Here is a 57,671-nt window from a genome sequence, read left to right as displayed (position 1 = left end):
CCCAGCTTTGCCGCGCGCACCACGTTCTGCGGTTTGGCCATCACGGCAAGCGCCCGGCGCAAAGCTTCGCGCCGGTCGGCAACGTGTTCGAGGCGGAAGATCAACAGCGCCTTGATCCGCCCGCCGAAGCCCATCTGTTGCAGCATGTCTGCGGGCAGCGCCTCTGCCATTGCGCGGTCGGTTTCGGCGATCCACGCGGCGATCATGTCCATCGCCCCGCCGGGATAGGCCAGCCGCGCGACATCGGGATCGATGCCTTCCAGCTCTGCCGCAGCGGCAACCGCCTTCTCGCTCCACCCGTCGAAAATCGCGGCATCCGCAACGGCAGGGGCCAGCGCCTGAGCCAGTTCCTCCAGCGTCAGGTCGGCAAGATCGGGCGAAGCGTTGGCAGGTGCGGGCATAATATGATCAGCGGATCGCGGGACCGTAGGTTCCCGCGTCCTTCTCCGTATCCGACGACTGGATCAGCGCCAGGACCGGGCTGGTGCGCCCGTCCAGCTCTGCATATTCACGCGCGGTGCGGCCCGAATTGTCGGTCTTGTCGGGGTTGGCACCGTGTTCCAGCAGGACCTTCGCCATCTCGCCATCGCGGATATGCGTTGCCAGCATCAGGGCGGTTTCGCCGGTGGAATTCGTCTCATCGACATCGGCCCCGGCCTCTGCCAGCGCCTCGATCGCTTCGATAAAGCGAAGCGATGCGGCGAGTTCGAGCGGGGTCACGCCCTTATTGTCGCGGATATTGGGATTGGCGCCCTTTTGCAGCAGGAACTTCACCCAGACGAGATCGCGGCGTTCGACCACGATGTGCAGCGCCGATTCCCCGGTGGAGATATTGCGCGTGTTGATGATCGTCGATCCGGGTTCGGACAGGGCCTTGGTAACCTCGTCCCCCTCGCGCTTTTTCACGGCTTCAAGAAACTTGTACCCGTCGGAAAACTGCGCCGCCGCCGGTACCGAAGTGGCAAGGCCCGCCGCCGCTGCAAAAAGAACCGCGGCCCGCAAACCGCCGCGAAACGTGAAACCCGTGTTCATAAGACCCATCTTGCCCGTCGCTCGTCCGCCCGTCGCTCGTCCGATCGCGAATGCGCGACCGATCATGAAAATTGCGATGTCCTTCCCCTTGCGTCCAGCCTCTTAGCAGGACATGAACCGCCCCGCCATGCCCCAAGAAACAAACCGCTTCATGCGTCTTTTCGCCCTTTTGCTTACCCCCCTGCTGCTGGCCGCCTGCGACGCGCCGAAGCAGGCCGATGCCAGCGCCGAACCGCCGCTGGCCGGGGCGCTGATCGGCGGCGATTTCGCGCTGACCGGCGAAGACGGCAAGACCGTCGAATGGAAAGAATTCGCCGGACAGTGGCGGATCGTCTACTTCGGCTACACCTTCTGCCCCGATGTCTGCCCGGTCGACGCCGTCGCCATCGGACAAGGCCTGCGCCAGTTCGAGAAAGACAGTCCCGAGCAGGGCAAGAACGTCACCCCGATCTTCATCACCGTCGATCCCGAACGCGACACACCCGAAGTGCTGGCCGAGTTCACCGATTCCTTCCACCCGCGCATGATCGGGCTGACCGGTAGCGTCGATGATATTGCCGCCACGGCCAAGAAGTTCGTCGTCTGGTTCGAAAAGGGCGAGCCGACCGAAAACGGCGGCTATCTCGTCAACCATACCAACCAGACCGTGCTGTTCGATCCGCAAGGCAATCCGGTCGCCCTTCTGCCCACTGACAAGGGTGGCAAGGCGGTGGCGCAAGACCTGGCGAAATGGGTGAAATAACGCCCCCCTTCCGGGCCACTCCTTTTTGGGAACGCCCGCTCGACACGCTGAACGATGCCGAGTGGGAGGCGCTGTGCGACGGGTGCGGGCAGTGTTGCCTGCACAAGCTGGAAGATGCCGATACCGGCGCGATCTACGAAACCAACGTCGCCTGCACGCTGCTGGATTGCGAGACGGCGCGGTGTACCGACTACCCGAACCGCAAGGCGAAAGTGCCCGATTGCCTGCAACTGACGCGGGAAACGGCAGGGACACTGGCATGGTTGCCCCAGACTTGCGCCTATCGGCTGCGCGCGGCGGGCGAACCGCTGCCCTCATGGCATTATCTGATCAGCGGTGACCGGAATGCGGTGATCGATGCGGGCATATCGGTGGCGGGGCGCGTCATATCCGAGGACGAGGCTGGCCCGATCGAAGAGCACGTCATGATCGAGGGATTTCAGCTTGTCCCGGCTCCCGAAGAGGAAGACGAATGACCAGCCGGGCGCGGCGCGGGCTGGAAAGCTTCCTGAAGCGCAAGGCGGCGCCGCCGACTGAGTGGCGTGGCACGCTGGCGATGCCGGACGGAACCGCCCTGCCGCTAATCGTCCGCCGCCATCCAACCGCGCGTCGCCTGACCTTGCGGCTTAGCGCCGATGGCAACGAAGCGCGTGTCTCGATCCCGCGATGGGCCCCGTTTTCGGAAGGCGCGGACTTTGCCCGGTCGCGCAGCGAATGGCTGGCCAGCCGCCGCTCCGCCGTACCCAAGGCGCAGGACATCGTCCCCGGCAGCACCGTACCCTATCGCGGGCGCACCTTGCGCATCGTCTGGGAAAGCCGCCTGCCCCGCACCCCGGCGCTGGTCGGGGATGATCTGCGTATCGGCGGCCCACAGGATGCCGTGGCCCGCCGCATCGCTCGCTGGCTGGAAGGCGAATTGCTGGCCTTCGCCGCCGCCGACCTGTCCGAATTCTGCGCCCGCGCCGACCGGCCCGTGCCCGAGATAAAGTCCAGCCGCGCCCGCCGCCGGTGGGGCAGTTGTTCAAACGGGGGGACGGTGCGGATCAACTGGCGGCTGATCATGGCGCCCGACCATGTCCGCCGCTCCGTCGTGGCGCACGAAGTCGCGCACCTTGTCCATTTCGATCACTCGCCGCGATTTTATGCCTTGCTGGCCCGCATCGCCGATCCCGACCTCGCTGCGGCAGAGCGATGGCTGAAGCGCCACGGGCCCACGCTATACGCCCAATTCGACTAAACGCGTTCGGCTGAGCGACAGGCACATCTGGCTAAAGCCGGGGCGAATCCCTATGAAAGCCGCAACGATGCAATCCCGATCCGCCTTCTCGCGCTTTTTCTCGCTATTCAACGTCTTTGCCGCCGCGCGCGATTTCTATAGCGTGTGGCGGGAGGAAAACCCGCATCGGCTACGCATCATGGCGGTATCCGCGGCGCTCACTTGTTCCATCTTCATCCTGATGTGGGGACAGGAAGAGGTTGGTCCGCCGCCGCGCCCGCAGATAGACTGGATCACCACGTTCGAACCGGGCCGGACCGATGAAGAGATCATGGCATCGAACATCGCCAACCAGGAAAAGCAGGACGCGTTAAGGGCTGAACGCGCCGAGCGTGAGGCGAAGGTTCGCGAAGTCTACGAAGCGATCGGGCGTGCATCGGGCATGGACGTAGAGGCCGCGAAGGCCGAGGGCGAAGCGGAACGCGCCGCACAGGCCGCAGCCGAAGAGGCAGCGCGTCAACGTGCGCTGGAAGAGATCGAGGCCGGGAACAGCGTTGCAAGGCAATCTGACCGATAGCGACCGCCGCTGGCTGAACGCCGCCGCCCTCCTTGCAGAGCGGGGCAGGCCGCTGTCTCGCCCCAATCCCGCCGTTGGCTGCGTATTGGTCAAAGACGGACGCGTCGTCGGGCGCGGCTGGACCCAGCCGGGCGGGCGGCCCCATGCAGAGGCGATGGCACTGGCAGCGGCGGGTGCGGCTGCGCGCGGTGCGTCGGCCTATGTAACGCTGGAACCCTGCGCGCATCAAAGCGAGCGCGGGCCGTGTTGTGCGAGACTACTGCGAGAGGCTGGCGTGGCGCGCGTGGTGGTCGGTTGCGGCGATCCGGATCCGCGCACGGCTGGCGATGGCGTCGCGATGCTGCGCGAAGCCGGGATCGCGGTGGTGGAGGCAGAGTGCGCGGCATCGCGCGCTTCGCTGGCCGGATACCTTATGCGTGCCGAATCGGGTCGGCCGTTCGTGACGCTGAAACTGGCGCTGTCCATCGACGGCTGCATTGCCACGGCCAGCGGAGAGAGCCAGTGGATCACCGGAGCCGAGGCGCGTGCGCATACCCACCTCGAACGCGCGCGACATGATGCGATCCTTGTCGGGGGTGGAACCTTGCGCACCGACCGGCCCCGCCTCGACGTGCGCTTGCCCGGATTAGGTACGCGCAGCCCGGAGCGCTGGGTGCTCAGCCGCAGTCCTGCGCCCGATGGCTGGCACAGACTGTCCGACCCCGCCGATCTGTCGCCGCTTGCCTCGGCGCAATACCTCTTTGTCGAGGGCGGCGCGCAGACCGCAGCGGCGTTCCTTGCCGCCGATCATGTCGACCGGCTGCTGGTCTATTGCGCGCCTATCGTCATCGGGGGCGGCAGGCCGGGGATTGCCGACATAGGGCTGGGTGCGCTGGCCGGGGCGCATGGTCGCTGGAAATTTGCCGACCGTCGCATGCTGGGTGCCGATACGCTGGAAGTCTACGCGCGGACCCGATAGAGGGCGAAGCATGTTCACCGGAATCGTAACCGCCATCGGCACCGTCACCTCTGTCAGCCGTACCGGCGACACCCGCCTTGTCATCGCCTGCCCGTTCGATCCGGCCAGGATCGCCATCGGCGCATCGATCGCCTGTTCGGGCGTCTGCCTGACGGTGGTGGAACGCGGCGGATCGGCGGGCGACGCGTGGTTCGCGGTCGACGTCAGCGACGAAACGATCAGCAAGACCGCCCCGCTGCAATGGCAGGATGGCGCGCGCCTGAATCTCGAACCTGCGCTGAAACTGGGCGACGAACTGGGCGGGCATATCGTTACCGGCCATGTCGATGCCGTGGGACGGGTGGCGATGAGGGAAGAACGCGGGGGCTCGATGCATCTTGAGATCGACGCGCCCAATGCCATCGCACCCTATATCGCGGGCAAGGGATCGATCACGGTCGAAGGCGTATCGCTGACGGTGAACGCGGTAGAGGATTTGCCCGACGGATCGGCGCGCTTCTCGCTTAACATCATTCCGCATACCGCCGAAGTGACGACCTTGGGCGCGCTGAAGGAAGGCGACGGCGTTAATCTAGAGATAGACGTCCTCGCCCGCTACCTGAAGCGGATGCAGGACGTTCGCGCCTTTTAGGCGGGCCGGCTCAGCGCATATTGGATCAGACGGACACGGCCGGTCGGCGTGTCGTGCTCTTCCACCAGACCGGTCGGTTGCGCACCCATTCCCGCCATCGCGGCACGGGAACGATGGTTTTGCTCACCAACCGTAAAGACGACTTTCGCGACGTGCACGAAGGCATGGTCCAGCATCATCCGCTTCATCTCGCGGTTCACGCCGGTGCGCCAATGTTCGCGGGCCAAGAAAGTCCAGCCGATCTCTACCGAACCACCATCGGCAGGGTCATAATTCTGGAGCCGCGACGATCCGATCAGCGTGCCGTCGCGCGTATCTTCCACCGCCAGCGCCCCGCCCTTGGCCAGCGCATCGTCGAAAAATTCGGCGAAGACATCCGGCTTCCACCGGTCATGCGCCGGGTGCTGTTCCCAAATCAGCGGGTCGGACGCGACCGCGAACAATGCGTCGCGATCCGCCTCGACCAAAGGGCGCAGACGGACCAGCGAGCCCGTCAATGTGGGCTGCCGGTCCATCGCTCGATCAGGCGCTGACTGCCGCTACCGCGTCGATGAACTTGTCGATATTGCCCATCGTCAGGCCAGCCACGTTGATGCGGCCCGAACCCGCCATATAGATCGCATGATCGTTGCGGAGCGCCAGGATTTGCTCCGACGAAAGCGGCAGCATCGCAAACAGCCCGTTCTGCGTCCCATAGGGCACCATGTCCACGCCGCCCGCCGTGCCGGCCGCGGCCAGCTTGTCGCGAACCTGACGCATGCGGGTGCGCATCTGGTCCAGCTCGTCCAGCCACTGCGCGGTCAGCGCTTCGTCCTCTAGGATGAGGCGAACCGCCGCTGCGCCGTGATCGGGCGGCATCGACCAGTTGGCGCGGGCCAGTGCCGCACCGTTCGACATGATAGCAGGCAGCTGGTCCTTGTCCGCCATGACGTAGACCGCGCCGACACGGTCGCGATAGAGGCCGAAGTTCTTGTCGCACGAATAGGCCAGCAGCGCCTCTGGAACCGTGGCCATCACCTTGCGCACGCCATAGGCGTCGGCTTCCATCCCGTCGCCCAGGCCCTGATAGGCAAGGTCGAGAATCGGCAGCAGGCCCTTGTCGGCGAGCAGCGCGGCAATCGCGTCCCAGTCGTCGTTCGAATAATCGATGCCGGTCGGGTTGTGGCAGCAACCGTGCAGCAGGATCGCATCGGTCGCGCCCGCATCGGCGATCGCGGCCTTTACCGCATTCATGTCCACCGCGCCGTCCTTGGCGTGGTTGAACGTTACGACTTCAAGGTCGAGGTCCTTCAGGATTTGCGCGTGGTTAGGCCAGCTGGGCGTGCCCATGATGACGCGGGTAATGCCCGCCTTCTTCGCTAGGCCGACGGCAAGCCGCACGGCCCCGGTGCCGCCCGGGGTCTGCATACCGTCGATCCGGTCGATCGCGGCAAAGCCGGTGCCGAAGATGTGCGGCTTCAGCGCCTCGACAAAACCCATGTCGCCTTCGGGGCCGAGGTAGGCCTTCGAATCCTGCGTTTCGTACAGCTTCTTTTCCGCACCCTTGATCGCGCCGAAGACCGGGGTCTCGCCCTGTCCGGTGCGGTAGACGCCGACGCCAAGGTCGATCTTGTCCGCGCGTTCGTCCGCGGCGTAGAGCTTGATCAGCGCAAGAAGCGCATCGGCGGGCTGGGCGGGAAGATCGGCAAGCATGGCAGCGTCCTGAATTGGGATAGACCGGTCGCGGGAGTCACAACCGGCGGCTCCATGCCGACTGGCGCGCGCCGGGGCAAGCCCTTCGCGCGAATCGATCAGGTTTGCGGGAAAGGTGTTGCGATCAGAACGGCAGCCAGCGCTGCTTTTTGGAAAACTTCATGTAGCCCGCGTTGACGCCCAGCCGCAGACCCGCACCGACGCGCACCGGGATCAGCACGACATCGCCCTTGCGCATATAGCTGACGTTGAACCCGCCGACGAGATAGGCCTGGCCTTCGCCCGAAGGGAAGCGTTCGAACAGTTCCTCGCTGTCCCACAGGTTGTAGACCAGCACGAAAGTCGACCCGGCATTCGCGCCTGCGTCGAACCCGATTGAGGGGCCGGTCCAGTACACGGGCTGCTCGCCCTCTACCTTGTGGTGCATCGTGCCAGAGCCATAGCGCACGCCGATGGCGAAGGCGCCGCCCGCCTCGCGCCCGACGATATAGGCGTTGGGCTGACCCTGCTTTTTCAAAATGTCCTGAATGACGTCGGCCAGCCCTTCGGCACCCTTGCCGAACACGCCCTCTGCCGCGCCGATCAGGTCGTCTTCCTGATAGGTTTCGTGGCTGTTCGCCGTCTGCACGGTCGTGCCTTGCTCAACCGGCTGGGCCGGGGCGGGCGTGTTTGGTGCGGGGGCCATCGGCTCCATGTAGGGATCGGCCGGATCGACGGGATAGGTGGGCTCTGCCGGGGCGGGGTACTGGGCATAGGGATCACCCGACACCGGCGGCAGTTGTCCGTCATTGCCGGTCTGCGATTGGGCCAGATCGCCGTCGATGGCGCTGTCGGGATCAATGGTCTGCATCTGCGCGTGGGCCGGTGTCGACGCCAGCATCGATGCGGCTGCCAAAGCAAAAGCCGTGCCGACCTTGCGGCCCAATGTGCGTCCAAGGATGCTCTGGATGATCATGCTAAGTTCCCGTCGATCTCGTATGCGCCCCGCCGGTCCGGCACGTGTGGCGGCCTTCGCCCATACGCGTGCTTACCCCATCCGGCGATGGTGTGACCCCACTGTGGCCGCAGCGGCAATGAATGGGCGGTGAATCGAATCGATTCCGCGACGAATCGAGTCCGCCAAGCGCCGCGAAGAGTGCCGATTTCCGGCCCGATGCGCTTTTCGTTTCTCGGCCCTTGATGGCCCCCGATACCGCCGCTATAGCGCCCTCCTTCCGGAGACGTGGGTGAGTGGCTGAAACCAGCTCCCTGCTAAGGAGCCATACCTCTATCGGGGTATCGAGGGTTCGAATCCCTCCGTCTCCGCCACCTCGCGATCCGAGGATATCCCATAAAGCGCTAATTTCCTTGCTTTTCCGCCATTCTGCGGCCATTATTGTTCTCTATTTGTTTCCGATCTTCCGCCTGCATCCACCCCGATCCGGGGGCACATATGGGGGCAGCGGAACGCGACTTTGGGGGCACAGATGCTGACCGACATGGCCGTAAGGCAGGCAATGCCCAGGCAGAAGGACTACAAGCTCGCCGATTCCGAAGGGCTGTACCTGTTCGTCTCGAAAGCAGGTTTGCGTAGCTGGCGGCTCAAATATCGCTTTGCCGGCAAGGAACGAAGGCTGGTCCTGGGCCGCTATCCCGATATGGGCCTGAAGGAAGCGCGGGACCGCAAGGCCGATGCCCGACGGCTCCTGTCGGATGGCCGCGATCCGGGGATCGAGGCGGCCAAGGCAAAGGTTGAACGCGCGGTCGCAGCAGTCAATACCTTCGAAGCACTGGCACGGGGCTGGTACGATCTGCAAAAGGACCGCTGGACGCCAGTCCATGCCCGCGATGTGATCACGAGCCTGGAGAAGGAAGTCTTCCCGTGGGTCGGGATGCTGCCGATTGCCGAGATAGATGAACCCATGGTGCTGTCCGTGCTCCGCAAGATCGAGAAGCGCGGCGCGATCGAGACGGCGCACCGGGTCCGCCAGCGCATGTCGGCGGTGTTTGTCCATGCCATTGCCGAAGGGGCAGGCTCGCGCGATCCGGCGGCAATCGTGACCAAGGCGCTGAAGCCCGTGCCGCGCGCGAAGAAGCGGCCCGCCTTCCTCTCGCTCGACGCGTTGCAGGACATGGTGCGCAAGACCGAAGCCGATCCGGCATCGCCGCTGACCAAGCTCGCCTCACGGTTCCTGGCCCTGACCGCACAGCGCCCCGGCATGATCCGCGCGCTCCCATGGGACGAGATCGAGGGCGTGGACTGGCAAAGCAATGAGCCGTGCCCCGATGCGCTGTGGCGGGTACCGGCCTATCGCATGAAGCTCGACAAGGAGCTGAAGTCCGATGACGGATTCGAACACCTGGTGCCGCTGTCGCCGCAGGCGGTCGATGTCCTGCGCGCGGGATGGGTGCTGACCGGGCGCGGGCCGCTGATCTTTCCATCGAACCGCAATGCCCACCGGCCCATGAGCGAGAACACGCTTTCATACTTCTACAACCGTTGCGGCTATCAGGGGCGGCATGTCCCGCATGGATGGCGGGCTTCGTTCTCGACGATCATGAACGAATGGGCCGAACGCAACGGTTCGCCGGGCGACCGGCATGTGATCGACCTGATCCTTGCCCATGTTCCCGAAGGCGTGTCGGGATCGGAAGGGGCCTACAATCGCGCCGCCTACATGGAACGTCGGCGCGAGTTGCTCGATGTCTGGGGCGCGACGCTGCTCGACGCTTTCCCCGCGCCGCACAAGATGCTGGGCTGGCCAAGCCGCTAATCAAATGCCGATCTCGAACGGTTTGACCCGTTCGCGCTGCAATTCGAGTTCGGGCGCCCTGGGTTCCTTCTCGCCCACGGTTTCCAGCGCGGAAGTCTTTTCCCCCGATTGCAGTTCCAGCTTCCGCTGGGCCTGGTCGGCCTTATCGACATAGACGGTAAGATCGTCGCGCACGCGGGTAACCGAGACGAGGAAGTTCTGCCGGGTCAGCAGTTTCGTGTCGCGCGCTTCCATGACGACGATCGCCTTGTCGGTGGTCATGCCCTGGGCCATGTGCGCGTTGTAGGCGTAAGCCAGATCGATCCGGGAAAGCATCGGATCGGTTTTTGCCAGGGTCATCTTCATGCCGGTCGAGGTTTCGATATTGACATGGGACTTGCCGATCGCCGTGACCGTGGCGCGATCGGCATTGAGCAGTCCGCGCTGATGGTCGTTCGTCGTCCAGCGGATGCGATCGCCCGCATGGATGGTCCGCTCCCGCTGTTCGTGAAGCGCGATGCGATTGTCCTGTCCGGGCCGGATACGGTCGGGATCGAAGCGATGCGGCTTGCCATGGGCATCGACCAGTTCCACGCGGCCATTTTCATTTACGCCGGTGACCGCGTAAAGTCCTGCGACAAGTCGCTGTGCCTTGACGGCTTTGGCCAGCTCGACAATCCGGCACGGTTTGTAGTGGTGCGCGTAGCGCAGTTCCTCATTGGTGAGGTTGACCCGGTCCAGCGCCCGAACGGCCAGCTTGTCACCACTGAGCACGCCCAAGTCACGAAGTCCCGCCTGCACGGTCAGGTTGACCGCATCGCGCAACCGCCGGCCTGATGCAAAGATCATGGTCCGTTCACGCTCGTCCCTCGGCAGATCGAGCCATTGCCGCGCGGCCTGTTCGACCACGCCGCCAGTTGCTTCGACCACCTTGCCAGCGAGCAGGATCATGGCCTTGTTGACGTCGCCTGCCTGCGCGGCTTTCGCGACCTCGCGGATCGTATCGTCGCGGGCACGAACATTCTGGTCCATCTGCGCGGTCGCGATCCCTCCGTCCTGTGCGAGGGCAAAGGGTTTGCCGGCATTGACCGCGCCAAGCTGCTTCGCATCGCCGATCAGCACGAGACGCGCGACCTGCAGCCGGTTGGCGATCTCGACCAGTTGCAGCTGATCGGCATTGGCCAGCATCGAGGCTTCGTCGACCACGAGCACACTGCCTGCCATCTCTGCCCTGGCAGTTCTATCAACATCCCGGCGATAGGCCTTGAGGAACCGCGCCACGGTCATCGAGGCGATACCGGTATCGCGCTCAAGCTGACGCACCAGGGTGTTCTGCACGGCCAGCCCCATGACCTTGCGCCCCTGTGTTTCGAACAGACGCGCGGCGGGTGCGAGCAGGCTCGACTTGCCCGCTCCGGCAATTCCTTGGATGGCAACGATGCGGTCGGAGGAGGCAAACATCATTCGTCCAGCCGCTTCCTGTCCGGGATTGAGTGCAAAGCCGTTCGTTTCTTGCGCAAAGTGCTGGAGACTTTCCCCGGCGAGATCGGACGACAGGATCGGCACGACTGTCCCGCGCCCCTTGTCGATTTCCTCCAGCATGCGCCGCTCGGTCGCCAGCCCCTGCGTGGTCGTGACCAGTCCGACACGCTCCTCAGCCCCCCGTTGCAGGTTGCCATTGCGCAATTGACGATCGATCGCCTTCTCGACCTCGTCGATGGTCGTCGGCAGGCCGAAGTCGAGCGCTGCCTTCGCAATATCGGTCACGGCAAAGCCTGCCTCGCGTTGTTCGAGGTGACGGATGGCTGATGCCACCGCATGGGCAGCGGCAATGTCGCCTGGTGTCTGATTGGGGAACCGCTGCGGCAGATAGGGATCGCTGGATGGCAGACCCACGGCACTCGCAAAGCGATCGGCAATATCCCGCGCCTTGCTGGCAATCGTGCTCCACACTTCGCCCATGCGCCGGGTCATGCCGGGTTCGGATTGGAACCTTTGATCCGCTTCGGCGCGAATGGCGTTCAGATCGAGCCCGATCTCGGTTGCGGTCTCCTTCCATCCTGCATAGAGCGCGCGGCGATCCTCGACAGGCGCCTTGTTCTCGCGGGTCATCAGCGTGGCAGCCTGTAGAGCTTGCGGAGAACGCGATGCCATCTCGCTGATCTTGGCCAGAATCTGCTGGCGGCGGGTGCTGAATGCCATCACCATGTTGCGCGCGATACCGGCTGCTTCGAAGTTGCCGTGTTTCGAACGGTCGCCGATCCTGTAGCCCATCGCTTCGACGCTGCGCCGGAAGTGCGCCATCGTTATCGAGTTCAATAGCGTGTTGAAGGTCCAGAGCTTGTCATTGCGCAGCGCGCGCCATTCGCCACCCGGCAACTGCGTCATGTTGGCGATAACGGCATGGAAGTGGCTTTGCGGTTCCTGAGCTCGGCTCGTATCGTGCTCGAATAGGCCGACAACAAGGTTGCCGGTCGGCACCAGTTTCTGGCCTTTCCCGTCATCGACACGGGCCTGCGCCGCGTTCCTCTCTGCCCAGCCAAGCGTTGCCTTTACCGCCTCGCCATAGGCCTCGATTATCCGCCGGTCCCCGCCCACCAGCGCGATCAGCGACCAGCTCTTGGGCATCGAGAATGTGAGGTCGATCCCGGCACGGTGAATGCCTTCGCGACCCACGCGCGAACCGTCGGGCAGTTCGCCGCGCAGCACGGCTTCGAACTGCTTTGCATCGATCCTGCCAGTCAGGCCCAATGCCTCGGCGCCCTTGCCGAACCATTCACCCTGGCCCTGTTCGCGGGTGTAATAGTTGTCGGCAGCGAAGTACGATGCCGCGCCTCCTGCCGAACGAACCGATGCAACCGAGAGCAATTATTTGTCCTCACGCTTTGACTTGCGGCGGGCCTGACCGGGAACGAACCGGGGTTCCTCGGAGGTCACCGGCGGCGGCAAGGCGGGTGGCAGTTCAGAGGCCGGATCGGGTGGGCGCGTCGGCACTTGTTCGACACGCTGCACAGTGCGCGTTTGTATCGGATCGATCGCATCGCTCGAAGCCTTGGGCCGTCTCCCGTCAGGTTCGGCGAAGGGCAAGGAAAGCTGCTCGCCACGCACCGCCTTGGACTTGGGCCGCCGCCGTGGTTTGGTCGGTACCGGGGGCTCAACCGGTACGTCTTCCGGCAGCGCATTCCGCTCACGCAATCTTGCCCATTGCAACCTGAACCGGGCCAGTGCTTCTTCCAGAACGGGCAACGAATGCCAGAGCGCTGGCGGTGCGAACAGCAGACCTGCCGCGATCCATGTACCGCGCACGATCCGGTCCAGCATATGGGCCCACGCCGCCATGAAAGGATTAGTGGTTGCGACCACGTCCTGCTGCACGACGAAGCTTTCGCCACCACCAGAGAAGTACCATTGCGCGTCCCCGCTCGCGCCCAGAAACAGGAACAAATTCGCCTTGGCATGGGCCAGGCCGAAGGTGTTGGTGGTGACGCTGGAATGGACCTCCAGCTGGTACCGGATCGACAGGTAAAGGACTGCAAAAACGATAGCGACGGCCAGCTTCGGACCGACCCAGCGGGTGAGGTAGAACGGCTCGTCAAAGGTGGAGCGCGCGTCATCCCACATCGCCGCGGTCCTCGCCGGAAAGGTCGCTGCGCCAGGCTGTGATTACCTGCGCATAGAGTTTGGGATCATGGCGTTCGAGCAGCGCGCCCACCGCCCTTGCCGTGAACATGACATTGCGCTCCAGATCGCCCGGACCGAGCAGCGCAGCGGCGTCGAGTTCGTCGATGACAAGTTTGCGCAGCAGGCCCGTCACCGTCATGTGGCGGCTTGTTGCAAGAGCACAGAACTGGTCGAAGATATCCTGCGTTACATAGCAGGCAAGGTGATGGCGTCGCGGCATTCGGGCATTCTCCACGCCCCTTTACGATCCGCCTCCTTGATTTAGAACATAGATAGAACAAGCTGCAAATTCAAGCGTGGATATCCGTTTGCTGTCAGAGGGTTGGGGCAGCTGGTCACCAGTGGTCAGCGCGGTGACCAATGGTCAGTTCTGCGGGATTTCGGGGCGTACGGACAAAGGTATTGCAGATCAATATCTTACGCCAAAGATCGACTCCCGGTGAGGGGTAGGGTGTGCTCTCTTCTCCCCACTGCGGAAGGCCTGAGCCAGTATTTCGAGCGTAAAATGACTGATGGTAATTTCTCCGCCGATTTTGGGTGCGCCTGCGGCTCGATGATCCGCTTCCATATGCGGGCCCGTCCACGGTCGACACGATCGATTCCGCCCGGAATCGCCCCATGGAGTGCGACGGAAATTACAGTTTCACGCACTGTCGCAGCGCCGCACGCAGTGTCGATGGGGCATTGATCAGTGAAGCTTGTCCCTCAAGCCTGCCGTCGATCCGCAGGAATACCATACCCTTTTGGGTGAGCAGTTGCTGAAGCAGCGGTGTTCCGGTGATTCCGCCCACCCAGTAGGTGCCGGCGTTGTTCGCCCGTTGCACTGGAATGTCGACCAGTCCGCCCGCGAAGTTCCAAGTCACGGTGCTCCGCTGGCTGCTGGCAGGCTTGTTCAACAGCATCGCCATATAGGGCCTGCCGTTTTCGCAGTAGAGCGAGAATGACGTGATACTGGGCGATGCGGCTGCCTCGACATAGGCAACCGGCGCGCGCCCTTGCACGGGCAGGATTTCCCATGGCGTCCCCGGTGCGGCGTTCGTCATTTCGCCAGGGCTGCGCGCCAGAAGTTCGTGGTGACGTGACCCCCAGCGTTCCCCCAGCTGGGATTAGAGCCGGGCGGTTGTTGTGCACTGCTACCCAACGTCGGACCACTTGGGTCTGGATTTTTCCGCCTTTCTCAGAACCGTGGGCTGGTCTCACCGGCTGAGTTTGCCAGCATGATCGGGGGGATATTCCCGATCGCGCTGTGCGGTCGCTCTTCGTTGTAGTGTCTACGCCAGGCCTCCAGCTTTTCGCAAGCGTCTTGCAGATTCAGGAACCAGTGAGCGTTCAGGCATTCGCTGCGCAGCTTGCTGTTGAACGCCTCGATGAACGCATTGTCTGTGGGCTTGCCAGGGCGGGAGAAGTCCAGGGTCACACCGCGCTGGTAAGCCCACAGATCCATGTCTCGAGAGATGAACTCGCTGCCATTGTCTACCCTGATCGTCTTCGGATAGCCGATCTTCCTGCATGCTTGTTCCAGCGTGGCGACCACGTCTTCGCCACGATAACTGAACCGTGGATCGATCACCGGCGATAACCGCGAGAACGTGTCAACCACCGTCAGGATGCGAAGCTTGCGCCCCGTCGCCAGCTGGTCGTGAACGAAGTCCATGGCCCAGACATCGTTCGGCCTGTTCGCCGGCGCACGATCCTCCCGCAGCTTCGCCTTGACCCGCCGCTTGGGTGTTTTGTTCCGCAGTTGCAGGCCCAACTCCCTGTAAAGCCTGTAGACCTTCTTCAGGTTCACGGCCCACCCGTCCCGGCGCAAGATGTAATACACCCGCCGGTAGCCATAACGGACATGCGTCTCGCAGATCTCCTTGATGCGCTTCTTCAGAAAGGCCGGATCGGTTCGGCGGGACTGGTATTGATAGGTCAGCGATCAAACTGCAAAGCCGCACATGCCCTGCGGATCGTCACCTGCCAGTCCTGCCGTACCGCGTCGATAATCTCGCGCTTGCGATCCGGCCTCAGAGCTTTCGTTTGATGACATCCTGCAGCATCTCGCGGTCCAGCGTCAGATCGGCGACGATCTTCTTCAACCGGCCGTTCTCATCTTCCAGATCGCGCAGCCGTCGCATCTGCGATGGCATCAGCCCCGCGTACTTCTTCTTCCAGTTGAAGTAAGTCGCCTGGCTGATGCCTGCCTTCCGGCAGATCTCCGCCACAGGCGTCCCTTCTTCACCCTGCTTGATAACGAACGCCTTCTGCGCGTCCGTGAACTTCGATGCCTTCATGCCGTAACTCCTCGCCCAGCCAAGGATGTCTACGGCGGAAAACTCTAACTCGAAACGGTCCAAAATTCAGGGGTCACGTCACAGGAACCCGACAAGTTCAATGTCAACGTCAACTGGGTCCAGCCATTGCCGGCTTGGCTCGGGACAGTGTGCCCTTACCGGCACTTCAGATAACGAGTTTTACGCCCTGCCCAACGCTTCAAGAAGCGGCTGCAATCCCGCCCCATATCGGCGCCAGCGCTCAACCGCAGATTTGTAGATTGGCTTGCGCACCTGGGCGACGCTGGCAGTTTTGACCGGACGTTTTGATCGGTGGAACTCAAGACAAGCGTCATCCCAGCCAAGGCCGGAAAATTCGATCAACTCACGTACTGTCGGTTCAGTGTTGTTCACCACATCTTCGTACACAACAGTATGCATAACACCCTCCGGAAGAACCTTGGTCCAATGGTCCATCAGGCCTTCATACCGCATATAATACCGCCCCAGCTCGCCAAGGTCATAGCTGTGCGGCATGTCGTCCTTGAACAATTTGGTGAATGCCGAAAGGCAGTTATCAGCAGAATCCCGCCGCGTATTGATGATCTTGGCTTCTGGATAAAGAAGGTGGATCAGTCCGACAAAGAAGTAATTGGTCAACAATTTATCAGTGATTTTCTTCGCATCGCCTGCCGATTGAGAAATCTTCGACAGATAGGAATCCGCCAGGATCTCAAACTGTCCTTCATTCAGCTCCCCAACGATCTCGGGATAACGCGACAGACCGGGGAAGCGGTCCCGCAGAAGGTGAACGGCATTGCTGAGATATTTGACCTCACCCGCGCCGAAAACATCCGGATGGCTGGAAATTATCTGCTCAACCAGGGTCGAGCCGGAACGGGGCATCCCGACGATAAATATCAATTTATCATTGGATATTCCCTTGAAGGGGCGGTTGGCGAACATCTCTGCGTTGAATGTCTTTTTGATGTTTTCAAGGAACGCAGCGGATTCCTTTTCATCGTAATTGAGAGACGCACGCTTCAGCTTCCCACCCGCAACATAATGTTCCAGCGCCTTTTCATGCTGGCCAACATCGTCCAGCGCCTTTGCGTAGGCATAGTGCAGCGGCAGAACCCTGTCCGCAGTCTGATCTTCAATCGCCTCCATCGTGGCTTCAATGCGGTCAAAAAGTTCCTTTTCTTCCGCAAAATCAACCAGGTCGTTCAGGTTCGCATATGCCGCATAAAGTGTGTCGTTGAGTTCCAGCGCTTTCAAAATCTCTTCGCGCGCCTCATCCATGCGACCAACCGACTTCAAAACGACGCCGTAGAAACTTCTGGCCTCGGCATTATCCGGTTCCAGTTCGATCGATTTTTCAAGCACCTGCAGCGCCTGTTCATATCGATCCAGATCATGCAGCAACTGCCCTAAAACAGTCAGTGCCTCCGCATTTGACGGATCATCATGCAGGACGATCCGACATGCTTTCTCACATGCTTCGTAATTGGCGCGCTTCAACTGGATGCGTGCGGTCAAGACCAGGCTGGCCGCATTGCGCGGATTGATGCGCAGGGCTTCCGCCAACTGGCGCAATGCATCAACATCCTTCCCTTCAAGATGGTGCACAGCCGCCAGATTGTTATAGGCCTCAATGTAACCCGGATTTTGCTGAATCGCTTTCTTCAGCGCGTGTTCGGCCTGATCAATCTTTTTTTGCTCGCGTAGCAAAGTCCCCAGATTGTTATATGCTTCAGGGTAAACTTCACGAAGAGCAATGGCCTGCTGATAGGCAGACAGAGCTTCCTCTTGGTCGCCCTGCATACGCAGCGAATTACCCAGATTGTTATATGCTTCGGGGAATTTCGGGTTGATCTCGAGAGCACTGCGATAGGATGCAACCGCGGCGTCATATTCCTTCCGCTCATACCGAACGATCCCGAGATTGTTGAACGCCTGCGCATTCTTCGGATCGATTTTGACGGCTTCCATCAGAGTTATGAGCGCATCGGGCAGCTTATCGTTCTTACGCAGTATTTCGCCCAGATTGGCATGATAGCTGCCAATTTTCGGCGCGAGTTTGATCGCGCGGCGGATGCTTGCAATACCTTCCTTGGCTTTTCCCTGCGCATTCAACGTTACGCCAAGGATGTTATGCGCATCTGCGTGCGACGGCCGGTGCTGAATGATTTGCCGGCAAACCTTTTCGGCCTGCCCATATTTCCCGCGACCGAAGAGCTCTCCCGCCATCGCAATGGCCTGACCTTCAGTCATATTCAGCGAACCTTGCTGAACTTTTTGAATCATCTGATCTGTAACGGTTTCATTCTTCAGCGACATCTTGCTCTGCTTCCAGCGAAAAAGTTTCGGGTATGTGTAATGCAAAGGGCGAGAGGAAAACCCCCTCGCCCCTGTACTTGGTTCAGCTGATCAGCTGTCGATCACTTGCCGCCCAGCGGGACGAACAGTGTGATACCACCGCTGTGATTATCAACATCTCCGTTGAACTGACCCTGATAGCGAATCCGGAAGCCGACATTGCCGCCAAGCTGCCCGCTGATCGAAGCGCCAACCAGAGCCTGGTCCTTCTTCTCAGTCTGGGAGATGATGGAAAAGTCGCTTGCTGTAACACCATCAAACGCGGCGGCAAAGTCAGCACGGTTATCACCGAACTGGTGACGCCAGCCAAGATCCAGCTGCGGAACAACATCACCGAAGTTGCCGGTCCACTTGACGCCCAGGCGGGTCGCGGCGCGGTTCTGCGTTCCACCAGCAACATCCAGGTTCGCACCGTCAACACCGGTTTCCGTGAAGCTCTTCAGCTTCGCAGCGGTATAATCCAGGCCCAGATAAGGCGTCAGGATGGAGGTGCCCATGGGAAGGTCATAGCCACCTTCTGCAGTGAATGCCCAGATACGCGCATCCGGCGAACCAACCACTGTACCAGCGGTGGTTCCGACGTTCACATCGCGTGAGGAGTCACCGTTCAGATCCGTGAAGCTGGTCACAGCCTTGAGGTAGTAGTTACCCGGGCTGTACACGGCGTAGGCACCAATCTGGAAGCCGTCAGCGTCAACTTCACCGTTATAGTTGGCGAAGTTCAGACCGTTATCGACATAGGCAGCGCCAAGGCCGACCACGATATCCTGCCCAGCGTTAAAGTCACCACCCAGTGCAATGTAATACTGGTTGGCCTTGTAGCTGGATGCTTCGACGTCGCCATCCTTGCTCACATGGCCGTAATTGGCCTGGCCCCAGATACGGCCGCTACCTTCACTACGGCAGGTGTCCCGATCCTCGGCAATGGCTGCGCAAGTACCGGCCTGACCAAGCAGATTGTTGAAACGTCCGCCCAGTGAAGACAGTGACTGCAGATAACCTGCATATTGCGCACCAGTCAGTTGATCCAGTGACGAGATGTAGGTTGAAGCATCCTGAGTGAACAGGTTCCCAACCATCGTCGCGAACCCGCCAGTCAGAGCATTCGAGTAGACGTTTTCAATAGCGCCAGCGACCGATGCCTGGTTGATCGTGAGCCCCGGGATCGCATCGAATGCGACGCGTGACATCGTAAGATCGACATTATCATTGGCGTCATAGGATGCTGCGAAGGTCAGCAACGGCGTGCCGCCGGAAACCACAACATCCGCGAACTGGCCCGTCAACGCGCCAGCATCGATAACGTCTTCAAATGTGTAGCTGTCGGCATACAGGCCGTTGGAACTCGAAGGACGAATTTCCAGCGTCGCATCCGTGACGTCCGCAGTATTCGCGACCACGAAGGGATAGCTGCCCGTACCGGTTGCGTCATTCGGCATCTGGAGCGCAAGGGTAGCGCCTGCCGCAAGATTGAAAGCATCCACATTGACAGCGGCCTGGCCGTCATAGGACGGATTATCGGTAGGCTCATCGATCAGATAAAGCGTACCGCCGCTCATGACATTCAGAGTACCTTCCAGTTCCATGCCCGGATTGATGACGCCGTCAAAGCCGGTTTCGCCACCCGTCAGGTTGATCACATCTGCCGCGGCAATATCGATATCGCCGTAGATGTAACCGTCACCGGACAGATTAATAACCGACATATTCGGCGCCAGACTGGTGTCGATCGCCATGCCATGCGTCCAGCTTGCACCGCCATCCACGCTTTCACGGGCGATGATCGTGCCGCCATCATTGTTCAACGTGAAGGTTTCAGTGCCAGCCGGTACAACCACACCATAGTCGCTCACCAAAACAGCGTTGGCGGTTGAAGTTCCACCTGTCGTCTGGGCCGATGCGCTGATCGTGCCCGAATTGGTCACGGTCAGATTGTTGATACCCGATTCCATGTGGAGGCCGGTTGCGCTGGCGACATCGCCGGTTGCGCCAGAGGCAATCGCGAAGGCTTCCAGCGCTCCGCTGTTATCAACCGTACCGTCGAGCGATTCCTCCACGGTGCCGTTCACGCCCAGATACATGCCCAGTGCTTCGGCAGTGGTGCCGCCGGTTGCAGTGGCAGTGACCGAGAACGCACCCGAGTTGGAAACCGTCAGGCTTACCGGCCCCGTGCAGCTCGCGCCCGAAACACAGATACCGTAACCACCAGCAAATGCATAAGCGGTAGCGGTTGTAGCCGCCACAGCGTTGGCTTCAGCAGCGACCGAGAAGGTGCCGCTATTGGCAAAGCTGTATGCTGGCGCCGTACCGTCAGCCTCTTGCGTTACACCGATTGCAACGGCGCTTGCACTTGCAGCGGTCACGCCATTTGCATTGGCTGTTCCAGCCACGGAGAAGGCCCCCGCATTGCTGAAGCTGACCGCAGCAGATGAAGTTACCGACACCTGCTGTTCCGCGCCCTGCACGAAGACATATGCATCTGCAACATCAGCCGTAGCCGTTGCCGAAGCAGCCAGGTCAAACATGCCATCCGAACTGTTCGAGAACGATACAGAACCGTCAGTGCCGGTCGAGTACTGCTCAACGCCAGTGAATTCTGCAACTGCCTGAGCATATTCATCACCGGTAGCCGTCGCGGCACCAACAATGCTGATGGAACCCGAGTTGCTGAGCGCAACGGTTGACCCATTGGCATACTGATCGATTACCGGCGTGCCCGTAGCATAGGCAGTTGCACTATCATTGGTGCCAGAGGTTCCTGCAACCGCGTGAGCCGTTGCTGAGAAATCGAGCGAGCCAGTGTTGGTCAAATCGACCGTGGCCGTACCATTCGCAGCATAGGCATATTGATAGATGCCGGATTCGATAGTCGCCGTGGCGTTCGCATCCGTACCACCAACGGCGTTGGCCACTGCAGCAACGCTGAGTGCACCGTCATTGGTCAATGCGACCGAAGCATCGCCATCTTGCGAATAAGCGTACTGATACACGCCATCATATGCGTAAGCATAGGCCTCTGCTTCATAGGTAGCTGCATTGGCCGTAGCATCAGCCGAAATGCTGATCACACCGGTCGAAGCATTCGCCAGAGAAACTGAAGCATTACCGCTCGGCGTCGTGCCGGTACTGTAAGCATAGGCATTCTGGCTGATCGCATATTCATTATATGCAGTCGCTTCAGCGCTCGAACCGACGGCAGCTGCATCCACCGCAACAGTCATCGACCCGCTATTGGTCACATCAGCGGTCGCATCGCCACCATAAGAGCGGGCGGACTGATAAATTGCGTCATAGGCGGTGGCATATGCTTCAGCGTAGTTCACACCTTCAGCGTTAGCCGAGGACAGGACATTGTAAGTGCCGGTATTCGACACTGTCGCCATCGCACTGCCACCCTGCTGGGCATAGGCATATTGCGAGATAGCGTATTCATTATACGCCGTCGCTTCAGCCGAACTGCCGCCTGAAATGGCATTTGCATTGGATGCAACATCCAGGCTGCCATCATTGGTAACGCTGACAGAGGCATCACCACCTTCAGCGCGGACATATTGCCCGATAGCTTCGTAATTGGTGACATATGCATCAGCATAGGATGTTGTGGCACTGGCCGAGGCATTGGCCGTGACACTGATCACACCAGTAGAAGCATTGGTCAGCGAAGCCGAGGCATTGCCGCCGAGAACCGTGCCTGAGTCATATGCATAGGCCGTCTGGCTGAAGGCATATTCATTATACACGGTCGCTTCTGCGCTGGCGCCATTTGCTACGCCATCTGCGGAGATATTGTAGGTGCCGCTATTCGTTACAGAAACGGAAGCGTCGCCCCCGCCAATGGCGTAGGCATATTGATTGGCAGCCTCATAGTTGGAGACATAGGCATCAGCGTAATTAGCCGCAGATGCAGTGGCCACCGCGGTAACATTCACAGTCGCCGTGTTCGTGATCGAAGCCGAGGCATTGCCGCCCAGATAGGCGTATGCATCCTGCTCGATAGCATACTCATTATATGCCGTTGCATCGGCAGAGCTGCCCATCGACACAGCCAGAGCATTGGCCGTGATGTCCAGCGCGCCGTCATTGGTGACACTGACAGTGGCATTGCCACCACCCGCATTCGCATCCTGGTCGATCGCGTTATAGTTGGAAACATATGCATCAGCAAAGGATGTGGTCGCATTGGCCGCACCATCCGCCGTGATGCTGATCACACCGGTTGAAGCATTGGTCAGCGAAATCGTGGCATCACCGCTCAGCACCGTGCCTGAATTGTTGGCATCGGCATCCTGCTCGATGGCATATTCATTGTAGGCGGTAGCTTCAGCAGAGGCACCATTGGCAACAGCATCTGCCGAGACAATAAAGCTGCCCGTATTGGTTACATCTGCCGTGGCATTGCCACCGCCATCGTAGGAATCCACATCCTGATCGATCGCATTGTATGCACTGACATAGGCGTCAGCATAGGCAGCCGCGGTAGCCGTGGCCGCTGCGGTGACATTGATCGTAGCCGAGTTTGCAATCGAAGCAGACGCATCCGCACCAAAATAGGCGCGAGCAGACTGCTCGAATGCATATTCATTGTAAGCCGTTGCGTCCGCAGAGCTGCCCGTGGACACAGCAAGTGCATTGGCCGTGATGTCAAAGCTGCCATCATTCGTAATGCTAACCGATGCATCGCCACCTTCGGCCCGCGCATATTGATACACCGCTTCGTAAGCCGTCGCATAAGCATCTGCGAAAGATGCCGTCGCATTGGCCGCAGCATCTGCCGAAAGGCTAATGACGCCAGTCGACGCGTTGGTGAGCGATGCAGACGCGCTGCCACCCAGCGTTGTACCGGAATCATAGGCATAAACGTTCTGCGTAAAGCCATATTCAACGCTTGCCTCGGCATCCGCATCGGCGCCATTCGCCGCCGCATCTGCAGAAATCGTGATGGTCCCGGTATTGGTCACATCAGCCGTGGCATCGCCGCCTTCATAGGTGCGGACATATTGATAGACAGCCGTGCTGGCCTCTGCATCCGCCTCTGCATCAGCAGCGCCGGTCGCTTGCGCCAGGCCAGTGAAATTATAGGTCGCGCTGTTGGTGAGCGATGCCGAGGCACTGCCACCCTCATAGCCATATGCATTCTGCGAGATGCCGTAGGAAACTTCAGCCGATGCTTCAGCCGAACTGCCGGTTGACATAGCAATGGCACTTGCCGTGACATCCAGCGCACCTTCATTGGTTACGCTGGCCGATGCGTCACCATTATATGCACGCGCATACTGATAGATGGCATCATAGTTGGAGGCATAGGCATCAGCATAAGATGCCGTCGCATTGGCGACAGCATCTGCCGTAACGCTGATCACGCCGGTCGAGGCATTGGTCACCGAAACGGCAGCGTTACCGCCCGGCATCGTGCCCGAAGCGCCAGCATAAGCGTTTTGCGAAATTGCATAATCCGCGTAGACCGTCGCTTCGGCCGAGGCACCGTTGGCAGTCGCATCAGCCGCGACATTGATCGTGCCGGTATTGGCCACATCCGCTGTCGCATCACCGCCCGCCGTAGTGTAAACATCCTGATAGATGGCTTCATAGGCAGAGGCGTAAGCATCAGCATAGGCAGCCGCCGTAGCCACGGCGTTCGCCGTGACATTGTAGGTAGCCGAGTTGGTGAACGACGCTGAAGCACCCCCACCCAGATAGCCATCAGCTTCCTGCTCGATGCCGTAATCGACATAGGCTGTTGCATCAGCAGAGCTACCGGTGGACACACCCAGGGCATTGGCCGCGACGTTCAGCGCACCATCATTCGTCAGGCTGGCAGATGCATCGCCACCATCCGCGCGGGCATATTGATAAATCGCATCTTCTACGGTTGCATAGGCGTCCGCAAAGGATGCCGTTGCATTGGCCGATGCATCAGCAGTGAAGTCCAGAACGCCGGTCGAAGAATTGACCAGCGACACAGCAGCATTTCCGCTGAGGACGGTGCCGGAGTCAAACGCGCTAGCCTCCTGCGAAATGCCGCCATCAACAGATGCATAGGCATCTGCACTCGCGCCAGCAGCAGTGACATCGGCAGCGATGGTCAATGTGGCATTATTCGTGAGAACAGCCGAGGCATCACTCGCACCACCATAGGCGTAAACATATTGGTTGACGGCATCAGAAACTGTAGCCTCAGCATCCGCATATCCCGTTGCCGTGGCCGAAGCGGCAGCCGTCAGATCAATCGCACCATCATTGGTTACAGAAGCAGAGGCGGTCCCACCCTGAACATCCGCGGTCACATATTGATAAATTGCAGATTCATTCTGAGCGTCGGCCTCAGCACTGGTGCCCGATGCATGCGCAGTTGCAGTAACGGCAATCGCACCGGTGGACGCATTTGTCAGCTCAGCACTGGCCGCAGAACCACCATAGGCCCCCTGAGACAGGGCGCTGTCTACAGACGCATAGGCATCTGCCGAGCCACCTGTATTCACAGCATCAGCAATGGCAGACAATGTGATTGAAGAGGTGTTTGACAGGCTGACCGTGGCAGCACCAGTCGAAGCGCTGGCCGACTGGTATACCCCGTCATTTATATAAGCGTCAGCATCAACATCGATACCCGTGGTCGTTGCCGTACCCGCCGCATTTGCAGTTGCAGTTATGGCCAACGCACCGTCATTGACGATGTTTGCCGCCGCATCTGCACCCTGCGCGTATTGAGCAATACCATCCCCAATTGACGCGTAAGCATCAGCCGTGCTGCCCGCAGCGTCAGCGAGCGCCGAAATGACGATACCGGATGAAGCAGGGTTGTTGAGCGTAGCGCTGGCCATCGTGCCCGCATTGGCCGACTGATAGATGCCTGTACCAACATAAGCATCGGCATCAGCGCCATCAGACGCAACGGCCGTGGCCGTCGCCGTGACAGCCAGGCTGCCATTATTGTCGAATACCGGGGTCGCACTCGCAGCACCAATGCCGACCTGAAGGAAACCGGTCTGAATATCGGCATCTGCAGTCGCAGCGCCAGCAGCATTGCTTGCCTCCGCAAGAGCCTGAACCGTCACAGAACCGTCATTGGTCAAAACGATATTGGCGTCACCCAGCCCCGTGCCCACTCCTGTGGCGGAGGCAGATTGGGTGACCTGACCAGTTGCAACGTTATTGACGTTTGCAGCTGCCGTTGCACCCGTATCATCCACACCGAAAGTGAAATCATCGCCGATCTGACTGATTGTCAGTGTCGAGTTGACGTCTGCCTGAGTGGTTGTCTGACCAATGCCAGCCTGAGTTCCGCCCAGAGCTGGCGATGCCGCGGCAATCGCCATGGCAGACACACCGATGGCAAGAGCACGATTCGACCTGATAATCATTCCAAAACCCCCGTAAAATACAGCCCAATTTCACAGTTGGGCAGCAAAACCATTCCGAACTTATTGTAATAGGCAGCTTAAATTATCATTACGCAGATGGCTGCCGTAACCGCCACCCACTCAATTGTCTACCGTCGTAGTTGAAAAACTTTCCCCTCAGACTGCTAGGCTGTGTTGACAAAAGGGATTCCCAAACCTGCGCGGTTCTGATTCAAGACTGCTTTTGGGGAGCAGTCATGGGTCGCGGGGATTTATCCGATGCGGAGTGGGAACTGATCGGGCCGCCGCTGCCGTCTGAGCGTAGTCGCTGGGCGCGGCCAGCGGGCGATAACCGTCGCTTCCTCAATGGCATGCCCCACGTGCTGCGGGTCGGCTGTCCCTGGCGCGACATGCACGAGCGATACGGTAAGTGGAACTCGGTCTATGTCCGGTTCCGACGATGGGCCGAGCAGGGCGTCTGGGATGCGCTGCTGCAAATGCTGGTTGATCTTGGTCTGACCGACGACTAGCAGCACATGATCGACAGCACCAGTGTTCGCGGCCACGTCTCGGCAGCGGGCGAAAAAGGGGGGCTTGTGCGAACGCTCTTGGTCGATCACGCGGCGGCTTTACGAGCAAAATCCACGCCCGCTGTGACAATCAGGGACTGCCTCTCGGCTTCATCCTGACCGGCGGTGAGGCCTCCGATTACACCGCAGCCGAGCCGCTGATGGAGATCCCGGTCGCCACGCCCAAGGCGCTGCTGGCAGACAAGGGTTATGACGGGAATCGCTTCCGTGAAAGCCTACTGATCCGGGGCATACTGCCGATCATCCCACCCCGCTCGAACCGCAAGGTGCCAGAGCATCCCGATTATCGCCGATACCGGGATCGCAACCGCGTCGAGCGCATGTTCGGCAAACTAAAAAACTCGGGGCTATTCACGTCAGATCTTAAATGGGGGCATTTTAGGGGGTTCTGGAAACAAATAGCTATGGAAAAATATTTCTAAAACAATACTATAGCTAGGGGATATGAATCCCTCCGTCTCCGCCATCCATTGGTCGTTGAACAGCGCCTCAAGCCGAAATTGGGCGGTTAAGCAGGCGTCATATTGATCGACACCCCGCCCATGGCCGCACAATTTCGCTAGCGTCCGCGAACCGAGTTAGGGGCGAGGGTTGGGGCAGTTTACTCATGCTCTGCCGCCTGGCTCTAATCCCAGCTTGGGGAAAGCTGGGGGTCACGTCAGATTCAACATAAGACCCGAACTCTCTTATGTTCGTGATCAATAGCCTTTGGCATGTTGCATCCTTTCCGTCGCAAGGTGACGATGCGCTGAGGTTTTGAAGCTGATGCACAAAGTAGGGAGCAGGGCTTTCGACGACGGTTGGCATACTCTTATCCGCGGGTTGGATACCGCATTTCCGTAGGTTCGTCTGGGGCTGCCTCGGTCTAAATTCGGGCATCGACTGGGCCGGCCACATAGAGTTCGCGAGGGTTCCCCACCGGGGCTCTGCTCCCAACTTTGCACATCAAGCAGAGGATGATGCAGGTTCTGTTCACTCCTACCTTTTCGACTCGTTGCTGGTTATTGCTCTTTACGCTTAGGGGGTCGGCGCAACCTCTTGGCCGATTGCCCACAGGAATGCCGCCATCTCGCGTGCGATCGCGGTTACGACGACGGTCTTGTGCTTGCCCGCCATGATCAGCTTGCGATAGCGGGTACAAAGCCGGATCTGGCCCTTCCAGGCGGTCTTGCGCACCGCCCTTGGCAGTCCATCGAGACGCGCCTGGATGGTGGGGCTCACCCGGGCCGGATAGCGGTAAGTCCAGGCCCCCTCAACGAGGACCCGGCGTGCGCGTGAGTTACCAGCCTTGGTGATCCCTGCTCGCCTGACTCGCTCCCCAGTCGAACTCTCGGACGGTACAAGCCCCAGACCCGGCCGTGACGCAGCAGGAAGGACTGGAGTTGCTGGCGAGCCCGCTTCAGCGCTTCACCCGCCGATTCGCGAGCCCGCACCAAATCGCGTACCGCTTCATGCGCGGCGTCGGGAATTCTACGAACTGGCAGACAGCTCGCCGGTCGCATCAGATGTGCTGCGCCGCATCGCCGAACTCTATGCCATCGAAGGCGAAGTGCGGGGATCGTCGGCGCGGCAACGCCAGACCGTCCGCAATGCACGGAGCAGGCCCATCGTGGACGATCTCCACCAGTATCTCGACACCCGTGTCCGGCAGGTCAGCACCAAGAGCAGGCTCGGTGAAGCGATCCGCTATGCGCTCACCCGGTGGGATGGTCTCCTCCGGTTCCTTGATGATGGCCGCATAGATCTCGACAACAACACCGTCGAGCGCTCCATCCGCCCGCTTGCACTCAATCGCAAAAATGCGCTGTTCGCTGGCTCCGACGAAGGCGGCGACAACTGGGCGGTGATCGCCACACTCATCGAAAACTGCAAGCCGTCCGGCATCGACCCGAACGCTTGGTTGACCGCCACTCTCTCGAGCCTCGCCAACGGTCACCCGGCCAACCGCGTCGGCGAACTCATGCCCTGGGCTGACGTGGGCTGAAAACAGCGCTTACGCGGCAAGGCGTAGCTGTTCGGCTACGGATGCATTCAAGATCGAAGCCTGTTCCATGCCAGGCTGAAAAACACAAAAGGCATTGGCGCGTCGCGATTTGCACCGGTACATTGCCGCATCGGCCTGATTGAGCAGAATCTCCACGTCGTTACATTTTTCGTTGACGCGACGTGCCCCCATACTCGCACCGACCGAAACTTGATGGTCTCCAAGGGTGAACGGCTTGTCAAAGCACGCCGACAATCGCTGTAGCCAACGCTGCTCTTGGGCGTCATTGCCAACATCGGGAATGAGCACAACAAACTCATCTCCGCCCAATCTTGCAACCGTTGCTTCAATATTGGTGATACGCGTCAACCTTTCCGCCACCCCGACTAGAAGCTGGTCGCCTGCTACATGTCCGCGTAGGTCATTGACGGCCTTGAAGCGATTGAGGTCTAGCAAAACCAGCAGGAATGGGCGTTCCCTTCCGCATTCCGCAAATTCCGAGGCTAGCTGAGAGAATGCTCGACGGTTCGGAAGCTGTGTCAGGGGATCACGCAAAGCCAAATCGTTGGCTGTTCGTTCAGCTTCAACCCGGATACTCAATTCTCGAAGAGCGTCCTTGAGGCGCCGTACAGCAACAACGCTAATGGCCATGGGAAGTACCATCAGTGTCGTGAGGATTTCATCCAATTCCCAATTTTCGTGTTCTCTCGACAAAAGAACTACGTAGTCGAATGCATCGAGGCCCACGCATATCGCGAATGTAACGAGTGCAAGGATAGCGATTATTATCCCGTCGCGCTTGGCTGCTCTGATCAAATATTGGCGCGTTGTAGACATGTGACCTCGGCAAAAACCCAAACGGCCAATATGACAAAGGCAGTAAATTCCGATTTAACGATCAACCCCATTAAGTTGGATAATCGCAAGCTCGCGAAGCATGATGTCGGAACCTGCACGTTCCGCATTATCCCAGGCATTGGGTGCCGTATAATGTAGGCCCGCAATTGGGTCGTAACCGGACCATCCGCTTTCAGGCTCATCCGAACCCAACCGCGAAGTCACAAACGGGGTGGGGAGCGAACGTGCAATAGGCGGACTGCCGACCTTCTCCCTTGTCTAACGCTATGGGCCATGCGGTCACTAAACAGGATAAATTTGTTTATTTAACGATCAGTTAGGCAGATAGTGTCCGTCGTCAGAACATTTGGCACAACTCGCGGCGTAGATTAGCGGAGTGCGGACCTCGTCTTGGGGTTGGTTTTAGGCGGCGAGCTTGCGGTGTTGCAAGCGCCGATGTTCGATGGTGTGTCGCTTGATCCTTTCGCGCTGATTGAGGATGGAAGCCGCCCTGCCGAAGTAGGCGTCGGCGGGCGTCACGTTGGACAGCGCTTCGTGATAACGCTGGTGGTTGTAGTGCTCGACGAAGGCCTCGATCTGGGCCTCGAGGTCACCGGGCAAGAAGTAGTTTTCCAGCAGGATGCGGTTTTTCAGGGTCTGATGCCAACGCTCGATCTTGCCCTGGGTCTGCGGGTGCATCGGGGCACCGCGCACGTGGCTCATCTTCCGGGCCTCGATGTATTCCGCCAGTTCCCCGGCGATATAGCTAGGACCGTTATCGCTGAGCAGCCTTGGCTTGTGCAGCACCGTGGCACTATCGCAGCCCGAGGCTTTGAGGGCGAGGTCCAGCGTGTCGGTGACGTCCTCGGCGCGCATGTTGGTGCACAACTTCCAGGAGATGATATAGCGCGAGAAGTCGTCGAGCACCGTCGACAGATACATCCAGCCCCACCCGATGATCTTGAAGTAGGTGAAGTCGGTCTGCCACATCTCATTCACCCGCGTGGTCTTGGTATGGAACTGATCGGCGGCCTTGATCACGACATAGGCCGGACTGGTGATCAGGTCATGGGCCTTCAGCAGGCGGTAAACCGTAGCTTCCGATACAAAGTATTGGCGTTCATCGGTAAATCGCACCGCCAGTTCGCGCGGTGACAGCTCGGACTGCTCCAGCGCCATCTCGACGATCTGATCCTGCACCTCGGGCGCGATCCGGTTCCACACCCGGCCTGGAGCCGATGGTCGATCCGCCAACGCCTCCGGGCCGCCTTCAAGGTAGCGGTCATACCAGCGGTAGAAGGTCCGGCGGGCGATGCCGAGCTGATCCAGCGTCCGCTTGGCAGGCAGGTGCGATTGCTCGACGATACGGATGATTTCCAGCTTTTCGGATGCGGGATACCTCATTCGTCGTCGCCCCCATCCGCGATCATGCTTTTTTTGAGCAAACGGTTTTCCAGCGTCAGGTCGGCCACGCATTCCTTCAGGGCGCGGGCTTCGCGGCGCAGATCCTGCACCTCGCCAGTGGTCGCGGCACGGGCGGTATCACCGGCCAACCGGCGCTTACCTGCCTCCATGAACTCCTTCGACCAGGTGTAATACAGGCTCTGGGCGATGCCTTCCTTGCGGCACAGCTCGGCAATGCTGTCCTCGCCGCGCAAGCCATCCAGCACGATACGGATCTTGTCTTCAGCCGAGAAATGGCGACGGGTTGCTCGCCGAATGTCCTTCACCACCCGCTCGGCAGGGGCCTTCTTGGGGGGCGATTTTTTCAAGGAGGGTTGGGGCTTCATCTTCGTTCCTTCGTCACTACGACGAAGCCCCAACCCTCCTTAAATCACAACCTCAAATCTGTGCCATTGGTGCTGACGGGGGACACGACCTTGATCTTTTTTTTGGTTCGGTCACATGAGTAGATGTCATGCGCGAGGCCTCGGAATTTAACTCCATGGCCGGGCACGGTCCATGACTCGGCTGAGTGGCCACACTCGGGTCGTTAGCCGAATGTCCGATTTAGGTGATTAGCTTCCGCAAAGCCGACGGTCTTCTCCCGGCCCAGTTTCAGGCCTTCGACCTCCTGCCTTTAGCGACGAATCTCTGAACGGGTCCATCAGTTTAATGCCATGCCAATGCGGAGGCCGGTCGTGAATTCTGGCGCTCCCTCGGAGAGACCAGTCGAGCCATAGACCCCCAGCGAGAGAACTTTGCCAAGCCGGGTGTTTAGGCCAGTGATCAGACGTTGGTCGCTGGAAATCAGTTGGCTGGCGTTGTCGGCGTAGCGATAAGACAGATAGCCTTGCGTGGCCGGACCGATCTTTGTCGCAATGCCGCCGGAAGCAGCATAGCTATCCTGCAAGGAATAGCCTTCAGGGCTGCCCAGAAAGGTATAGCTGAAGCTGGCAAATGGGATGATGCCGCCGGCAAACGGCCTCGATACTTCCGTCCCCAGGGTGTAGTCAGTTGCGCCGGTACCGAGATTATTCTCTGCAGTTGGGAGCTTCACTGAACCCGAAATCGCCAAGTTCACGACAGTTGTGGGGATGGCATAAACTACGCCCAATTCGAGATCGCCCCAGCCCTCGCGCGTCACGTTCTCGGTCTGCGGCTGGTTTGGATCGAGCAGGATTGGCAGGCCGAGTACGCCGCCGGGGACTACGCTCGAGGGGCCTTCGACCCGTCGATAGGGTAAGGTCGCGATAAGCTGGAGGTCTCCTGTTGACAGCTTGACGCTTGTCGGGACGGAAAGAATGTTGATCTTCGTATCGGTGCCGTAATCGCCTTCTTCGTATTCAACACCGGTCGATATCTCGAACTGGGGTCCGTCATTCCTCCCGTGCGGAGCCGAGGCCCTGGTTTCATCGGCAAAGGCTGCAACCGGTGTGAAAAGAAGCGAGAGGGAAAGCAGGCTACGCATGATTCTGATCTAGTCGATTTGATACAGGCCACGGTCACAAGAAGCAGATCGGTTTCCGTGCCGCTGTGATTGTCGTTTCAGGATACTCCTGGAGAAACGTATGCTTCTCCAGGAGCACTGATGGTCGGTGGATTATTCGGTTGTGAGTTGCTCGGCCTGCTGCTCGGCGACCTGGCGAACTTCGCCTTCGCTCATTGCGGATACTAGCGCATCGCCGCTGGCACTGAAATTGCCAGCCGGGAGCAAGGCATTCATGCCATCGACGTTGACCAGTACCTGCTCAACCTGTCCCTGCGCATTGGCAACAACATGGCTCACGGCGCCCAGCGTATTGCCATCGGGGCCTGAGACAGGCGTGCCGCTGGCAATTGCGAAGGCCCCATCGGCTTGCGCAGCGGCACTGCCCGCGGCGGCGAGTTGACCGGTGGCAAGACCGGTCATGCCATTGGCCGAGCCCTGAGCGGAGCCTGCCACATTGCCCGCGACGTTCGCGGCGGTGTTGGTCGCGCCACTAACCGAACCCTGGGCCTGCGCCGCAACGGTGCTCGCGGTTCCGATAGTTGAACCCACGGTCTAGTGAACCTGATCGGTGCCGATCAACTGCGCATTGGCACTGCCGCCACCTGAAGCCGAGCCGCTGGCCGATCCGGTTCCGGCAACATTGCCGACAGGCGCCCGCGTTGCATGGGTCACGGTGCCAGCGATGCCTGCATCCGCGCTACCATTGGCCGCGACGCTGCCACTGCGCGTATCGACCGACTTGTTGCCGTCCGCCTTGGCGGTGGCATCTACGGTGCCGCGCGTTGCGGATCGCACGGTCTCGGTGGGCGCGCTGAGCGGTCCACCGATCGAACCCTGACCATTGAGAGTGCCGCCGATCATTCCGCCAAGGCCGCCACCACCGCCGAGAATCTGGGCGTGGGCGGGGGCCGCAGCAGCAAAAGCGACGAGTGCGGTTGAGATAAAGAAGGTCTTCATGATCCTGTCCTTTCATCGATTATGGAACGGTCCTTGTTCCGTCCGTTCGATGAGAAAACGAATCGCGGCCGACGTTTAATTCACGCGGGCCGAAAAAATTTTCGTCAGGGGCGACAATCGCTGCACAAAAGGCCCCGACCGTAGGTGTCGTCCGGTCCCTTCCTGCCGAGGTCGACCGCTTCCCTGTCAAGCTGCACAGTGATCTGCGATCGGCTGCCGTCATGTGCGGCGACGCGGGCGGCGACCAACGGAACGGCGAACGATGTGCCGCGCACCCGGGCCCGCTCGCCCTTGGCGTTGCGAACACGCAAATTGGCTCCCGGTGCGGCGTAATCGAGATGGCTTGCCTTGCCCGCCTCGATTAAAGCACGATTGCGCCCGTCGACGGCGGTTACCGCCAGAACGCCGGCATAGGACGCGGGATAAGCCGGCGGTGCAGCCGGGCCATCATTTCCTACTGCAGCGACAATAATCACGCCCTGGCGTTGGGCCGAGTCAACCGCCCGCTCCAATAATGCATTGCGTGGGCCGACCAGACTGATGGTGATTACTTTCGCGCCATCCTTGGTCAACCAACCGAGCGCCTTGGCGATTGCCAGCGCATTGCCGCCGGCCGGATCGGTGCCGTAAACATCGGCGACGCGAATGTCTTTCACGCCGGCGAATGCGAGCAGAAAGGCGATTGCGGTGCCGTGATTGCTTGGAAAGGGCGCCCCCTGGGCGAAGCCGCGTATAGACGACGGCCTGACTTGATTACCGGGCGCACCGTCGATCATGCCGACAGCAGTGCGGATCGACGTTGCCGACGAGGCCAGCATTACGGAAGTGGCCGATGCGGTCGAACCGCCCGCCGGGAAGTGAAGATTGTCGGCACTGATGGTAGCATCAGGTAACATGTCGCGCAGGACATCTTCGGCTTCTGCCAGAGAGAGGGACTGTGGAACGCTCAGTCGAACCAGCTCGATATCCAAGCCATCAATCGGCTCTGTTGCGCGGATGACAAACCCCGCCTTCCGGGCAACGGCCAGTGCATCGGGGTCGGCATCGAGAAGGAACAGCTCTCCGCGTCTGGCCAGATCGCCATTGCTGTCCCGTTCTAAGGCTTCAGGATGATTACGCAGCAGCTTCGCAATCCTGTTGTCGCGAATGCTGAGCAAATCTTCCGAGACGCGCGCGACATCTGCATTTGCATCCTCGAGCGTATCGCTGATCGTGTCCGTGACATCGCCCAACGGCGGTATGCCGAGTGGCGGCAGTCGCAATTGGGCCATTGCGGGCAGCGCCATGACCGCCAACGCGGCCACAATCAGTAGGGAAATGCGTCTCATCGGTGCCTTTGTTCAAGAATCTGCCTTAAGCATGGATGAAACGCATCACCTCATCCGTTTAATCCATGAAAGGCGGAGAAACCCTGAGCAATCGTTTCGAAGATGGCGTGCTGGCCTTGTTGCCCCGGTTGCGGCGTTTCGCGATCGGACTGTCACGCAATCCGAGCGATGGGGACGATCTCTGCCAGATGACCATCGAGCGCGCTCTGTCTCGTCGCGAAAGCTATGAGCCCGGCACGCGTCTCGACAGCTGGATGTACCGGATCATGCGGAACTTGTGGATCGACGAACGACGGGCGGCTCAGCGCCGATCTCAGACATTCATGTCCGAAGATGCGGGCGTCAGTGTCGGTGCTCTTGGCGGACAGGACGCCGCGCTTGAACTCAGCGATGTGGACCGCGCCATGGCAAGCCTGCCGGACGAGCAGCGCGAGGCCGTGTTGCTGGTGATGGTTGAAGGGTATTCCTATCGTGAAGCGGCCGAGATCGTCGGCTGCCCTGTCGGCACCATGAACTCCCGTCTGGTTCGGGGACGCGATGCCCTTTTGGAAAAACTGGGAGAAGCCGCATGAGCGTGACGCGTGAAGAACTGGCAGCCTTTGCCGATGGCGAACTCGACTCTGTGCGGCACGCCGAAATCGAACGCGCTGTGGAAGCGGACCCGGCACTCGCACGGGCCGTTGCAAACCACCGCGCCTTGCGCACTCGGCTGTCGGCGCACTACGCGCCCATTCTGGACGATCCTGTGCCGGAGCGGCTCGAAGCGATGTTGCAGAACGAAAGCATAATTGTAGACCTTCAAAGTCGGCGAAAGCTCCGGACCGATCGGCTGCGGCATATTCCGCGCTGGGGTTGGATTACAGCCCCGGCGCTGGCGGCTTGCCTGATTCTTGCCCTTCTCATCCCTCGCGGCTCCGCCCCCGATGGTTATGCAACCCAGCAGATCGCATCGGCGCTCGACGATCAACTCGTCGCAACGCAACCGGCCGACGCGACCGTCCGGGTCCTGCTCAGTTTTCGTGACAGCGGCGGTCTCTACTGTCGGGTCTACGCCTCGACGCAACAGGATGGGATCGCGTGCAAGGATGAACAGGGATGGCGCTTGATCGAACAAGTCGGCCGAACTCCCGCCCAGGCGACTGACTACCGCCAGGCTGGAAATGCTAGCGCTGAACTGATGGCGAAAGCGCAGGAACTGGCCGCTGGACCGGCATTGGACGCATCTGATGAAGTGGGGGCGATGGCGGAGAATTGGAGAACGACACGATAGAGAGGTCAATATCTCAGGCTATCGCGCATCGATGATCGGTATGGTCGGTTCCCCATGCGATTGAGCGTCGCCTCTTCGGCCTATCTGACATGGGCCAACCAGTACAGACGGTCGATATAGACCTCCTCCTATGCATTCTGAGCCACCTGAACAGCAATGTCATCAGCGGTTTGCACCATGTGAAATGGAATGCCATCGCTCACATGACTTACGTTCAAACTTGCGGCCAGTAGGTCAGAAAAGTCGACATCGAGACGATCAGGCACGGGCGCACTGCCACTCTCAATGGGCGTTATTGCGTTCACCAGATCGTCGATCACGTTGATCTGGAAGGCATCTGCAAGCGCGTCATGGATGACCTCGGCAACGATCGCTGCTTGGCCGGGCAATACATCAGTGTCCAAATTGGATTCGCCGATACCAAGCAAGGCGTCCATCAGTTGGTCATAACCCGGATCATGATCGATATTTGCGGCCAAAGGTTCATCTGCCATGCCCGCTTGCTGCCAGATCCAGGGCGACAGCGCGTCAGTGTAGTCATTGGCAACATCTTTGCTCATTGGATCGAGATCGCCGCCCATCCGCGGAAGCCTTGCGCAGGATCTCGTTGGCCTGGCGCAACTCACGGTTCTCGCGTTCCAGCGCCTTCAGCTTGTCAGCCAGCTCGGTCGGCACTCCGGCTCGCATGCCCTTGTCGATCTCGGACTTCTTCACCCACTCGAGCAGCGTGTAGCCCGAACAGCCGAACTTGCCGGCTATCGATGTGACCGCCGCCCAGCGCGACGGATGATCCTTCTCGCTGGCCAGCACCATGCGGACTGCTCGCTCGCGAACCTCGGGTGAGAACTTGTTCGTCGTCTTGCTCATAGACCCTTCCTCTCAGGAGTTGGGGCCTCCGGCAATCTCGGGGCGGTTCACACCTCGTGACCGGAACCATAACAAAAGGAGGTGTTCGGTCCAGCTCAAGCGTGGCGAGGCAGCTCGTCTGGGGATTGTTCGATTATCACGCCGGTTTAGCTATCGAGGAAACGATGTGGGACGAGATCCAGCTCTTTGGGAGGAGTGATCTTGGGTGGAAATTCAGGGAAGGCAGAGATCATATCCCAGAATGTCTCATGAGAACGCATGCGCCTGTTGTAACAGAAATTGAATGCGTTCACATATTTCCAAAGTTTGTCCCGCCTGACGTGCAGGTGTGCCCCGCGGATCATCCTCTTGAAAACAGCCCAATAAGATTCGATGCGACTCTGGCTGAAGCCCGATTCGTTCACCCAGAAGCCTTTGGAGTGATTTACCGTCTCTCGCGCCCACCCGAGATCGGCCAGGCGCTTATAGGAATTGTAGCTGTCGGTGACGATTATCGAGCCTTTCCGAATCCTTTGATCAATCACGGAAAACAACGTATCCGAACGTCGGTCTGGAATGATCGCCGTCGTCACTACGTCGCCGTCGGTCAGCCCCATCAAGATCGCCTTCCCTTTCCCGGAACGCGAGAGCGTGCGGACACCATTCAACAGTGTCTCGTCTACATAAACCGGGACACCCGGGCCGCCCACCATCCTGACCCCCTCAAGCAGTGCCAGATGCGTGCGAACTCGGTCGACCGCACGATAGGCCGCCTTTTGAGCAATGCCAAAATGCCGTTGCGCAAAATGGGTCGAGATCCCGGTGCGACTATTTGTGAACAGCAGCATTAGATGAAACCAGTCGGTCAACGGAATTTGTGTCCTGTTGAAAACAGTGTTGGCGGTCGGCGATACGGATGCACCACCACAACAGCTATTGCCATATCGACGATATGACCTGATCCGGAACCACTTGCACGGTTTTCCACACTTCAGGCAGGGGTGCCATTGGCCAAATCGGACGTTGAAGACGTGCTCGATGCAAGCCTCCTCATCCGGCAGCGCAGCAAGCAAGGCACGAAAACTGGTCCCCTCTTGCCCCACCTGCCCCAAGGCATGCGAGGATGGAGTGACTTTTTCTCCCTGAACTTGGCAAGATATCAGCAGATATTTCAGGCATGAAGCCGTTAACTCCGATGTGCTATACCCGCTAATCCGAACGCGCCCAGCATACCACTAGCATCTCATGTCCGCTTGATATTCGACGAGATGTACACCATCATCGGCCAGAATATCGTATTGGCAATGTCTGAAACCGGCTTAGGCGGCGGGGTGCCACATGAGCGCCTTGCATCGCCGCAAGGCGGCAGTCCGGTCAATGGGCACGATCAACCGGACTGCTCATAACTGTTCGCACCAGAGCCAGTCACCTCGACTTGCCTACAGTTCGAGCAATGAAGCGGTAGTAAACGCAAAGGGTTAACAGATTCCCCTCATATCTGCCCCCCCATTTCGTCATACTATGATGACAGCAATGCCAAGAATACACAGCAGCAACCCGCATGCCGCCAATACCAGCTCTCGCCTTTGCCTGTTCTTGAGATAGGAAGAGATGGAAAGCAGCGTCGTGTATAGCCCGACGGTTCCAAAAACTACGGCGATTGCAAATTCAGCCAGAGGTCCCATGTCGTTGGCGTAGCACAGCAAGCCATTGCTGCAATGCATTTTTCAACTGCGAAGTCTGACCACATAAGCTGGAACTCATGTATCAAAATGGCAGTAAGAGTTTTCAGCAAGGATGGGCTGCGCCGGTAGTGATTCGACCGCGCGACAACTCGCCAGCTTCACTCGACCGCTTCAGTTCGGATGCGGACCGCCCATGATGCCAGTTCGTCATATCGCATCGGCACATTGAAGTGCAGACCGCAGATCCCGTATTGCGTCCAGGTCACAGTGGCACGCTTGGGCTCGATCCCGGGAATGATCACCAGCGGCGATGCCCCCACGCTCAAACCCGAGGCTGCAATCTTTATGCCTCGCTGAGAAATGTCCCTTACCTTGACGGGGATGACATCGCTGCCAAGTTGAACCGAGGCATCACATTCGACATCAAGGCGCAGCGGCCTCGTATTGCGGTTTGTTTCCGAACCACCGTTGCCTGTCAGTACGGCGGCAGTATCGATTTCTGCTTTGAAACTGATGCCGATTTGGGTCCCTTCATTCCAAATTACGCGACCCTGCGTCTTGAAAGTGTCGGAGAACTGAACGATCACGTCCTGACCGGTTACGATAGCCGCAAAAGCCTCGACCCGGACACCGATCGGCGAGATATCGCGGATCATGCAGAATCCGGAGAAATCTTCTGTCTGGATAAGAGCCGGACGGTAAACAGACCTGGTTCGAACCTCGCCCCGCCGCTCTTCTTCAAAAAAATCGTCCGGCACTGTTTCACTCCGCATCGTTGGTCGTCTGGAAGCTGCCGCGCCAAATGTTAGGCTGGCAGCATATCGCCTTGTAATTTTCAGTTTAATTCCGCAGTTGGTCAAGCTCGTCGCGAAGCTCGACGAGGTGCGCCGACGGTTTGTCGGGTCGCGTGCTGACCACCCGATGTCTGGCAACGATATGATCGAAGATGGCCTGATGGAGAGGCGTGTAGAACTGCATGCCCGCAGCCTTGCCGAGATGTAGCCATTTGATCTCGCCCTCGATCGGACCGAACCCCGCAAGGCGGAGCGACAGGTAGTCGCCTCTGCGAAGGTTGCCGGGAATTGAACAGAGGCAACACCCATGCTGGGTGAGATTGGCCACCTCCACTTTGAGTCCAATTCCCACCCCTCGACGGAAACTGCCTTGCGTGTGGATCACTTGCCTGATCTGCCGCCGCTCATCCATCGATGCCATGTTCATGTCCCAATTTCCCGCGATCAAATATTCGAGAACAGTCGAACACTGAGGCCCTTGCTCGTCACATCGATGTCCAGCGCATGGAAGCCACACGTTTGCGCGGCTTCGATGAACGTAACCCGGTTTATTCATGAGGCCGCAGCAGCGAAGTGGATGGGCCTTGATCTGACGTTGGCGGCGTAGTCCGGGCGAGCGTCTTCGACGGCATTTTTCACCGCGTCAGGATCAATGGGCTTTTCGAGGTTGATGGAATGGAGCTCGGAGTTCGGCGGCACAGCCGCACCGCCTAAGTAGGTGCAGGCCTGAGATTGGTGGCGATGGCTTTCAAAACGGAGGCATCGGGACAGGCTGACGCGAAGGCGACACGGATGCGAGTGGCGCTCTCAATGACGCGGGCAGCGACCTTGAGCAGCCTGAGGCGCAACGTTGCGAACTCGGCGGTCGCGAGCGAGGCTGCCTTGGGGATTTCCTGCTGAATGCGCCACAGGAGCCAGTATGCGGCGGTGTGCAGGATGAGGCGCATCTGATTGGCGTTGGGAGAGCGGCACGAGGTGCGATCGCTGGCCAGCTGGGTCTTGTGCAGCTTGATCAGGTTTTCGGCCTGACCGCGCGCGCAGTAGAGCGTATCATAGATGTGCTCGGCCGAGCCTTCGGTCAGCGAAGTGACGACATAGCGGATGTCCATGCCCATCGTACTGGCCTCGATCCGGGCGACGACGCGGCGCTGGCACTTCCAGCTTTTGGCCCCGTAGCGGGTCTCGGCATAGGTGCGCAGGACCGGGTACTGGCGCTGAGCGCGTTTGACCGCACAGGCATCGGCGGCAACGACGATTTCGGGATCGGCGCGTAGCACGGCGTTGGTCGGCAGGCCGAACACGTAGTCGACGCCGCAACCCTCGCAGACGGCCATGACCTCGGGCCGCCCATAGTGCCCGTCGCCGCGGATGGTGATGTGCGTTTCGGGCCATTGCCGGCGGATGTGGCGCACGAGGCGCCGGATGTGACCGGCAGCTTCAACACCAGACGGTGTCTTGCCGGTGCGCAGCAGCATCGCCACCGGCCGGCCAGTGGCGGTGTCGTAGACATGGATCGGCAGGAAGCAACGCTCGCCATGATGACCATTCCAGAACGACAACTGCTGATAGCCATGGACGACATCGCAGGTATCATCGATATCCAGCGTCACCGCCGCCGGCGGGGCCGGATAGCTGGCGCAGTAGATGTCGATCATCGCGGCCAGCATCTTCGCCAACTCGCGCGTGATCGGTGCATTCTCCCACCGGCTCATCGTCGGTTGGCTGGCCAGCCCCGCGCCCGATCCCGGCAGCTTGCCCAGGGCCAGGCGGAAGCCCGGATCGTCGCGCAGGGCATCGAGATCGTCGGCATCCTCATAGCCGCAGGCGATCGCGAACACGCGGGCACGCAGGATGTCGTCGAGGCGATGGATCACCCGCGCAGGATCGCGCGGATCGGCAATGCAAGTCGCAAGCCGCTGGCAGATACCCATCGCGCGCTCGGCCTGCGACAGCAACAGAACGCCGCCGTCCGAAGTGAGCCGACCACCGTCGAACGCGGCTGTGACTTTCTTGCGGTCGACCGCTGGGAATCGGAAGGGGCTTGCGATATCGTCGTTCATGGCGGGTGTGGCCTGTGGCATTTTCTGCCCTGCAGCAGGGCCGGTGTAGACACCCAGTTCCTAATTCAGATCAGAGGCTTATGCCACTCCCGCCAACCCTTCGTAGCCAACCCCGTGAATAAGACGGGGTAATGAAACGCGTCATGTCCGAGATCGGAAGGCGCGCAGGCCCGCCAGACGTCAGGATATCTTTTGAGACTGATGTGCCATCGGCGTTATCATTACCGGCTGCGTTAGTTGTGAAGACACCATGGCCGTCACCCACTGTCATTTCGGACGAAAACTCGTGTGGAACCGTCGTGAAGAGCCCCGGCTCGGCTGAGCCGTTAGCTGCATCGGCGGCCTGCAGACGATGACCCAGCTCGCTTGCTCTTTGCAACGCGTTGCGATCGAGCAGATCGATCGGTCGCAGAAATTGAACGCCTGCTTCGCCATCCCGAAGCCAACGCACTTTTGCTTCAATATATTCGTAATCCGAGAACGAGATGACGATGACTTCGCCCCGCAACATGGACGTAGGGGCCTGCAAGATCCTGCAACCCGCCTCGCTCAGATCAGCAATGGTGATCGCCGCTTCAAAGCCACTGCCATATCGGCAAATTGCACTAAGCCCGATCGGAACCCTGATATGCTGACGCTGCGTCATGCCCCACCCACAATGCTTCAGCCCTTCGATACCCTTAATACGTTAACCAACTACTAAAACCCATTGGTCACATCACCGCGTCACGCCCTTCGCTGGTGCGACCTGATGTATCGCTCCGGCACGGTGACGACTGCGTGTGCTCCGAGAGCGTCTTCGGGACTGCATGGACGGGAGAAATTGGCCCGCGATCGCGTCAAGCGGGGCCCGTGCATATCAGCGGTAAGCGATGCTGCTTAGACCTTCGCGGGAGGCCGGCAACTAGCACGCCATGGCATGTCGAACGTCCGCTTGATCGCCGTCATCCGGTGCAGCACCCGTTTCGGGATCGCTCTCGGCGATCGCCTCTCCTCTTTCACGCCACCTAATGAAGCGTGAAACGGAAAGAGGACGAGACAAGTAAAATCCCTGGATTTCATCGCAGCCGACTTGTCGCAGGTGCTCTAGTTGCGCCTTCGTTTCGATACCTTCTGCAGTTACCGAAATATCATTGGCGTAGGCCAGACCGATGATCGCCTGGACCAGCGCCCTACCTTTCTCGGATGTGGACGCAGTCACAAATGACCGATCGATCTTGATACGATCGACCTCAATGTCCCTGATATGACTCAATGACGAGAGGCCTACCCCAAAATCATCCAGCGCAACCTTGGCGCCCTTTTTCCGCAGATACTTGAGGTTTTGCAGAATGACCGGGTCGCCATCCAGCAAGGACTTCTCCGTGATCTCCAGCTCTAGTCGGCTCGGATCGAAATTGGCGCTCTTTAAAGTGCGAATGATATTCTCGCCAAAGTTCTTCTGGCGGGCCTGAAGCGGAGAAATGTTGATCGCCAATCGCAGATCCGGCCAGTTGGCGGCGTCCGTCACCGCCTGACGCAAAATCCACTCACCCAGTTCTTCGATTAATCCCGACTCCTCGGCAAACTGGATAAACGTGCCGGGGTTGATTTTACCTTTTTCCGGATGATTCCACCTCACAAGTGCCTCGACACCGGTCAATGCTTCGGATGTGGCATTTGCGATAGGCTGATACGCTAGATGCAACTGCCTTTCGCAATCGATGATTGCGCTGCGCAAATCTGAATTAAACTGATCGCGGAACTGCACCGCTTCATCCATGCTCTCCTTGAAGAGGACATACCGATTGCGCCCACCGGATTTCGCCGAATATAGTGCGATGTCGGCCTTGCGGGTCAATTCCCGACTATCCGAACCGTCTTTTGGCGATCGTGCGACGCCAATACTTGCCCCGATGTAGGACTTCGTTCCCATCAGATCGAAAGGTTCGGCAATGCTCGCCACGATACGTGAACATATGGATTCGATGATTGCTTCGCCGACTGGCATCTTCAGAATGAGCGCAAACTCGTCGCCCCCCAGCCTTGCCGTCACATCGCTCTTACGGACAATCGCAAGCAGACGGTTCGCGACTTCCCTCAACAGTTCATCGCCGGCAGGATGCCCTAACCCGGTTTATTCATGAGGCCGCAGCAGCGAAGTGGATGGGCCTTGATCTGACGTTGGCGGCGTAGTCCGGGCGAGCGTCTTCGACGGCATTTTTCACCGCGTCAGGATCAATGGGCTTTTCGAGGTTGATGGAATGGAGCTCGGAGTTCGGCGGCACAGCCGCACCGCCTAAGTAGGTGCAGGCCTGAGATTGGTGGCGATGGCTTTCAAAACGGAGGCATCGGGACAGGCTGACGCGAAGGCGACACGGATGCGAGTGGCGCTCTCAATGACGCGGGCAGCGACCTTGAGCAGCCTGAGGCGCAACGTTGCGAACTCGGCGGTCGCGAGCGAGGCTGCCTTGGGGATTTCCTGCTGAATGCGCCACAGGAGCCAGTATGCGGCGGTGTGCAGGATGAGGCGCATCTGATTGGCGTTGGGAGAGCGGCACGAGGTGCGATCGCTGGCCAGCTGGGTCTTGTGCAGCTTGATCAGGTTTTCGGCCTGACCGCGCGCGCAGTAGAGCGTATCATAGATGTGCTCGGCCGAGCCTTCGGTCAGCGAAGTGACGACATAGCGGATGTCCATGCCCATCGTACTGGCCTCGATCCGGGCGACGACGCGGCGCTGGCACTTCCAGCTTTTGGCCCCGTAGCGGGTCTCGGCATAGGTGCGCAGGACCGGGTACTGGCGCTGAGCGCGTTTGACCGCACAGGCATCGGCGGCAACGACGATTTCGGGATCGGCGCGTAGCACGGCGTTGGTCGGCAGGCCGAACACGTAGTCGACGCCGCAACCCTCGCAGACGGCCATGACCTCGGGCCGCCCATAGTGCCCGTCGCCGCGGATGGTGATGTGCGTTTCGGGCCATTGCCGGCGGATGTGGCGCACGAGGCGCCGGATGTGACCGGCAGCTTCAACACCAGACGGTGTCTTGCCGGTGCGCAGCAGCATCGCCACCGGCCGGCCAGTGGCGGTGTCGTAGACATGGATCGGCAGGAAGCAACGCTCGCCATGATGACCATTCCAGAACGACAACTGCTGATAGCCATGGACGACATCGCAGGTATCATCGATATCCAGCGTCACCGCCGCCGGCGGGGCCGGATAGCTGGCGCAGTAGATGTCGATCATCGCGGCCAGCATCTTCGCCAACTCGCGCGTGATCGGTGCATTCTCCCACCGGCTCATCGTCGGTTGGCTGGCCAGCCCCGCGCCCGATCCCGGCAGCTTGCCCAGGGCCAGGCGGAAGCCCGGATCGTCGCGCAGGGCATCGAGATCGTCGGCATCCTCATAGCCGCAGGCGATCGCGAACACGCGGGCACGCAGGATGTCGTCGAGGCGATGGATCACCCGCGCAGGATCGCGCGGATCGGCAATGCAAGTCGCAAGCCGCTGGCAGATACCCATCGCGCGCTCGGCCTGCGACAGCAACAGAACGCCGCCGTCCGAAGTGAGCCGACCACCGTCGAACGCGGCTGTGACTTTCTTGCGGTCGACCGCTGGGAATCGGAAGGGGCTTGCGATATCGTCGTTCATGGCGGGTGTGGCCTGTGGCATTTTCTGCCCTGCAGCAGGGCCGGTGTAGACACCCAGTTCCTAATTCAGATCAGAGGCTTATGCCACTCCCGCCAACCCTTCGTAGCCAACCCCGTGAATAAGACGGGCTAAAGCTCTCGATCGGCTGATGAACTTGGGGGTGAGCCGGGCCGCCTCGAATGCGAGCAAGAAATGCACCGACGACATCGGGGAACTTCGGAACTATGCAAAGTGCCCCGCATGCCAGGCAATGCACTTACACCTTTAGAGAATGCCCACCGTCCGTAGCCCCTTTTTCTCCAGTCTGCCTGCGCTGGTGCCGAGACGAGCGCGGACCAGGCTGAAAACCCTGAGCATCAATCCCCTTCGGTGAAACCATAGCAGCCAGCTCACCCTTCTTAAAAACTAGCGCACCGGCTCGCCCATTGGGGGGGGAGGGTGAGACGGCGGTGTCTCTACGCAGAAAGAACATCAGGACGATCACGCTCATCGCCGCGGCAAAGAAGCACCAGACCGATATGAACCAAGTGAGATAGAACGCGCCTGCCGCAAGAAAGGAGACGATTGCTCCGACCCCAAACCAGTTGACCCAGCGATGGCTGGATAGCAGCGGGCTGACACAGGTGCCCAAGACATACAGTGTCATAACGATGCCAACGTAGAAGTGGGGGGATTCGTAGTCGATATGACCGTCGCCGGCTGTCGCGACGATTGGCAAGCGGATAAGGAAATAGAGCAAGTAGAGCCCAACCAGGGTTCCGCCAATCGCCGTCGCCATGAGGGCCTTTCGGCGCCAGGCTACCCTCTCGAGCATATAAACCGCCACCGGGACATAGATCGGCCACAGAACATGCGAAAAGATCGAATAGAGATAGGTCAGAACTGTCTTCAGCACCGGCGCCTTGTCAGGAAATGTCAGCCAAAGTGCGCCCTCGATCAATTGCTGGACGCCAAACAGAATCGGAATCAGCGCGTAGGGTCTCTCGCCGCTGTTGCGCGCCATTCGCATTGTGAAGGCACCGGTTGCCAACAGCACGGTGCCGGCGGCGAAACTCGCTGTGGCGGAAAAACACATACAATCTAACCTCGCTGATTGGACGCCCGAATATTTCTTCGTGCACCCATATTACACACGGGCCAAGTACCAAGCTTGCCGTGCGCTGTAAGTATGATTTCAGCTCGACCATGGTCTCGCTCGCAAGTACGGACGTTTGTGCACCGCGAGGTTTACAAGGCCCAGGGGAAAAAACGGCACACCGTACGCAGTAGCACTGCTGTGTTTTGGGAAAAAGTGCAATAAAATCAGTGCGCGAAACGCTCAAAGTGCTCGGCAGAGAGGGCGCTGTTGAATGCCGTGCGGTCCCCGCAAATGACAGTATTTCCAAGGGTTCTGGGGGCAGTTTGCATGAGGGCGAATGCCATATGGTCCCCAAGCGTCGAATGTCTGCGCGCAGAGCGCTTCTCGATGGCAATTTTGCCCGCCGAGAACTGCCGCTGCGCGAACGCGAATACTGCATCTGGGACACTGAGCTTGCGGGCTTTGGATTGCGCGTAAGGCCGAGCGGCAACTACTTTTGGTTCGTTCGCTTACGCCATCGCGGGAAGCATCGCCGCATCACCCTTGGCCGGACCGACGAGCTTGAGGCGGGGCTGGCAAGGGCGCAGGCCCGCCGCATTCTTGCGGAAGCCGCGCTTGATGGTTTGCCCAAACGCGCAGTGGTCAAGGCCACCCCGACGATGACCGATTTCGTTGAGGCCTATTGGGATGATCTTTCGCGCGTCTGGAAGCCCTCGACCACCAAGCGGAACTGGGACGCTTGGCGGCTCACCATCAAGCCTACGTTTGGCGACACGCGCGTGGCGGACATCCTCCCACCAGACATCCACCGCTGGCGCGATGGATGCGCGGGAGAGAGCGAGGTGAAGTTCAACCGCGCCGTCCCCGTGCTCTCCGCGCTGTTCAAGTATGCCGAAGCGCTCAAGATGCGTCGGCCAGGTTCGAACCCCTGCCGAGGGATGCCACGATACAAGCGGCAAAGCGTCGAGCGCTATTTGACACCAGCCGAATATCGCCGGATCGGGGCAGCTTTGCGTGAGGCCGAGGCAGACCGACCGGCAGAGGTCGCAATCGCTCGCCTACTATTGTTTACCGGCGCACGCGTTGGTGAGATCAAGAATCTGCGCTGGGAGTGGGTGAAACCCCCACGACTTGTGCTGCCAGATAGCAAGACCGGCCCCAAGGTGATTTGGCTCAACACGCAGGCCCAGGATGTCCTTGCCGGGATCGAGCGGCGCGATGACAGCGCTCTCGTTTTTCCGAACCGGACCGGAAAATGTCCGCTGAACTTCGATACCTGGTGGTACAACTTCCGGCGGCGCTGCGCTTTGCCCGACGTTCGCATCCATGATCTGCGCCACAGCTTCGCCTCGACCGCGATCATGGACAACGTGCCGCTATCGACCATTGGCAAGCTGCTTGGCCACAAGCTGGTCGAGACGACCGCAAAATATGCTCACCTGTCCGATGACGTGATCGGCGAAGCCGCCGAGCGGGTTTCCGGCTCGCTGGCGCAAGCGATTGGCATCAGGCCATGACCGCCGCCAGTCTAAAGAAGATTGTCGAGGAGGCGCTTGCCGAGGTCGGGGCAACCGTAAACTTCAAGCTCGTTCCTAAAGGCAAGGCGCGGACCACGACCTGGCTTGGTGTCGAGCACGGCTTTGGCATCCGGCATTATCCGAGCGGTCGAAACGTCTACATTGTGCAGACCCGCATGGCAGGTCGTATGCGCACGGTGACAATCGGGCCTGCATCGGTCCTTACCCGCTACCAGGCGCAGATGGTTGCACGCCGCGTCATCGCATACGCGCAGGTCGGTCGCGATCCGGCGACCGAACGCCAGCGCATCCGCTCCGCTCCTAGCTTCGCCGACTTCGTGACCGAGTATTGGGGTCGCTGGGCACCACGCTGGAAAGCATCGACCCTGGATACGCACACCGGCTACCGACGCCGCTATATTGATGACGCCTTCGCTGGCGTCTACATTGACGAACTGAACGAGGGTTACGTCACCAGCTGGTTTGCGGACCTCAACAATCGGACCGGGCCGGGAGCATCGAACCGGACTTTCGAAATCCTCAAGCACATGCTGAACAAGGCAGAGGAATGGGGCTACCGGCTCGAAAATACCAATCCATGCCGTTCTGTTCGACCCAATCGCAAGCGCCAGTGCGAGCGCTTCCTTTCGAACGAAGAACTAGCCCGTCTGGGTGCCGAGCTGGCGAAGCTGCGATCATCGGACGACCGCACTAAGCAGTGTGTGGGCGCGGCTATCACGCTCCTGCTGCTGACCGGCTGTCGGAAGAGCGAAATCCTCACGCTCGAATGGAGCGATATCAAGGGCAATCGCCTGCACCTGCGCGACAGCAAGACCGGCCCACGAACGGTCTGGCTCGGATCGGCAGCCCGCGAAGTGATCGCCGGGCTGCCACGCTTCGAGAGGGTTCCATACCCGTTCTGGAATTACAGCTACCACAAGCCACTTCGCTGTGTGAACGGATTCTGGCGCAGGCTCAGAGACGAAGCAGGATTACCCGGCGTTCGCATCCACGACCTGCGCCACACCTTCGCGAGTCACGCGGCGATGAACAAAGAGACATTGCCGATGATCGGACGTCTCCTCGGGCACGCCAATGTTCAGACCACGGCCCGGTATGCGCACTTGGACGACAGGCATTTGCTCGAAGCGGCACAGCAGATCGGGGATGCGGTGGGCGCCCTTATGGACACGCACAGGTGTTAGCGCGCTAGAATATGTGGATAGCGCAGCAAAGTGCAGCACTATGCTGTATTCCGCTCCACCTTGCCAAGCTATCACGAAGACGGTACTGGGCTGGAACGTAAAGAGAACAAAGGGGCTACGATGGCTGACAAGATTCAAAGAATTTCGGTCAATCTGACTCCCAAGGAGGATGCTGAGCTTCGTCAATATGCTGACCGACTCCAAGTCTCTTGCTCTTGGGTGGCTCGGCAAGCGATCGTTCAATATCTCGAAGAACACGCTGGCCCACAAAGTGAGCTTCCGTTGGCCCGAACGACGGGAGGCGCGAAATGACCTCTGAACTCACGGCGATCGACTTGTTTTGTGGTGCGGGGGGCCTTTCCGAAGGACTCCGCCAAGCTGGTTTCCATGTGCTTGCTGGCAACGATTTCGATGAAGCAGCCGGGGCGACTTATGCTCGAACGCACAAGGAAGCACGCTTCCTCAAAGGACCGATTCAGAACCTAACCGTGGAAGACTTCTTGCGCGCGGCTCGATTGAAGCCCGGTCAGTTGAGCGTGCTCGCCGGAGGCCCACCGTGTCAGGCTTACAGTGTCTACAACCATCAACGAGGAATGCACGACGAGAGGAGCTTCCTGTTCAAGGAATACCTGCGCCTTGTTGATGGGTTGGCCCCCGAATGGGTAATCATGGAAAACGTCATGGGGCTGCTCTCGACCGGACAGGGTGCAGCAGTGCGAGCAATCACCGAGGGCTTCAAGTCACTTGGCTATGACATTGCATTCAAAGTTCTCAAAGCCGAGGAATATGGTGTGCCGCAGGAGAGACGCCGCGTCGTCTTCATCGGCAATCGCATGGGAAAGCCTATCAACTTCCCGTCTGTGACGCACGGCCCTGAGTTGGAACCGCTAACAACCGTTTTCGATGCGATCTCCGATCTGCCAAGATTGAAGAACGGTGAGGCATGGCTCAATTCTCATTATGCCTCTGAACCAAGGTCAAGCTACCAAACTGAAATGCGGCGTGGGACGCCTGGCGTTCTCAATCATGCCGCCCCGCGCTTGGCGAAGGTCAATGAGCAGCGGATGCGTCATATTCCGCCGGGAGGGAGCTGGCGAGACATTCCAATAGAGTTGCTACCAGCAGGCATGAAGAAGGCACGGCGCTGCGATCACACCAAGCGATACGGACGGCTGGAATGGCATGGGTTGTCTTCGACAATCCTCACAAAGTGTGACATCCACTGGGGAGCATATATCCACCCAGACGATGATCGTTCTTTGACCGTGCGCGAGGCCGCCCGATTTCAGTCGTTCCCTGACTGGTTCGAGTTCGAAGGAAGTAGAACTGAGCAGTTCGTCCAAGTTGGGAATGCAGTGCCCCCACTTCTTGGGCGCGCGTTGGGCGAAGAAATTAAGAAAAGTATCTTGGGGCAGGCTGCCAAGCGTCGGCTTCGGGTCGCGGCTTAGCCACCCGCCTCAGTTCGATCTCATAAGATTGCCAAAAGGAGCCAGGGGCCTAAGGTCTCTGGCTTCTGACTTTTGCAGTAAGATCCAATGATTATTTCAAAGCTTAAAATTGATAATTTTCGCGGCATCACGGCGCTCGAAATCGATTTCGATCAGACGACGGTCGTTTTTGGTTCGAATAACACCGGCAAGTCGACAGTTCTGGCAGCTATACAAATGGTCCTAGGCAGGGCCGTGGGGCGCCGGTCAGCTGCTTTCTCGGAATATGATTTTCATTTGGACCAAGATGGCCAACCGACAGACGCGGCGCCGATTAAGATCGAGCTGACTTTCAAGGAAACTGAACCTGATGATTGGTCTGACGCGATGGTTCAGCAACTTGGACCAGTGGTGGGTATCGGAGGCGACGGTCTCCAAATTGTTACATTGCGCCTTAGTGGCCGGTACGACGAGGCAATCGGTTCGTTCGTCTCAGCATTTGATTTCCTAAACCCGAACGGCGATCCCCTGCCAGCTAATGCCTCCGCCCTGCGGCGCATTCAGCAGATTGTCCCTGCTTTTTATCTTGCGGCGCTCAGAGATGCGGCTCGCGAGTTTCGATCAAACGGGGCTTTTTGGGGACCCTTCGTCAAATCGCTAAAGATTGATCCCGATATAAGGGAAGAGATTGAAGCTGAAATTGCACAACTCAATCAGAGGGTTCTCGATGCACATACTGGCTTTGATGCCGTAAAGGCACGGCTTGGGCAATCTGCTCAGTTGGTGCCTCTTGGCGGAGCTGACGATCCTGTCAGCATCGATGCGTTACCCAGCCGAGTATTTGACATACTCGCGAGAACTCAAGTTTTGCTCTCAGTGACGTGACCCCCAGCTTTCCCCCAGCTGGGATTAGAGCCGGACCGCGTTGTTGCGCATGAGCGCGGTTGAAGCAATGGGCTGCGTAGCGGAGCCCGTAGGGCGTAGCGAAGCTGGCCATTGCTTATCCAGTTTGGCGGCGAACGCCGCCGGGGTGTCGTAGTCGAGGGAAGAATGCGGCCTCTCCCGGTTGTAGTCCTCCACCCAGGCAGCGATCTCGACGCGGGCGTGAGCCATGCTGAGGAACAAAGTCTCATTGAGCAGTTCGTCCCGCATGCGGCCATTAAAGCTCTCGACGTAAGCGTTTTGCATTGGCCTTCCCGGTGCGATGTAATGCCACTCCACACCGATCTCCCCACACCATGCCAGCACCGCATTGCTGGTGAGCTCGGTGCCATTGTCGCTGACGATCATGCCGGGCTTGCCACGCTGCGCGATCAGCTCAGTCAGTTCGCGCACGACACGGCGCCCGGAGATCGACGTATCCGGCACCGCTGCCAGGCACTCCCTCGTCACATCATCGACCACGTTGAGCACCCGGAATCGTCTTCCCGAAGCCATCTGGTCGTGAACAAAGTCCAGGCTCCAGCGCTGGTTCGGCAGCGCCAGCACCGGAGCAGGTGCTCTCGTGCCCACAGCACGCCTGCGACTGCGTCGTCGTCTGACCGCCAACCCTTCCTCACGGTAGAGCCTCTGGGTCTTCTTCCGGTTGATCATGATCCCCTCCCGGCGCAGCAGGATGTGCAGACGGCGATAGCCGAACCGCCGACGCTGGTTGGCCAGCTCGCGCAGCTTCTCACGCAGATCGGCGTCATCGTCCCGGGTGGAACGGTAACGCACGCTCTTGCGATCAGCATCGATGACACGGCACGCCCGCCGCTCGCTCATCCCGTGGCAGGCCTGGAGATGAGCGACAGCTTCCCGCTTGGCGGCGGGCGTCAGAACTTTTTTGCCAGAAGATCCTTCAACGCGGCCTGGTCCAACATGGCATCGGCGAGCAACCGCTTCAGCTTCGCGTTCTCGCTCTCGAGCTCCTTCAGTCGGCGGGCATCGGACACCTCCAGCCCGCCATACTTCGACTTCCAGTTGTAGATCGTCGCTTCCGACACTCCGTGTCGCCGGGCCAGGTCAGCGGTCTTCGCACCCGCCTCAGCCTCCTTCAGCACACCGATGATCTGCTCTTCGGAAAACCTCGTTCTCTTCATCTCGTCCGTCCTTCTGTAAGGGCCGGACTCTAATCCAAATTGGAGGAAAATCAGGGGGTCACGTCAATAGGGAACGACTAGCGACGGACGGGGGCGACCAGAATGTTGAAAATGTTTCGCAAAAATTCGCACGAGTTGACTTCGCAAATTCAACGCCACGAAGTTGAATACGGCAAGACGACCTATCGCCTGACCTCGTACGGCGAGATGTCGCGGCGGCAGTACAAGGAAGCGCGCGAGGAAGCTCTGGTCGAGGCGCTTGCTGAACTGGATTGGCAAGCGCTCGCATATATTGGTGCGTCTTACGGTTTTCAGCCGATGTGCCTTGCGGAAGACAGGACGGTACTGGCGCTAGAGCCGATTGCCTGCATTTTCGACGCGCTACGCAAGAACATTCTTGAAAACAGCGCCTTTAATGTGATTGCCATTCCGGTCGGTGTTGCACCGAAGGCGGGCACCGTCGAAATCGTGCATGGTGGTCATACCGGTGCGACACCCAGCTTTGATGGTGCCGGTGGCAGTATCGCGGAAACGATAGCGTGCATCGACTTTGCGAACCCGCTGTTTCTCGCCGTAGATGCAGCGATGATGGACATCGAAGGGCTAGAATGCGAGGTCATAAACCAAGGGCCTCCGGTACCTGAAAATATTCGCTATCTGGTCATCGAAGTTCATCGCAGTTTTCGCAGCGAGGCGGCCATCGATGAAATGTTTGCAAAGCTAAAGGCGCAAGGCTTCAGCGAACGCGCACTTGGCGATCGCAGCGGTCAGAGCCATTTCTTGTTCGAGCGGTAAGACAGGGGCCGCAATTCGTCCCTCCCCTTGCGGTTTGCGGGGGGCAGCCCCTATGTTGCACCTGCGAAAAGCAGCAAAGAAGGACATCAGCCCACCTCATGAGTTCCCCAGAGCGCAAGCCGATCCGTAAAGCCGTATTCCCCGTCGCCGGGCTTGGCACCCGTTTCCTGCCTGCGACCAAGGCGATCCCCAAAGAACTGCTGCCGGTGGTCGACCGCCCGCTGATTCAGTACGCCATCGACGAAGCGCGCGAGGCCGGGATCGAGCAGATGATTTTCGTGACCGGACGCGGCAAGACCGCGCTCGTCGAGAATTTCGACATCGCCTACGAGCTTGAGGAAACCATGCGCGAGCGGGGCAAGGACATGAGCGCGCTCGATTGCACGCGCTTCACCCCCGGCGACCTGATCACCGTGCGGCAGCAGGTTCCGATGGGCCTTGGCCATGCGATCTGGTGCGCCCGCGCGGTCATCGGCGACGAGCCTTTCGCGATCCTGCTTCCCGACGAGCTGATGTGGGGCAAGCCCAACTGCATGAAGCAGATGGTGGACGCCTATAACGAGGTTGGTGGCAACTTGATCTCGGTGCTCGAAGTGCCGCACGAGGAAGTCTATAAATACGGCGTGATCACCCCCGGCGCGGAAAATGGCGCGCTGACCGAGGTGAAGGGGTTGGTCGAAAAGCCTGCGGTAGAGGACGCTCCTTCGAACAAGATCGTGTCGGGTCGCTATATCCTGCAACCCGAAGTCATGCGCACGCTGGAGAATCAGGAAAAGGGCGCGGGCGGCGAGATTCAGCTGACCGATGCGATGGCCAAGATGATCGGCAGCCAGCCGTTCCATGCCGTTACCTTCGACGGCGCGCGATACGACTGTGGCAGCAAGCTGGGCTTTGTCGAGGCGACGCTGGCGCTCGCGCTCGAGAGGGACGATCTGGGCAAAGACGTTCGCGCCATCGCGCAGAAATTGCTGGCGGAATAACCCGCGGCGGGGCGCACAGCCCCGTAAAATTACCTAGCGCCGGATTTGCCATGGCTTTGCCGGGCGCGCCCTAGTCCCACAAGTCTTTGAAAGACTGGGGAGGTTGGTGTGCCCGCAACGCTCGATCCGGCAATGGCCAGGCCTTCGATAGCGCAGCAGCTGCATACTTTTGCGGCTGCCGTGCTGATCGCGACAGGTCTGGTGCTGTTGAGCCTGGCGGTGCCGCACAGCGGGATCTTCGCCGCACTGTGGTTGCCGAACGCGGTGCTGGTCGGGCTGGCGCTGGTCATGCCGTGGAACCGCTTTCCCGCATTGCTTGCCGGGGCCGGGCTGGGCCTGATGGCGGGTGAGTTGATCGGCGCGGTGCCCGTTGGCATCGCATCGATCCTGACCGCCGCGAACCTGACAGAGATCGCAGTGGCGGTGATGCTGACCCGGCGATTGAGCGGGTTGCAGGTCGACTTCACCGATCCGGCGCGGTTCTTCCGTTTCGTCGGCGCACTGCTGCTTGCCGCCATCGCCTCTGCCCTGATCGCAACGGCGGCGGGGCCGCAGGCCGATATCGTGGCGATGTTCTTCGCGCGCCATGCGGCCAGCCTTGTCTTCTTCGCCCCGTTGGTCATCGTCGCCGCTGCTGCTGCATTACGGGAAAAGCCCGCGACGTTGGACACCCTTAACCCGCCGGTGCTGGTTCTGGTCGTCGGCGCGTCCCTGTGCATATTCGGCCAGTCGAGCTTTCCGTTTTTGTTCATGGCGACGCCGCTGATGGTGCTGGCCGGCATCGGTTCGGGCCTTGGCGGCACCGCTATCGCTATGCTGGTCATCGCATCCATTGCGACCGTGGCCACGGCCGTCGGCACCGGGCCGATCGTGCTGACCAAAGGCGACGACGGATTGCAACTGATCTCGCTGCAACTGTTTCTCGCCACGCTGACGCTGGTCGGCCTGCCGCTGGCGGGCCTGATGGAGCGCGGCGTGCGCGACCGCGATGCCCTGCGCGCGAGCCATGACGAAAAGCGCCGCGTTCTGGACAACGTTGACGAGATCATCTTCACCATCGATGCCCAGGATCGCTGGCGCACGCTCAACGCAGCTTGGGACCGGATAACCGGGCAACCGCGCGAAACGGCCATCGGGCAAGCGTGGGACGCATTTCTGCCGAGCGACGAGCGCGACCGCGCTGGCCGCGATCTGCAACGGCTGCGCAGCGGTTCGATCGCGACGTCGTCGACGGAGATGTCGTTCGAACACCCCGACGGCCGCACGCGGCATGTCGAACTTCACATGCGTCTTACCGAAGGGGGCGATGCGGTCATCGGGCGGATGCTCGACGTATCCGAACGCGCAACCGACCGCCGCGCCCTGGCGGACAGCGAGCGTCAGTTCGAAACGCTGGCCGCGCTGGCCCCGGCGGGTCTGTTCCGCACCGATCCATCTGGCATGTGCACATGGGTCAACGCCGCGTGGGAGGAATCGACCGGGCTGAAGCCCGATCAATGGCGCGGCAAGGGCTGGGCCGACGGCATTCACCCCGACGATTTCGACCGGGTATACTACGACTGGCAGGCATCGGTGGCAGAGCGTCGCCGGTTCGAAAGCGAGTTTCGGTGGCGGCGGCCCGACGGCGTCGTCGTCTGGGTTCGATCCGCTGCTGCGCCGCAATTCGATGCAGAGGGCGCGCTGGTCGGTTTCATCGGCATCAACATGGACGTGACGTCCTCGCGCGAAGCGGAGGCCGAACTGGCCGAGCGTGACCGGCGCATCAAGACGATCACGGACAACGTGCGCGACGCGCTGTTCATGATCGCCCCGGACGGTTCGTGCAGCTATGCCTCTCCCTATGCGGGGACGATGTTCGCGGTGCCGCCCGAAACCCTGATCGGGCGCGATCTGGCCGCGCTGTTCGGCAGGGCGGCGGCGCAAGCGATGACGCGGCGGCTGGGCGCTTTGTGGAAAGGGTTCGAGAGCAGTTGTGCGCTGCAAATCCAGCTGGACGAACCAGACGGGCGTTGGCTGGACGGTAAGTTCTCTCTGGTCCGGCGCGACGACCAAGGCCGGCCCGACGCCATCGTCGCATCGATCCGCGACGTGACGGAGGCAAAGCGGCTGGAGGCGGACTTGACGGAGGCCCGGCGCAAGGCGGAGCACGCGGCGCAGGCCAAGGCCGGGTTCCTTGCCAACATGAGCCACGAGATCCGTACACCGATGAACGGGGTGATCGGGTTTACCGACCTGTTATTGCAAAGCGAGTTGTCCGAAACGCAGCGCCGTCACGCGCAGCTGATCGCCGATTCGGGCAAGGCGATGATGGGCCTGTTGAACGACATTCTCGACATGTCGAAGATCGATTCGGGCAAACTGGTGATCGCCCCCGCGCCGGTCGACCTGCGCGCCAAGATCGCAACCTGCGTCAGCCTGTTGCAACCGGTGGCGAGCCGGGACGGGATCGCTCTGTCGTCCGATGTGCATAGCAATGTGCCCGATCGCCTGATCGGCGATCCGCTGCGCTTGCGCCAAATCCTGCTGAACCTGATCGGCAATGCGGTGAAGTTCACCGAAAGGGGCGAAGTCGCGGTCAAGGCCAGGGTGCGCCCCGCAGGCGACGGGTCGGAATGGCTGTCCATCGCCGTGTCCGACACGGGCATCGGCATCGCGCCCGAACGGCTTCAGGACATTTTCGAGCCGTTCAAGCAGGCCGACGGCTCGATCGGACGACGCTATGGTGGCACCGGGCTGGGCCTCGCGATCTCCAGCCAACTGGCGCGCCTGATGGGCGGGCAGATCACCGCCGATTCGCGGCTTGGCCACGGCACGACCTTTACCGTGCGTATTCCGCTGATCGTGGCCGACGCTGGATCTCAGGTCGAGACGGCAGGGGCCGAGGCGTCGGCGCAACTGGAGCAGACGTGCCTGCCGCGTCCATCGGCCATGCCGCAGATGGCGGGTGATCCGCCGCGCGTACTGGTCGCCGAAGACAACGATATCAATCAGGAACTTGTGCTGGCCATGGCGCGCGGGGCGGGGGTGAACCCCGATCTTGCCAACGACGGGGCAGAGGCGGTGCGAATGGTAGAGGCCGCGTACCGTTCCGGCGATCCCTATCGGTTGGTGTTGATGGACATGCAGATGCCGGAAATGGACGGGTTGGAGGCCACGCGCCGGTTGCGCGAGGGTGGGTTCGAGCCAGACATGCTGCCCATCGTGGCGCTGACCGCGAACTGTTTTGCCGATGATATTGCCGCCTGCCGTCAGGCCGGAATGCAGGGCCACCTTGGCAAGCCGCTTCAGATGGACCGTCTGCGCGAAACGATCACGATGCATATCAATGCCGAGGCGCCCGCAAAGCCCAAACCGGAACCGGAAACGGTGGCATCTTCGATGATCGGTGGGGCGGAGGGCGCCGACCTCGCCGCCCGCTATCGCGAGCGCAAGGCCAGGCTGTTGCACGATCTGGCAGAGGTTGCCGCCGGGCAAAGCGCGCCCGAATGGGACGTGCTGGCCATGCAATTGCACAAGCTGGCCGGAACGGCGGGCTATTTCGGTGAAACGCGGTTGGGCGAGCTGGCCCGCATGCTGGAGGATCGTTTGCGGCTGGCCGACGAAGGCGTATCGCGGATCGATATGGTCCGTCGGGAATGGGACGCGATCCGCGCGGTCGCGTGAATCAGCGCCAGAAAAGCAAAAGGCCCGGCGTCGTCATCGGGGCCGGGCCTTTGCGAAGGCGTCTCAAACGTCTTGATGGCTTATTCGGGACCACCCGCGCCGTTGCCGGTCGCCTGGGCAAAAGCCTGCTGGAAGGTAGCCGCCTCAAGATAGGGGGTCGGATCGACAGCTTCACCCGAAATGCGGACTTCGTAATGCAGGTGCGGCCCCGTCGAACGACCCGTGCTGCCGACCCAGCCAATCAGGTCGCCCTTGCGAACCGGCTGACCGGCGGAAACGTTCATGCGGCTCATATGACCATAGCGCGTTTCGACGTCGCTGCCGTGGTCGATTTCGACGAAGTTGCCGTAACCGCCGTACCACTGCGCCATTTCGACTTTGCCGTCGGCAGTGGCGTAGATCGGCGTACCGCTGGGCGCGGCCATGTCGATGCCGTCATGGTTCTTGCGCTTGCCGGTAACGGGGTGGATGCGCGAACCGAACTGGCTGGAAAAGCGGGCGGTTTCAAGCGGCATCCGCGAGGGGATGGCGACCGCACCGGCGGCGGCAGTGGCCGGGTTCTTGGCTTCCACCTTTTTCCAGCTGGCGAAAAGCTGCTTGTATTTTGCGTCGCTCTGCGCAGAGCCAGCGACGGGGATTTCCATATTTTCACGCACCGGCGCCTTGATGTCCGCGCTTGCCGCGGCACCCGTGTTCGCCAACGCCGGAGCAGGAGCCATCGCCATCGAGGCGACTGCCATCATGCTCAACGCCAGCCCACGGCCGGTCTTGAATTC

At 59.9% G+C, this 57,671-nt stretch carries 46 protein-coding genes, 1 tRNA gene and 6 pseudogenes (1 of these 53 running past the window's edge); 20 read left to right on the top strand and 33 right to left on the bottom strand.

All coding sequences use genetic code 11. The features are described 5' to 3' along the window. Positions 1-401, bottom strand: partial view of a COQ9 family protein gene (locus AB433_RS00545; RefSeq protein ID WP_047819516.1) — the 5' portion only. Its footprint begins 280 nt before the window's first position; 401 of the gene's 681 nt are visible here — the first part of the coding sequence; its start codon is at positions 399-401; its stop codon lies beyond the left edge, outside the window. Positions 402-408: 7 nt separating this feature from the next. After that, on the bottom strand, positions 409-1,098 hold the full coding sequence (locus tag AB433_RS00540) for an ankyrin repeat domain-containing protein (RefSeq protein ID WP_169749282.1): 690 nt from the start codon (positions 1,096-1,098) through the stop codon (positions 409-411). Between the two features lie 61 nt (positions 1,099-1,159). On the opposite strand from AB433_RS00540, the gene AB433_RS00535 reads away from it, so the two are divergent. The 6 genes from AB433_RS00535 (at position 1,160) to AB433_RS00510 (ending at position 5,156) form a co-directional block, all read left to right on the top strand. Then, a complete protein-coding gene (locus AB433_RS00535) occupies positions 1,160-1,774 on the top strand; it encodes an SCO family protein (RefSeq protein ID WP_047822929.1) in 615 nt (204 codons plus the stop codon). Beyond that, a complete protein-coding gene (locus AB433_RS00530) occupies positions 1,762-2,250 on the top strand; it encodes a YcgN family cysteine cluster protein (protein ID WP_047819515.1) in 489 nt (162 codons plus the stop codon). Before AB433_RS00535 ends, AB433_RS00530 begins: the two co-directional genes overlap by 13 nt. After that, on the top strand, positions 2,247-3,011 hold the full coding sequence (locus AB433_RS00525; protein ID WP_047819514.1) for a M48 family metallopeptidase: 765 nt from the start codon (positions 2,247-2,249) through the stop codon (positions 3,009-3,011). The genes AB433_RS00530 and AB433_RS00525 overlap by 4 nt, the downstream gene beginning before the upstream one ends. 67 nt (positions 3,012-3,078) lie before the next feature. Then, a complete protein-coding gene (locus AB433_RS00520) occupies positions 3,079-3,567 on the top strand; it encodes a hypothetical protein (protein WP_156170628.1) in 489 nt (162 codons plus the stop codon). After that, positions 3,545-4,525, top strand: a complete 981-nt coding sequence (gene ribD, locus AB433_RS00515; RefSeq protein ID WP_245626540.1) for a bifunctional diaminohydroxyphosphoribosylaminopyrimidine deaminase/5-amino-6-(5-phosphoribosylamino)uracil reductase RibD — start codon at positions 3,545-3,547, stop codon at positions 4,523-4,525. Before AB433_RS00520 ends, ribD begins: the two co-directional genes overlap by 23 nt. A gap of 10 nt (positions 4,526-4,535) precedes the next feature. Further along, on the top strand, positions 4,536-5,156 hold the full coding sequence (locus tag AB433_RS00510; protein WP_047819513.1) for a riboflavin synthase: 621 nt from the start codon (positions 4,536-4,538) through the stop codon (positions 5,154-5,156). Here AB433_RS00510 and AB433_RS00505 read toward each other — a convergent pair. The 3 genes from AB433_RS00505 to AB433_RS00495 form a co-directional block, all read right to left on the bottom strand. Continuing rightward, positions 5,153-5,671, bottom strand: a complete 519-nt coding sequence (locus tag AB433_RS00505) for a GNAT family N-acetyltransferase (protein ID WP_047819512.1) — start codon at positions 5,669-5,671, stop codon at positions 5,153-5,155. The genes AB433_RS00510 and AB433_RS00505 overlap by 4 nt on opposite strands. A 7-nt stretch (positions 5,672-5,678) precedes the next feature. Continuing rightward, positions 5,679-6,848, bottom strand: a complete 1,170-nt coding sequence (locus AB433_RS00500) for an amino acid aminotransferase (protein WP_047819511.1) — start codon at positions 6,846-6,848, stop codon at positions 5,679-5,681. A gap of 124 nt (positions 6,849-6,972) precedes the next feature. Beyond that, complete coding sequence (locus tag AB433_RS00495) at positions 6,973-7,803, bottom strand: DUF1134 domain-containing protein (RefSeq protein ID WP_047819510.1); 831 nt, start codon at positions 7,801-7,803, stop codon at positions 6,973-6,975. 261 nt (positions 7,804-8,064) lie between these two features. Between AB433_RS00495 and AB433_RS00490 the strand changes: the two genes are divergently transcribed. Both AB433_RS00490 and AB433_RS00485 read left to right on the top strand, forming a co-directional pair. Beyond that, positions 8,065-8,156: transfer RNA gene (locus AB433_RS00490), tRNA-Ser, on the top strand. A 188-nt stretch (positions 8,157-8,344) separates the two neighbouring features. Beyond that, positions 8,345-9,601 (top strand): tyrosine-type recombinase/integrase, encoded by a 1,257-nt coding sequence (locus AB433_RS00485; RefSeq protein ID WP_245626539.1) that lies wholly within the window; start codon positions 8,345-8,347, stop codon positions 9,599-9,601. Here AB433_RS00485 and mobF read toward each other — a convergent pair whose 3' ends face one another. From mobF to AB433_RS00445, 7 genes and pseudogenes are all read right to left on the bottom strand, one after another. Continuing rightward, positions 9,602-12,448 carry a MobF family relaxase gene (gene mobF, locus AB433_RS00480; protein WP_047819508.1) on the bottom strand — a complete coding sequence of 949 codons (2,847 nt, stop codon included), beginning with the start codon at positions 12,446-12,448 and terminating at the stop codon, positions 9,602-9,604. Further along, positions 12,449-13,201 (bottom strand): hypothetical protein, encoded by a 753-nt coding sequence (locus AB433_RS00475; RefSeq protein ID WP_047819507.1) that lies wholly within the window; start codon positions 13,199-13,201, stop codon positions 12,449-12,451. It lies immediately after the preceding gene. Next, positions 13,191-13,400, bottom strand: coding sequence for a hypothetical protein (locus tag AB433_RS00470; protein ID WP_218916900.1), 210 nt, complete (start codon positions 13,398-13,400; stop codon positions 13,191-13,193). Before AB433_RS00470 ends, AB433_RS00475 begins: the two co-directional genes overlap by 11 nt. A gap of 496 nt (positions 13,401-13,896) precedes the next feature. Beyond that, complete coding sequence (locus tag AB433_RS00465; protein WP_047819505.1) at positions 13,897-14,304, bottom strand: hypothetical protein; 408 nt, start codon at positions 14,302-14,304, stop codon at positions 13,897-13,899. A 134-nt stretch (positions 14,305-14,438) separates the two neighbouring features. Beyond that, positions 14,439-15,540, bottom strand: a pseudogene (locus AB433_RS00460) (IS3 family transposase). A 180-nt stretch (positions 15,541-15,720) separates the two neighbouring features. Next, positions 15,721-17,859: a tetratricopeptide repeat-containing sulfotransferase family protein gene (locus AB433_RS19250; RefSeq protein ID WP_066561085.1), complete on the bottom strand. Its 2,139-nt coding sequence runs from the start codon at positions 17,857-17,859 to the stop codon at positions 15,721-15,723. 101 nt (positions 17,860-17,960) lie between these two features. Then, positions 17,961-25,214: an autotransporter outer membrane beta-barrel domain-containing protein gene (locus tag AB433_RS00445; protein ID WP_156170627.1), complete on the bottom strand. Its 7,254-nt coding sequence runs from the start codon at positions 25,212-25,214 to the stop codon at positions 17,961-17,963. Positions 25,215-25,495: 281 nt separating this feature from the next. Here AB433_RS00445 and AB433_RS21735 point away from each other — a divergent pair. Then, a pseudogene (locus tag AB433_RS21735) lies at positions 25,496-26,166 on the top strand (IS5 family transposase); the annotation flags it as partial. 679 nt (positions 26,167-26,845) lie between these two features. On the opposite strand, the gene AB433_RS21730 reads toward AB433_RS21735, so the two are convergent. Continuing rightward, a complete protein-coding gene (locus tag AB433_RS21730) occupies positions 26,846-27,049 on the bottom strand; it encodes a hypothetical protein (RefSeq protein WP_375782414.1) in 204 nt (67 codons plus the stop codon). Positions 27,050-27,076: 27 nt separating this feature from the next. Beyond that, positions 27,077-27,178, bottom strand: a pseudogene (locus AB433_RS21725) (transposase); the annotation flags it as partial. A 100-nt stretch (positions 27,179-27,278) separates the two neighbouring features. Between AB433_RS21725 and AB433_RS00425 the strand changes: the two are divergent. Next, positions 27,279-27,812 (top strand): annotated as a pseudogene (locus AB433_RS00425) (IS66 family transposase); the annotation flags it as partial. Positions 27,813-27,821: 9 nt separating this feature from the next. Here AB433_RS00425 and AB433_RS19245 read toward each other — a convergent pair. From AB433_RS19245 to AB433_RS00390, 6 genes are all read right to left on the bottom strand, one after another. Continuing rightward, entirely contained in the window at positions 27,822-28,559 is a 738-nt protein-coding gene (locus AB433_RS19245) for a GGDEF domain-containing protein (RefSeq protein WP_183309184.1), read from the bottom strand. 513 nt (positions 28,560-29,072) lie between these two features. Beyond that, positions 29,073-30,439, bottom strand: a protein-coding gene (locus AB433_RS00410; protein ID WP_156170626.1) for an IS3 family transposase whose coding sequence is annotated in 2 segments (ribosomal slippage) — positions 29,073-30,088 and positions 30,088-30,439 — 1,368 coding nt in all. Because the reading frame shifts where the segments join, the coding sequence is not laid out codon by codon here. A 317-nt stretch (positions 30,440-30,756) separates the two neighbouring features. Then, positions 30,757-31,560, bottom strand: a complete 804-nt coding sequence (locus tag AB433_RS00400) for a hypothetical protein (RefSeq protein ID WP_053058908.1) — start codon at positions 31,558-31,560, stop codon at positions 30,757-30,759. 132 nt (positions 31,561-31,692) lie between these two features. Continuing rightward, positions 31,693-32,130 (bottom strand): hypothetical protein, encoded by a 438-nt coding sequence (locus tag AB433_RS19240; RefSeq protein WP_053058907.1) that lies wholly within the window; start codon positions 32,128-32,130, stop codon positions 31,693-31,695. Positions 32,131-32,133: 3 nt separating this feature from the next. Beyond that, positions 32,134-32,538 (bottom strand): hypothetical protein, encoded by a 405-nt coding sequence (locus AB433_RS19235; RefSeq protein ID WP_053058906.1) that lies wholly within the window; start codon positions 32,536-32,538, stop codon positions 32,134-32,136. Between the two features lie 104 nt (positions 32,539-32,642). Then, complete coding sequence (locus AB433_RS00390; protein WP_047819498.1) at positions 32,643-33,866, bottom strand: S8 family serine peptidase; 1,224 nt, start codon at positions 33,864-33,866, stop codon at positions 32,643-32,645. 65 nt (positions 33,867-33,931) lie between these two features. On the opposite strand from AB433_RS00390, the gene AB433_RS00385 reads away from it, so the two are divergent. Both AB433_RS00385 and AB433_RS00380 read left to right on the top strand, forming a co-directional pair. Next, a complete protein-coding gene (locus AB433_RS00385; RefSeq protein ID WP_047819497.1) occupies positions 33,932-34,438 on the top strand; it encodes an RNA polymerase sigma factor in 507 nt (168 codons plus the stop codon). Beyond that, positions 34,435-35,136, top strand: coding sequence for an anti-sigma factor family protein (locus AB433_RS00380; RefSeq protein WP_047819496.1), 702 nt, complete (start codon positions 34,435-34,437; stop codon positions 35,134-35,136). Before AB433_RS00385 ends, AB433_RS00380 begins: the two co-directional genes overlap by 4 nt. Before the next feature lie 128 nt (positions 35,137-35,264). On the opposite strand, the gene AB433_RS00375 is transcribed toward AB433_RS00380, so the two are convergent. From AB433_RS00375 to AB433_RS00330, 11 genes and pseudogenes are all read right to left on the bottom strand, one after another. Beyond that, entirely contained in the window at positions 35,265-35,717 is a 453-nt protein-coding gene (locus tag AB433_RS00375; protein ID WP_156170625.1) for a hypothetical protein, read from the bottom strand. A gap of 1 nt (position 35,718) precedes the next feature. Next, positions 35,719-36,003 (bottom strand): annotated as a pseudogene (locus AB433_RS00370) (transposase); the annotation flags it as partial. A 146-nt stretch (positions 36,004-36,149) separates the two neighbouring features. Continuing rightward, positions 36,150-36,851, bottom strand: coding sequence for an IS1595 family transposase (locus AB433_RS00365; RefSeq protein WP_156170624.1), 702 nt, complete (start codon positions 36,849-36,851; stop codon positions 36,150-36,152). Positions 36,852-37,825: 974 nt separating this feature from the next. After that, on the bottom strand, positions 37,826-38,425 hold the full coding sequence (locus AB433_RS20745) for a PilZ domain-containing protein (RefSeq protein WP_169749281.1): 600 nt from the start codon (positions 38,423-38,425) through the stop codon (positions 37,826-37,828). Positions 38,426-38,507: 82 nt separating this feature from the next. Continuing rightward, positions 38,508-38,888 (bottom strand): hypothetical protein, encoded by a 381-nt coding sequence (locus AB433_RS20740; protein WP_047819491.1) that lies wholly within the window; start codon positions 38,886-38,888, stop codon positions 38,508-38,510. A 283-nt stretch (positions 38,889-39,171) separates the two neighbouring features. Further along, positions 39,172-40,521 carry an IS1380 family transposase gene (locus AB433_RS00350; RefSeq protein ID WP_169749280.1) on the bottom strand — a complete coding sequence of 450 codons (1,350 nt, stop codon included), beginning with the start codon at positions 40,519-40,521 and terminating at the stop codon, positions 39,172-39,174. A gap of 70 nt (positions 40,522-40,591) precedes the next feature. Continuing rightward, positions 40,592-41,167 carry a PilZ domain-containing protein gene (locus tag AB433_RS00345; protein WP_047819490.1) on the bottom strand — a complete coding sequence of 192 codons (576 nt, stop codon included), beginning with the start codon at positions 41,165-41,167 and terminating at the stop codon, positions 40,592-40,594. Between the two features lie 258 nt (positions 41,168-41,425). After that, complete coding sequence (locus AB433_RS00340; protein ID WP_260182103.1) at positions 41,426-42,283, bottom strand: putative bifunctional diguanylate cyclase/phosphodiesterase; 858 nt, start codon at positions 42,281-42,283, stop codon at positions 41,426-41,428. Between the two features lie 24 nt (positions 42,284-42,307). Next, positions 42,308-42,619 (bottom strand): annotated as a pseudogene (locus AB433_RS21495) (diguanylate cyclase domain-containing protein); the annotation flags it as partial. A 180-nt stretch (positions 42,620-42,799) separates the two neighbouring features. Then, positions 42,800-44,149: an IS1380 family transposase gene (locus AB433_RS00335; protein ID WP_169749280.1), complete on the bottom strand. Its 1,350-nt coding sequence runs from the start codon at positions 44,147-44,149 to the stop codon at positions 42,800-42,802. Positions 44,150-44,405: 256 nt separating this feature from the next. Further along, positions 44,406-45,224 carry a DUF6629 family protein gene (locus AB433_RS00330; protein ID WP_245626537.1) on the bottom strand — a complete coding sequence of 273 codons (819 nt, stop codon included), beginning with the start codon at positions 45,222-45,224 and terminating at the stop codon, positions 44,406-44,408. 365 nt (positions 45,225-45,589) lie between these two features. Here AB433_RS00330 and AB433_RS00325 point away from each other — a divergent pair, with 365 nt between their 5' ends. The 5 genes from AB433_RS00325 (at position 45,590) to AB433_RS00310 (ending at position 50,261) form a co-directional block, all read left to right on the top strand. Then, positions 45,590-46,744, top strand: a complete 1,155-nt coding sequence (locus AB433_RS00325) for a site-specific integrase (RefSeq protein WP_230279184.1) — start codon at positions 45,590-45,592, stop codon at positions 46,742-46,744. Then, positions 46,741-47,949, top strand: a complete 1,209-nt coding sequence (locus tag AB433_RS00320; protein WP_047819487.1) for a tyrosine-type recombinase/integrase — start codon at positions 46,741-46,743, stop codon at positions 47,947-47,949. The genes AB433_RS00325 and AB433_RS00320 overlap by 4 nt, the downstream gene beginning before the upstream one ends. 120 nt (positions 47,950-48,069) lie before the next feature. Then, entirely contained in the window at positions 48,070-48,261 is a 192-nt protein-coding gene (locus tag AB433_RS19750) for a ribbon-helix-helix protein, CopG family (RefSeq protein ID WP_146029798.1), read from the top strand. Beyond that, positions 48,258-49,397: a DNA cytosine methyltransferase gene (locus AB433_RS00315; protein ID WP_047819486.1), complete on the top strand. Its 1,140-nt coding sequence runs from the start codon at positions 48,258-48,260 to the stop codon at positions 49,395-49,397. Before AB433_RS19750 ends, AB433_RS00315 begins: the two co-directional genes overlap by 4 nt. 87 nt (positions 49,398-49,484) lie before the next feature. After that, positions 49,485-50,261, top strand: a complete 777-nt coding sequence (locus AB433_RS00310; RefSeq protein ID WP_047819485.1) for a DUF2813 domain-containing protein — start codon at positions 49,485-49,487, stop codon at positions 50,259-50,261. 24 nt (positions 50,262-50,285) lie between these two features. Here AB433_RS00310 and AB433_RS00305 read toward each other — a convergent pair. After that, positions 50,286-51,457 (bottom strand): IS3 family transposase gene (locus tag AB433_RS00305; RefSeq protein WP_156170623.1). Its coding sequence is split into 2 segments (ribosomal slippage): positions 50,286-51,205 and positions 51,205-51,457, totalling 1,173 coding nucleotides; the frame shifts between segments, so codons are not numbered across the junction. 102 nt (positions 51,458-51,559) lie between these two features. On the opposite strand from AB433_RS00305, the gene AB433_RS00295 reads away from it, so the two are divergent. The 3 genes from AB433_RS00295 to AB433_RS19230 all read left to right on the top strand — a co-directional run bounded on the left by AB433_RS00295 (position 51,560) and on the right by AB433_RS19230 (position 56,895). Beyond that, positions 51,560-52,252, top strand: coding sequence for a class I SAM-dependent methyltransferase (locus tag AB433_RS00295; RefSeq protein WP_156170622.1), 693 nt, complete (start codon positions 51,560-51,562; stop codon positions 52,250-52,252). A 98-nt stretch (positions 52,253-52,350) separates the two neighbouring features. Further along, positions 52,351-53,232, top strand: a complete 882-nt coding sequence (locus AB433_RS00290) for a UTP--glucose-1-phosphate uridylyltransferase (protein WP_047819481.1) — start codon at positions 52,351-52,353, stop codon at positions 53,230-53,232. 108 nt (positions 53,233-53,340) lie between these two features. Further along, the gene (locus tag AB433_RS19230; RefSeq protein WP_053058904.1) at positions 53,341-56,895 is read left to right on the top strand and encodes a PAS domain S-box protein; all 3,555 of its coding nucleotides are present in this window, start codon (positions 53,341-53,343) and stop codon (positions 56,893-56,895) included. 80 nt (positions 56,896-56,975) lie between these two features. Here AB433_RS19230 and AB433_RS00280 read toward each other — a convergent pair whose 3' ends face one another. Next, on the bottom strand, positions 56,976-57,638 hold the full coding sequence (locus tag AB433_RS00280; RefSeq protein WP_053059245.1) for a M23 family metallopeptidase: 663 nt from the start codon (positions 57,636-57,638) through the stop codon (positions 56,976-56,978). Positions 57,639-57,671 lie beyond the last annotated feature (33 nt).

It is taken from the genome of Croceicoccus naphthovorans (assembly GCF_001028705.1).
Lineage (GTDB): Bacteria > Pseudomonadota > Alphaproteobacteria > Sphingomonadales > Sphingomonadaceae > Croceicoccus > Croceicoccus naphthovorans.
This window is presented reverse-complemented; position numbering and strand designations above follow the sequence as displayed.

Coding starts and splice junctions, on each gene's coding strand:
- AB433_RS00465 (WP_047819505.1), bottom strand. CDS start 14,304: ATGACGAACGCCGCACCGGGGACGCCATGGGAAATCCTGCCCGTGCAA.
- AB433_RS00325 (WP_230279184.1), top strand. CDS start 45,590: ATGTCTGCGCGCAGAGCGCTTCTCGATGGCAATTTTGCCCGCCGAGAA.
- AB433_RS00510 (WP_047819513.1), top strand. CDS start 4,536: ATGTTCACCGGAATCGTAACCGCCATCGGCACCGTCACCTCTGTCAGC.
- AB433_RS00310 (WP_047819485.1), top strand. CDS start 49,485: ATGATTATTTCAAAGCTTAAAATTGATAATTTTCGCGGCATCACGGCG.
- AB433_RS00485 (WP_245626539.1), top strand. CDS start 8,345: ATGCCCAGGCAGAAGGACTACAAGCTCGCCGATTCCGAAGGGCTGTAC.
- AB433_RS00505 (WP_047819512.1), bottom strand. CDS start 5,671: ATGGACCGGCAGCCCACATTGACGGGCTCGCTGGTCCGTCTGCGCCCT.
- AB433_RS00385 (WP_047819497.1), top strand. CDS start 33,932: ATGAAAGGCGGAGAAACCCTGAGCAATCGTTTCGAAGATGGCGTGCTG.
- AB433_RS00380 (WP_047819496.1), top strand. CDS start 34,435: ATGAGCGTGACGCGTGAAGAACTGGCAGCCTTTGCCGATGGCGAACTC.
- AB433_RS00340 (WP_260182103.1), bottom strand. CDS start 42,283: ATGGATGAAGCGGTGCAGTTCCGCGATCAGTTTAATTCAGATTTGCGC.
- AB433_RS00470 (WP_218916900.1), bottom strand. CDS start 13,400: ATGACGGTGACGGGCCTGCTGCGCAAACTTGTCATCGACGAACTCGAC.
- AB433_RS00500 (WP_047819511.1), bottom strand. CDS start 6,848: ATGCTTGCCGATCTTCCCGCCCAGCCCGCCGATGCGCTTCTTGCGCTG.
- AB433_RS00335 (WP_169749280.1), bottom strand. CDS start 44,149: ATGAACGACGATATCGCAAGCCCCTTCCGATTCCCAGCGGTCGACCGC.
- AB433_RS00520 (WP_156170628.1), top strand. CDS start 3,079: ATGCAATCCCGATCCGCCTTCTCGCGCTTTTTCTCGCTATTCAACGTC.
- AB433_RS00400 (WP_053058908.1), bottom strand. CDS start 31,560: ATGCGTAGCCTGCTTTCCCTCTCGCTTCTTTTCACACCGGTTGCAGCC.
- AB433_RS00280 (WP_053059245.1), bottom strand. CDS start 57,638: ATGATGGCAGTCGCCTCGATGGCGATGGCTCCTGCTCCGGCGTTGGCG.
- AB433_RS00290 (WP_047819481.1), top strand. CDS start 52,351: ATGAGTTCCCCAGAGCGCAAGCCGATCCGTAAAGCCGTATTCCCCGTC.
- AB433_RS19750 (WP_146029798.1), top strand. CDS start 48,070: ATGGCTGACAAGATTCAAAGAATTTCGGTCAATCTGACTCCCAAGGAG.
- AB433_RS00540 (WP_169749282.1), bottom strand. CDS start 1,098: ATGATCGGTCGCGCATTCGCGATCGGACGAGCGACGGGCGGACGAGCG.
- AB433_RS00375 (WP_156170625.1), bottom strand. CDS start 35,717: ATGGGCGGCGATCTCGATCCAATGAGCAAAGATGTTGCCAATGACTAC.
- AB433_RS19235 (WP_053058906.1), bottom strand. CDS start 32,538: ATGAAGACCTTCTTTATCTCAACCGCACTCGTCGCTTTTGCTGCTGCG.
- AB433_RS00320 (WP_047819487.1), top strand. CDS start 46,741: ATGACCGCCGCCAGTCTAAAGAAGATTGTCGAGGAGGCGCTTGCCGAG.
- AB433_RS00345 (WP_047819490.1), bottom strand. CDS start 41,167: ATGACGCAGCGTCAGCATATCAGGGTTCCGATCGGGCTTAGTGCAATT.
- AB433_RS00495 (WP_047819510.1), bottom strand. CDS start 7,803: ATGATCATCCAGAGCATCCTTGGACGCACATTGGGCCGCAAGGTCGGC.
- AB433_RS00315 (WP_047819486.1), top strand. CDS start 48,258: ATGACCTCTGAACTCACGGCGATCGACTTGTTTTGTGGTGCGGGGGGC.
- AB433_RS00475 (WP_047819507.1), bottom strand. CDS start 13,201: ATGTGGGATGACGCGCGCTCCACCTTTGACGAGCCGTTCTACCTCACC.
- AB433_RS00330 (WP_245626537.1), bottom strand. CDS start 45,224: ATGTGTTTTTCCGCCACAGCGAGTTTCGCCGCCGGCACCGTGCTGTTG.
- AB433_RS00525 (WP_047819514.1), top strand. CDS start 2,247: ATGACCAGCCGGGCGCGGCGCGGGCTGGAAAGCTTCCTGAAGCGCAAG.
- AB433_RS19250 (WP_066561085.1), bottom strand. CDS start 17,859: ATGTCGCTGAAGAATGAAACCGTTACAGATCAGATGATTCAAAAAGTT.
- AB433_RS00530 (WP_047819515.1), top strand. CDS start 1,762: ATGGGTGAAATAACGCCCCCCTTCCGGGCCACTCCTTTTTGGGAACGC.
- AB433_RS00295 (WP_156170622.1), top strand. CDS start 51,560: ATGTTGAAAATGTTTCGCAAAAATTCGCACGAGTTGACTTCGCAAATT.
- AB433_RS20740 (WP_047819491.1), bottom strand. CDS start 38,888: ATGAACATGGCATCGATGGATGAGCGGCGGCAGATCAGGCAAGTGATC.
- AB433_RS00350 (WP_169749280.1), bottom strand. CDS start 40,521: ATGAACGACGATATCGCAAGCCCCTTCCGATTCCCAGCGGTCGACCGC.
- AB433_RS00535 (WP_047822929.1), top strand. CDS start 1,160: ATGCCCCAAGAAACAAACCGCTTCATGCGTCTTTTCGCCCTTTTGCTT.
- AB433_RS00390 (WP_047819498.1), bottom strand. CDS start 33,866: ATGAGACGCATTTCCCTACTGATTGTGGCCGCGTTGGCGGTCATGGCG.
- AB433_RS00445 (WP_156170627.1), bottom strand. CDS start 25,214: ATGGCGATTGCCGCGGCATCGCCAGCTCTGGGCGGAACTCAGGCTGGC.